This window comes from Bifidobacterium callitrichos, assembly GCF_008698085.1.
GTDB classification, from domain to species: domain Bacteria; phylum Actinomycetota; class Actinomycetes; order Actinomycetales; family Bifidobacteriaceae; genus Bifidobacterium; species Bifidobacterium callitrichos.
The window spans coordinates 1-57,230 of sequence record NZ_RZJP01000002.1 but is presented as its reverse complement, the minus strand read 5'-3'; the positions used below and the strand labels follow the sequence as shown (position 1 = coordinate 57,230).

52 protein-coding genes and 3 tRNA genes (1 of these 55 running past the window's edge) are annotated in these 57,230 nt (G+C 63.9%); 41 read left to right on the top strand and 14 right to left on the bottom strand.

The genetic code is table 11. The annotated features are described in order from the left end of the window. The 23 genes from rpsQ to EMB92_RS04785 all read left to right on the top strand — a co-directional run. Positions 1-192, top strand: partial view of a 30S ribosomal protein S17 gene (gene rpsQ / locus EMB92_RS04895; protein WP_043164504.1) — the 3' portion only. 69 nt of this gene lie to the left of the window's left edge; the window shows 192 of its 261 coding nt (coding positions 70-261); its start codon lies off the left edge, out of view; the stop codon is at positions 190-192. A gap of 113 nt (positions 193-305) precedes the next feature. Then, the gene (gene rplN / locus EMB92_RS04890) at positions 306-674 is read left to right on the top strand and encodes a 50S ribosomal protein L14 (protein WP_043164503.1); all 369 of its coding nucleotides are present in this window, start codon (positions 306-308) and stop codon (positions 672-674) included. A 2-nt stretch (positions 675-676) separates the two neighbouring features. Then, on the top strand, positions 677-1,012 hold the full coding sequence (gene rplX, locus EMB92_RS04885) for a 50S ribosomal protein L24 (protein ID WP_043164502.1): 336 nt from the start codon (positions 677-679) through the stop codon (positions 1,010-1,012). Further along, positions 1,009-1,584: a 50S ribosomal protein L5 gene (rplE, locus tag EMB92_RS04880; protein ID WP_043164500.1), complete on the top strand. Its 576-nt coding sequence runs from the start codon at positions 1,009-1,011 to the stop codon at positions 1,582-1,584. The genes rplX and rplE overlap by 4 nt, the downstream gene beginning before the upstream one ends. A gap of 1 nt (position 1,585) precedes the next feature. After that, positions 1,586-1,771 (top strand): type Z 30S ribosomal protein S14, encoded by a 186-nt coding sequence (locus EMB92_RS04875; protein ID WP_003814530.1) that lies wholly within the window; start codon positions 1,586-1,588, stop codon positions 1,769-1,771. Positions 1,772-1,854: 83 nt separating this feature from the next. Further along, positions 1,855-2,253, top strand: a complete 399-nt coding sequence (gene rpsH, locus EMB92_RS04870) for a 30S ribosomal protein S8 (RefSeq protein WP_043164495.1) — start codon at positions 1,855-1,857, stop codon at positions 2,251-2,253. A 17-nt stretch (positions 2,254-2,270) separates the two neighbouring features. Next, positions 2,271-2,810 carry a 50S ribosomal protein L6 gene (rplF, locus tag EMB92_RS04865; protein ID WP_150393983.1) on the top strand — a complete coding sequence of 180 codons (540 nt, stop codon included), beginning with the start codon at positions 2,271-2,273 and terminating at the stop codon, positions 2,808-2,810. Between the two features lies 1 nt (position 2,811). Then, entirely contained in the window at positions 2,812-3,183 is a 372-nt protein-coding gene (gene rplR, locus EMB92_RS04860; protein ID WP_043164490.1) for a 50S ribosomal protein L18, read from the top strand. After that, on the top strand, positions 3,180-3,938 hold the full coding sequence (rpsE, locus tag EMB92_RS04855; protein WP_043164488.1) for a 30S ribosomal protein S5: 759 nt from the start codon (positions 3,180-3,182) through the stop codon (positions 3,936-3,938). The genes rplR and rpsE overlap by 4 nt, the downstream gene beginning before the upstream one ends. A gap of 2 nt (positions 3,939-3,940) precedes the next feature. Continuing rightward, positions 3,941-4,126, top strand: coding sequence for a 50S ribosomal protein L30 (gene rpmD, locus EMB92_RS04850; RefSeq protein ID WP_043164486.1), 186 nt, complete (start codon positions 3,941-3,943; stop codon positions 4,124-4,126). 2 nt (positions 4,127-4,128) lie between these two features. Further along, positions 4,129-4,581 carry a 50S ribosomal protein L15 gene (rplO, locus tag EMB92_RS04845; RefSeq protein ID WP_043164484.1) on the top strand — a complete coding sequence of 151 codons (453 nt, stop codon included), beginning with the start codon at positions 4,129-4,131 and terminating at the stop codon, positions 4,579-4,581. Positions 4,582-4,826: 245 nt separating this feature from the next. After that, complete coding sequence (gene secY, locus EMB92_RS04840) at positions 4,827-6,161, top strand: preprotein translocase subunit SecY (protein WP_150393982.1); 1,335 nt, start codon at positions 4,827-4,829, stop codon at positions 6,159-6,161. A 69-nt stretch (positions 6,162-6,230) separates the two neighbouring features. Further along, on the top strand, positions 6,231-6,797 hold the full coding sequence (locus EMB92_RS04835; RefSeq protein ID WP_043164482.1) for an adenylate kinase: 567 nt from the start codon (positions 6,231-6,233) through the stop codon (positions 6,795-6,797). Positions 6,798-6,959: 162 nt separating this feature from the next. Then, positions 6,960-7,178: a translation initiation factor IF-1 gene (infA, locus tag EMB92_RS04830; RefSeq protein ID WP_004268611.1), complete on the top strand. Its 219-nt coding sequence runs from the start codon at positions 6,960-6,962 to the stop codon at positions 7,176-7,178. A 21-nt stretch (positions 7,179-7,199) separates the two neighbouring features. Continuing rightward, positions 7,200-7,313, top strand: coding sequence for a 50S ribosomal protein L36 (gene rpmJ, locus EMB92_RS04825; protein WP_043164480.1), 114 nt, complete (start codon positions 7,200-7,202; stop codon positions 7,311-7,313). A gap of 143 nt (positions 7,314-7,456) precedes the next feature. Next, on the top strand, positions 7,457-7,834 hold the full coding sequence (gene rpsM / locus EMB92_RS04820) for a 30S ribosomal protein S13 (RefSeq protein WP_003808138.1): 378 nt from the start codon (positions 7,457-7,459) through the stop codon (positions 7,832-7,834). Between the two features lie 90 nt (positions 7,835-7,924). Continuing rightward, a complete protein-coding gene (rpsK, locus tag EMB92_RS04815; RefSeq protein ID WP_043164473.1) occupies positions 7,925-8,323 on the top strand; it encodes a 30S ribosomal protein S11 in 399 nt (132 codons plus the stop codon). A gap of 79 nt (positions 8,324-8,402) precedes the next feature. Next, positions 8,403-9,401, top strand: coding sequence for a DNA-directed RNA polymerase subunit alpha (locus EMB92_RS04810; RefSeq protein WP_043164471.1), 999 nt, complete (start codon positions 8,403-8,405; stop codon positions 9,399-9,401). Between the two features lie 93 nt (positions 9,402-9,494). Beyond that, positions 9,495-9,989: a 50S ribosomal protein L17 gene (gene rplQ, locus EMB92_RS04805; RefSeq protein ID WP_107043731.1), complete on the top strand. Its 495-nt coding sequence runs from the start codon at positions 9,495-9,497 to the stop codon at positions 9,987-9,989. Between the two features lie 215 nt (positions 9,990-10,204). Next, entirely contained in the window at positions 10,205-11,212 is a 1,008-nt protein-coding gene (locus tag EMB92_RS04800; protein WP_150393981.1) for a tRNA pseudouridine synthase A, read from the top strand. 109 nt (positions 11,213-11,321) lie between these two features. Further along, complete coding sequence (locus EMB92_RS04795; protein ID WP_140444498.1) at positions 11,322-13,502, top strand: circularly permuted type 2 ATP-grasp protein; 2,181 nt, start codon at positions 11,322-11,324, stop codon at positions 13,500-13,502. A gap of 59 nt (positions 13,503-13,561) precedes the next feature. Then, on the top strand, positions 13,562-14,362 hold the full coding sequence (locus EMB92_RS04790) for a transglutaminase family protein (RefSeq protein ID WP_150393980.1): 801 nt from the start codon (positions 13,562-13,564) through the stop codon (positions 14,360-14,362). A 270-nt stretch (positions 14,363-14,632) separates the two neighbouring features. Further along, positions 14,633-14,718: transfer RNA gene (locus EMB92_RS04785), tRNA-Ser, on the top strand. 635 nt (positions 14,719-15,353) lie between these two features. On the opposite strand, the gene EMB92_RS04780 is transcribed toward EMB92_RS04785, so the two are convergent. Beyond that, positions 15,354-16,301: a hypothetical protein gene (locus EMB92_RS04780; protein WP_150393979.1), complete on the bottom strand. Its 948-nt coding sequence runs from the start codon at positions 16,299-16,301 to the stop codon at positions 15,354-15,356. 94 nt (positions 16,302-16,395) lie between these two features. On the opposite strand from EMB92_RS04780, the gene nusA reads away from it, so the two are divergent. The 5 genes from nusA to ribF all read left to right on the top strand — a co-directional run bounded on the left by nusA (position 16,396) and on the right by ribF (position 23,806). Then, positions 16,396-17,427, top strand: a complete 1,032-nt coding sequence (gene nusA, locus EMB92_RS04775) for a transcription termination factor NusA (RefSeq protein ID WP_107043727.1) — start codon at positions 16,396-16,398, stop codon at positions 17,425-17,427. 202 nt (positions 17,428-17,629) lie between these two features. Further along, on the top strand, positions 17,630-20,605 hold the full coding sequence (gene infB / locus EMB92_RS04770) for a translation initiation factor IF-2 (RefSeq protein WP_150393978.1): 2,976 nt from the start codon (positions 17,630-17,632) through the stop codon (positions 20,603-20,605). Between the two features lie 103 nt (positions 20,606-20,708). Beyond that, a complete protein-coding gene (gene rbfA / locus EMB92_RS04765) occupies positions 20,709-21,299 on the top strand; it encodes a 30S ribosome-binding factor RbfA (protein ID WP_150393977.1) in 591 nt (196 codons plus the stop codon). Beyond that, on the top strand, positions 21,296-22,522 hold the full coding sequence (locus EMB92_RS04760; protein ID WP_223847585.1) for a tRNA pseudouridine synthase B: 1,227 nt from the start codon (positions 21,296-21,298) through the stop codon (positions 22,520-22,522). Before rbfA ends, EMB92_RS04760 begins: the two co-directional genes overlap by 4 nt. A gap of 159 nt (positions 22,523-22,681) precedes the next feature. Then, complete coding sequence (ribF, locus tag EMB92_RS04755; RefSeq protein ID WP_150394281.1) at positions 22,682-23,806, top strand: bifunctional riboflavin kinase/FMN adenylyltransferase; 1,125 nt, start codon at positions 22,682-22,684, stop codon at positions 23,804-23,806. 31 nt (positions 23,807-23,837) lie between these two features. Here ribF and radA read toward each other — a convergent pair whose 3' ends face one another. Continuing rightward, positions 23,838-25,331, bottom strand: coding sequence for a DNA repair protein RadA (gene radA, locus EMB92_RS04750; protein WP_150393976.1), 1,494 nt, complete (start codon positions 25,329-25,331; stop codon positions 23,838-23,840). 77 nt (positions 25,332-25,408) lie between these two features. On the opposite strand from radA, the gene EMB92_RS04745 reads away from it, so the two are divergent. Both EMB92_RS04745 and EMB92_RS04740 read left to right on the top strand, forming a co-directional pair. Continuing rightward, positions 25,409-26,062 (top strand): hypothetical protein, encoded by a 654-nt coding sequence (locus EMB92_RS04745; RefSeq protein WP_223847584.1) that lies wholly within the window; start codon positions 25,409-25,411, stop codon positions 26,060-26,062. Between the two features lie 204 nt (positions 26,063-26,266). Then, a complete protein-coding gene (locus EMB92_RS04740) occupies positions 26,267-26,356 on the top strand; it encodes a 30S ribosomal protein bS22 (RefSeq protein ID WP_004268639.1) in 90 nt (29 codons plus the stop codon). A 204-nt stretch (positions 26,357-26,560) separates the two neighbouring features. Here the strand turns inward: EMB92_RS04740 and rpiA are convergent, their stop codons facing one another. From rpiA to pgm, 3 genes are all read right to left on the bottom strand, one after another. Beyond that, positions 26,561-27,259 carry a ribose-5-phosphate isomerase RpiA gene (gene rpiA, locus EMB92_RS04735; RefSeq protein ID WP_043164454.1) on the bottom strand — a complete coding sequence of 233 codons (699 nt, stop codon included), beginning with the start codon at positions 27,257-27,259 and terminating at the stop codon, positions 26,561-26,563. A gap of 124 nt (positions 27,260-27,383) precedes the next feature. Beyond that, positions 27,384-28,538, bottom strand: a complete 1,155-nt coding sequence (locus tag EMB92_RS04730) for a ribonuclease H family protein (RefSeq protein WP_190973560.1) — start codon at positions 28,536-28,538, stop codon at positions 27,384-27,386. 94 nt (positions 28,539-28,632) lie between these two features. Further along, positions 28,633-30,309, bottom strand: a complete 1,677-nt coding sequence (gene pgm, locus EMB92_RS04725; protein WP_150393974.1) for a phosphoglucomutase (alpha-D-glucose-1,6-bisphosphate-dependent) — start codon at positions 30,307-30,309, stop codon at positions 28,633-28,635. A 473-nt stretch (positions 30,310-30,782) separates the two neighbouring features. Here pgm and EMB92_RS04720 point away from each other — a divergent pair, with 473 nt between their 5' ends. Together EMB92_RS04720 and EMB92_RS04715 are read left to right on the top strand one after the other, a co-directional pair. Further along, entirely contained in the window at positions 30,783-32,912 is a 2,130-nt protein-coding gene (locus EMB92_RS04720; protein WP_150393973.1) for a glucose PTS transporter subunit IIA, read from the top strand. Between the two features lie 33 nt (positions 32,913-32,945). After that, positions 32,946-33,779 carry a PRD domain-containing protein gene (locus tag EMB92_RS04715; protein ID WP_150393972.1) on the top strand — a complete coding sequence of 278 codons (834 nt, stop codon included), beginning with the start codon at positions 32,946-32,948 and terminating at the stop codon, positions 33,777-33,779. A gap of 5 nt (positions 33,780-33,784) precedes the next feature. Here EMB92_RS04715 and EMB92_RS04710 read toward each other — a convergent pair whose 3' ends face one another. Beyond that, positions 33,785-34,909 (bottom strand): diacylglycerol/lipid kinase family protein, encoded by a 1,125-nt coding sequence (locus EMB92_RS04710; protein WP_190973559.1) that lies wholly within the window; start codon positions 34,907-34,909, stop codon positions 33,785-33,787. Positions 34,910-35,103: 194 nt separating this feature from the next. Between EMB92_RS04710 and EMB92_RS04705 the strand changes: the two genes are divergently transcribed. After that, entirely contained in the window at positions 35,104-36,567 is a 1,464-nt protein-coding gene (locus EMB92_RS04705) for a type I restriction-modification system subunit M (protein WP_150393970.1), read from the top strand. Positions 36,568-36,931: 364 nt separating this feature from the next. Further along, positions 36,932-38,149 carry a restriction endonuclease subunit S gene (locus tag EMB92_RS04700; protein WP_150393969.1) on the top strand — a complete coding sequence of 406 codons (1,218 nt, stop codon included), beginning with the start codon at positions 36,932-36,934 and terminating at the stop codon, positions 38,147-38,149. Positions 38,150-38,239: 90 nt separating this feature from the next. Here EMB92_RS04700 and EMB92_RS04695 read toward each other — a convergent pair whose 3' ends face one another. Then, positions 38,240-38,659 (bottom strand): type II toxin-antitoxin system VapC family toxin, encoded by a 420-nt coding sequence (locus EMB92_RS04695; RefSeq protein WP_150393968.1) that lies wholly within the window; start codon positions 38,657-38,659, stop codon positions 38,240-38,242. Continuing rightward, a complete protein-coding gene (locus tag EMB92_RS04690) occupies positions 38,649-38,942 on the bottom strand; it encodes a type II toxin-antitoxin system RelB/DinJ family antitoxin (RefSeq protein ID WP_150393967.1) in 294 nt (97 codons plus the stop codon). The genes EMB92_RS04695 and EMB92_RS04690 overlap by 11 nt, the downstream gene beginning before the upstream one ends. 219 nt (positions 38,943-39,161) lie before the next feature. Here EMB92_RS04690 and EMB92_RS04685 point away from each other — a divergent pair, with 219 nt between their 5' ends. The 4 genes from EMB92_RS04685 (at position 39,162) to EMB92_RS04670 (ending at position 45,748) form a co-directional block, all read left to right on the top strand. Continuing rightward, complete coding sequence (locus EMB92_RS04685) at positions 39,162-42,824, top strand: DEAD/DEAH box helicase family protein (protein ID WP_150393966.1); 3,663 nt, start codon at positions 39,162-39,164, stop codon at positions 42,822-42,824. Positions 42,825-42,878: 54 nt separating this feature from the next. Next, complete coding sequence (serS, locus tag EMB92_RS04680) at positions 42,879-44,165, top strand: serine--tRNA ligase (RefSeq protein ID WP_043167619.1); 1,287 nt, start codon at positions 42,879-42,881, stop codon at positions 44,163-44,165. Positions 44,166-44,461: 296 nt separating this feature from the next. After that, positions 44,462-44,549: transfer RNA gene (locus EMB92_RS04675), tRNA-Ser, on the top strand. A 359-nt stretch (positions 44,550-44,908) separates the two neighbouring features. Further along, positions 44,909-45,748, top strand: a complete 840-nt coding sequence (locus tag EMB92_RS04670) for a GDSL-type esterase/lipase family protein (RefSeq protein ID WP_150393965.1) — start codon at positions 44,909-44,911, stop codon at positions 45,746-45,748. 7 nt (positions 45,749-45,755) lie between these two features. On the opposite strand, the gene EMB92_RS04665 is transcribed toward EMB92_RS04670, so the two are convergent. Together EMB92_RS04665 and EMB92_RS04660 are read right to left on the bottom strand one after the other, a co-directional pair. Then, on the bottom strand, positions 45,756-46,475 hold the full coding sequence (locus EMB92_RS04665) for a LuxR C-terminal-related transcriptional regulator (protein ID WP_395951897.1): 720 nt from the start codon (positions 46,473-46,475) through the stop codon (positions 45,756-45,758). Between the two features lie 76 nt (positions 46,476-46,551). Further along, positions 46,552-47,886 carry an ATP-binding protein gene (locus tag EMB92_RS04660; RefSeq protein ID WP_223847615.1) on the bottom strand — a complete coding sequence of 445 codons (1,335 nt, stop codon included), beginning with the start codon at positions 47,884-47,886 and terminating at the stop codon, positions 46,552-46,554. A gap of 245 nt (positions 47,887-48,131) precedes the next feature. On the opposite strand from EMB92_RS04660, the gene EMB92_RS04655 reads away from it, so the two are divergent. From EMB92_RS04655 to EMB92_RS04645, 3 genes are all read left to right on the top strand, one after another. Next, positions 48,132-49,997 carry a PspC domain-containing protein gene (locus EMB92_RS04655; protein WP_190973558.1) on the top strand — a complete coding sequence of 622 codons (1,866 nt, stop codon included), beginning with the start codon at positions 48,132-48,134 and terminating at the stop codon, positions 49,995-49,997. After that, positions 49,990-50,883, top strand: a complete 894-nt coding sequence (locus EMB92_RS04650; RefSeq protein ID WP_150393962.1) for a hypothetical protein — start codon at positions 49,990-49,992, stop codon at positions 50,881-50,883. The genes EMB92_RS04655 and EMB92_RS04650 overlap by 8 nt, the downstream gene beginning before the upstream one ends. 64 nt (positions 50,884-50,947) lie before the next feature. After that, positions 50,948-52,651 carry an alpha/beta hydrolase family protein gene (locus tag EMB92_RS04645; RefSeq protein WP_223847583.1) on the top strand — a complete coding sequence of 568 codons (1,704 nt, stop codon included), beginning with the start codon at positions 50,948-50,950 and terminating at the stop codon, positions 52,649-52,651. Between the two features lie 4 nt (positions 52,652-52,655). On the opposite strand, the gene EMB92_RS04640 is transcribed toward EMB92_RS04645, so the two are convergent. The 4 genes from EMB92_RS04640 to EMB92_RS04625 all read right to left on the bottom strand — a co-directional run bounded on the left by EMB92_RS04640 (position 52,656) and on the right by EMB92_RS04625 (position 57,010). Continuing rightward, positions 52,656-53,309 (bottom strand): DUF4125 family protein, encoded by a 654-nt coding sequence (locus EMB92_RS04640; protein WP_150393961.1) that lies wholly within the window; start codon positions 53,307-53,309, stop codon positions 52,656-52,658. A 75-nt stretch (positions 53,310-53,384) separates the two neighbouring features. Continuing rightward, positions 53,385-55,526: a DUF4037 domain-containing protein gene (locus EMB92_RS04635; RefSeq protein ID WP_150393960.1), complete on the bottom strand. Its 2,142-nt coding sequence runs from the start codon at positions 55,524-55,526 to the stop codon at positions 53,385-53,387. 146 nt (positions 55,527-55,672) lie between these two features. Next, entirely contained in the window at positions 55,673-56,860 is a 1,188-nt protein-coding gene (locus EMB92_RS04630) for an MFS transporter (RefSeq protein WP_150393959.1), read from the bottom strand. A 76-nt stretch (positions 56,861-56,936) separates the two neighbouring features. Continuing rightward, positions 56,937-57,010, bottom strand: a tRNA-Pro gene (locus EMB92_RS04625). Positions 57,011-57,230 lie beyond the last annotated feature (220 nt).

The window sequence follows — 57,230 nt, the reverse complement described above, 5'->3', positions numbered from 1 at the left end:
ATCACCGTCGAGCTCGAGAAGCGTTCGACCCACCCGCTGTACGGCAAGGTCGTCCGCACCACCAAGAAGGTCAAGGTCCATGATGAACACAACGAGGCCCAGATTGGCGACCTCGTGAGTATTATGGAAACTCGGCCTCTGAGCAAGACCAAGCGTTGGCGTCTCGAATCCATCATCGAGCGCGCCAAGTAAAACAAGTTCGGCAAGGCTCGCCGTCCACCGGGCGCGGTATGAATAGGTATTCTGTGCTTATTCCTCTACCGCGCCCGGTGTGCGGGGAGAACCAGCTCGGCTAAGGAGAATCAATGATTCAGCAGGAAACGCGGCTTCATGTCGCCGACAACACGGGTGCCAAGGAACTCCTTGCCATTCGCGTGCTCGGTGGTTCGAAGCGACGCTATGCCGGCCTGGGCGACGTGATCGTCGCCTCGGTCAAGGACGCGATCCCTGGCGGATCGGTCAAGAAGGGCGACGTGGTCAAGGCCGTCGTCGTCCGTACCGTCAAGGAGTACCGTCGTGTTGACGGCTCCTACATCAAGTTCGACGAGAACGCCGCCGTCATTCTCGGCTCCGGCCGTGAACCGAAGGGCACTCGTATTTTCGGACCGATTGCTCGTGAGCTGCGCGACAAGCGCTTCATGCGCATCGTGTCCCTCGCCCCGGAGGTGATCTGACAATGGCAGCCAAGATCAAGGCTGGCGACCAGGTGAAGGTCATCCGCGGTAAGGACCGCGGCAAGGAAGGCACCGTCAAGCGCGTGCTGTCCGATGACCGCCTGATCGTCGAAGGCGTTCAGATCGTCAAGAAGCACGTTCGCGCGACCCAGCAGGGTCAGCAGTCCGGCATCGTCTCCACCGAGGCCCCGATTCATCGCTCCAACGTGATGGTCATCGACCCGGAGACCAAGCAGCCGACCCGCGTGGGCATCGTCGTGAAGGAAGAGGCGCGTGACGGCAAGGTCAAGACCGTGCGCGTGCGCGTCGCCAAGAAGTCCGGAAAGGAGCTGGCATGACCGACACCACTACCGTCGAAGCGCCGGCCACCCCGCGCTTGAAGGTGCAGTACAACGAGCAGATCATCCCTGAGCTCGAGAAGGAGTTCAAGTACTCCAACCCGATGCAGGTCGCTCGTGTGCAGAAGGTCGTCGTCTCCATGGGCGTCGGCGCTGCAGCGCGTGACTCCAAGCTCATCGAGGGCGCCGTCAAGGACCTCACCCTGATCACCGGCCAGAAGCCGAAGATCACGAAGGCCAAGAAGTCCGTCGCGCAGTTCCACCTGCGTGAGGGCCAGGCCATCGGCGCGTACGTCACCCTGCGTGGCGAGCGCATGTGGGAGTTCCTCGATCGTCTTCTGACGCTGGCTCTGCCGCGTATCCGCGACTTCCGCGGTATCAACGGCCACCAGTTCGATGGTCAGGGCAACTACAACTTCGGTCTCACCGAGCAGTCCATGTTCCACGAGATCGATCCCGACTCGATCGATCACCAGCGCGGTATGGACATCACCGTGGTGACCAGCACCAAGGATGACAAGGAAGCTTACGCTCTGCTGAAGCACCTTGGCTTCCCCTTCAAGGAGAACTGATATGGCAAAAACCGCTCTTAAGAACAAGGCGGCCGGCAAGCCGAAGTTCAAGGTGCGTGCCTACACGCGCTGCCAGGTCTGCGGTCGTCCTCATTCCGTGTACCGTAAGTTCGGCCTGTGCCGCATCTGCCTTCGTGAGAAGGCCCACCGCGGCGAGCTCCCCGGCGTTACGAAGTCCAGTTGGTAAACATCGACGCTGAAGGTCCGCGGCCTAGCTCCCGATAGGGGAGCGGGCGGCGGAAACCACGGCGAGAAAGGGCACTAGCCCACATGACAATGACAGATCCGATCGCAGACATGCTGACGCGTCTGCGTAATGCGAGCGCGGCGAAGCACGAGACCGTGGATATGCCGTACTCCAAGTTCAAGGCGAACATCGCCGAGATCCTCAAGCGCGAAGGCTACATCAAGGACTTCACCGCGAAGGAGGCCAGGGTCGGTCAGACCCTCGAGGTCACCCTCAAGTACGGCCCCAACGGCGAACGCTCCATCCAGGGCATCAAGCGCATTTCTAAGCCGGGCCTGCGTCGCTACGCCAAGTCCGACTCTCTGCCGATGCCGCTCGGCGGCCTTGGCATCGCCATCATCTCGACCTCGTCGGGACTGCTGACCCAGAAGGAATGCCTCGATCGAGGCATCGGCGGCGAGATCGTCGCCTACGTGTGGTGAGAAAGGAGAGCTGACACATGGCATCGCATATTGGTAAGCTCCCCATCGCCATCCCCGCTGGCGTTGAGGTCAAGATCGACGGTCAGAACTTCGAGGCCAAGGGCGCCAAGGGTTCCGACTCCTACGTCCTGCCTGAGGGCATCACCGCGACCGTCGAGGGCAACGAGATCATCGTTACCGCTGGCGACGACCTGCGTCCGACCCGTGCCAAGCACGGTCTGGCTCGCTCCATCATGGCCGGCATGGTCAAGGGCGTTCACGATGGCTACTCCAAGACTCTTGAGATCGTCGGCACCGGTTACCGCGCCGTCGCCAAGGGCCAGGGCATCGAGTTCTTCCTCGGCTACTCGCACACCATCACCATCAACCCGCCCGAGGGCATCACGCTCAAGGTGACCGACCCGACCCACGTGGTCGTCGAGGGCATCGACAAGCAGTCCGTTGGTCAGGTCGCCGCGAACATCCGCAAGCTGCGCGCTCCGGAACCCTACAAGGGCAAGGGTGTGAAGTACGCCGACGAGCATATTCTGCGCAAGGCTGGAAAGGCTGGTAAGTGATATGAGCGTCACTATTTTCGGCAAGGGCAAGAAGGTTGCGCGCCTGCGTCGCCACGCCCGCATCCGCAAGCACATCACCGGTACCGCCGAGCGTCCGCGCCTGGTGGTCACCCGTTCCAACCGCCACATGGTTGCTCAGATCGTCGACGACACGCAGGGCAAGACCCTCGTGTCCGCTTCGACCCTGACCGCCGAGTTCGCCGGTTTCGAGGGCACCAAGGTTGAGGCCGCCAAGAAGGTCGGCGAGCTGATCGCCGAGAAGGCCAAGGCCGCTGGCATCGAGGCCGTCGTGTTCGACCGTGGTGGCAACAAGTACACCGGCCGTGTCGCCGCCGTCGCCGAGGGCGCCCGTGAGGGAGGTCTGGCACTGTGAGCGAAGAAATGAAGGAAACCCAAGTGGCTGAAGAGACTCAGAACACTCAGGCTGCTCCGGCTGAAGAGAACAACGCCAACGACGATCGTCGTGGTGGCCGTCGCGGCGAGGGCCGTGGTGGCCGTCGCGGTGAGGGCCGTCGTGGTGAGCGTCGCAACCGTCGCGAAGAGAACAAGGGCGATGAGCTCCTCGATCGCGTCGTGACGATCAACCGCGTGTCCAAGACCCACAAGGGTGGTCGTACGTTCAGCTTCGCCGCCCTCGTGGTGGTCGGCGACGGCAACGGCACCGTGGGTGTTGGCTACGGCAAGTCCCGTGAGGTCCCGGCGGCTATCGCCAAGGGCCAGCTGGATGCCAAGAAGCACATGTTCAGCGTGCCGCGCGTTCGTGGCACCGTTGTCCACCCGGTGATCGGTCACGACGCCGCGGGCACCGTCCTGCTGCGCCCGGCCGCCCCCGGTACCGGCGTTATCGCCGGTGGCCCGGTCCGCGCCGTCATGGAGTGCGCCGGCATCACCGACGTGCTGTCCAAGTCCATGGGCTCGCCGACCGCAATCAACATGGTGCGTGCGACCGTCGACGCCCTCAAGCAGCTTGAGGAGCCGGAGGAGATCGCCGCCCGTCGTGGCCTTTCCCTCGAGGAAGTCGCTCCGGACGCCCTGCTGCGCTCCCGCGCTCTCGGCATCGCCGAGGCCCGCAAGGCTCGCGAAGAGGCTCAGGCCGCCAAGGCCGCCGAAGCGAAGGACGGTGAGTGAGTATGGCCAAGAACCTGAAGATTACGCTGCATCACGGTCTCGTGAACCGTAAGCCGAACCAGCGCGCTACCGCTCAGACTCTGGGCCTGCGCAAGATCGGTCAGACGGTCGTCCGTGAGGACACCCCGGCCGTGCGTGGCATGGTGAACGCTCTGCGTCACCTGGTCACTGTCGAGGAGGTCGACTGATTATGGCAGACAACGAAATCCTGCAGATGCACGATCTGAAGCCTGCCCCGGGCGCCAAGAAGGACCGCACTCGTGTCGGTCGTGGTGAGGGCTCCAAGGGTAAGACCGCGGGTCGTGGCTTCAAGGGCCAGACCAAGCGCACGAACGTGCGTCCGGGCTTTGAAGGTGGCCAGCTCCCGCTGTACATGCGCCTTCCGAAGCTCCGTGGCTTCAAGAACCCGTTCCGTACGGTGTTCCAGGTCATCAACATCGCCAAGCTCGCCGAGATCTTCCCGGAGGGTGGCGAGGTGACCGTTGCCGACCTCGTGGCTAAGGGTGCCGTGCGCGCCAACCAGCCGGTGAAGGTCCTTGGCGAGGGCGAGACCTCCGCCAAGTTCACGCTCAAGGGCGTGAAGGCCTCCGCTTCCGCCAAGGCCAAGATCGAGGCCGCCGGCGGCAGCATCTCCGAGGACTGATCGCAATCGGTTCCGCGGAACACATGATGTGATCAATGACCCCTTCGCCCATCCGGGCGGAGGGGTCATTGTCATGTTCCATGGTTTGTCATGTCCCTTGTCATGTCATACATGTCTCAAGTTTTGGGGCCGATGGGCCGGTCCATTGACATTAAGTAGGCACGGTAGGATATGCTGTTGCGCTAGCGTTCAAAAACGTGCTTGTATGTGTACGCGCCATGGGGCGCGGTATGGGAGGATTTCAGGTGAGGACGTTAATCCAGGCCTTGAAGACGAAGGAACTGAGGAAGAAGATCCTCTTCGTTCTGTTCATCATCATTATCTACCGCATCGGTTCGTTCATCCCCACCCCGGGCGTGGACTTCACCGTCGTGCAAAAGTGTCTGACCACCCTGCAGGGCAGCCAGGAGAACTTCATCGGACTGGTGAATCTCTTCTCCGGCGGCGCCATGCTGCAGCTGTCCATCTTCGCGCTGGGTGTGATGCCGTACATCACCGCATCCATCGTGGTTCAGCTGCTGCGTGTGGTCATCCCGCGTTTCGAGGCCCTGCACAAGGAGGGCCAATCCGGTGAGGCCAAGCTCACGCAGTACACCCGTTACCTGACCATCGGTCTGGCCGTGCTGCAGTCCACCACCATCCTGGTGACCGCCCGCTCCGGCGCCTTGTTCAACTACGCCTGCTCGCAGGTCATCCCCGACGGATCGGTGTGGAACCTCATCGTCATGGTCCTCATCATGACCGGTGGCACCGGCCTGATCATGTGGATGGCCGAGCTCATCACCGACAAGGGCATCGGTCAGGGCATGTCCGTGCTCATCTTCATGTCCATCTGCTCCGGCTTCCTGCCGCAGCTGTGGGAGATCGGCTGGGGCACCAACGGCACCGACGGCGACTGGGCCAAGTTCGCCATTGTCGTCTCCGTGCTTGTCGTCATCCTCATCTTCGTCGACTTCGTCGAGCTGTGCCAGCGTCGTATCCCCGTGCAGTACACTCGCCGCATGATCGGCCGCAAGATGTACGGCGGCTCCTCCACCTACCTGCCGCTGAAGATCAATATGTCCGGCGTCATCCCGCCGATCTTCGCCTCGTCGATCCTCGCCATCCCGACCCTCATCGCGCAGTTCGGCAAGTCGGACCAGAGCTGGGTCAAGTGGATCAACAGCAACCTGGCGAACACCACCAGCATCTGGTACATCGCGCTGTACGCGCTGATGATCGTGTTCTTCTGCTTCTTCTACACCGAGATCACGTTCAACCCGGACGAGACCGCGGACAACATGAAGCAGTACGGTGGCTTCATCCCGGGCATCCGTGCGGGCAACGCCACCAGCCGTTACCTGAGCTACGTCATGAACCGCCTGAACACCGTGGGTGCCGTCTACCTGCTGTTCGTCGCGCTCATCCCGACCGTGCTCATCATGGCGCTCGGCCTCAACACCCAGCTTCCGTTCGGTGGCACCACCATCCTGATCATCGCGGGCGTCGGTCTTGACACGCTGCGTCAGGCCAAGGCCCAGACCGAGCAGTTCCAGTACGCCGGATTCCTGTTCGAGAACACCGACCACAAGGAAGGCTGACACTCGTCTGGCAGATGCCAGTCGGAGTCATTCGCAATCAACCATTAGGCAACATTAGGAAGGATTGACATGCGTCTTCTTATCATGGGCCCGCAGGGCGTCGGCAAGGGCACCCAGGCCGCGCTGCTCGCCGAGCATTACGGCATCCCGGCGATCTCCACCGGCGATATCTTCCGCGCCAATATCAAGGGCAAGACCGAGCTCGGCCTCAAGGTCATCGCCTACACCGACAAGGGCGAGCTGGTTCCGGACGAGCTGACCAACTCCATCGTCAAGGATCGTCTCGCTCAGGACGATGCGAAGAACGGCTGGATCCTCGACGGATATCCGCGCAACGCGGCCCAGGTCGAGGCGCTGGATGTCATGCTTGAGGAGCTCGGCACCCCGCTCGATGCCGTTGTGGCGCTTGACGCCGATCACGATGTGCTCATGCAGCGCATCGCCAAGCGCGCCGAGGAGCAGGGCCGCACCGACGACAACCCGGAGGCCATCGCCAAGCGTCTGGCCACCTATGCCAAGGAGACCGCTCCGCTGCTGGACACCTACAAGTCCCGCGGTCAGCTGGTCGAGATCGATGGCGTCGGCGAGATTGACGCGATTCAGGCCAGCATCGTCGCTGCGCTCGACGCCCGCTGAACATGATGTTCAGCCAGTCGACGGCTGACGACTAGCACATGTCACACACAAGCCGGACATGCGACACACCCATGTGTCGCATGTCCGGCTTGTGTGTATTCTAGTAGTTTGGTGTGTCTTTGGATACACATGTAATGCAACCGAGGAGTGGAAGCGGGAGTAATGGCAAAAGACGGTGTGATTGAAGTCGAAGGTAGGGTAGTCGAAGCGCTGCCGAACGCGATGTTCCGCGTTGAACTCGAGAACAAGCACATCGTGCTGGCCACCATCTCCGGCAAGATGAGGAAGAACTACATCCGAATCCTTCCGCAGGATCGTGTCGTGCTCGAGATGAGCCCGTATGATCTCAACCGCGGACGCATTACGTACCGCTATAAGTAAAGGTACAAGCAAAGGAAAACCATGAAGGTCAGCCCTAGTGTGAAGAGGATCTGCGAGAACTGCCGCGTGATCCGTCGTCACGGCCGCGTCATGGTGATCTGCTCCAACCCGCGCCACAAGCAGCGTCAGGGCTGAGAGAAGATTCTCCAGCGGCACTAATCAGGCACTTATTCACAGTGCTTCCCGCAAGGGAACGACACTGAACCACGGGCACGTAGGCCCGTGCCGGGGAACCGGACGAATGGGTGCAAGACCTACGTTAACAAGAAGGAATCGCAATGGCACGTCTTGCCGGAGTCGACATCCCCAATGAGAAGCGCATCGAGATCGCCCTCACCTACATTTTCGGTGTGGGTCGCACTCGTGCCAAGGAAACGCTTGCCGCGACCGGTATCAACCCGGACATCCGCGTCAAGGATCTTACCGACGAGCAGCTGATCACGCTGCGTGACTACCTCGAGGGCAACTACAAGATCGAGGGTGACCTGCGTCGTGAGATCGACGCGGACATTCGCCGTAAGATTCAGATCAACTGCTACCAAGGCCAGCGTCACCGTAAGGGACTTCCTGTGCGCGGTCAGCGCACCAAGACCAACGCCCGTACCCGCAAGGGCCCGAAGCGTACGGTTGCCGGAAAGAAGAAGGCCACCAAGTAGTAGGTGGCTCCGATTCGGGCCACGGGGTCACACCCATCGCCCGAATCACCATTTCACAACAATAAGTTCGTTACAAGGAAACGAGGGTCAATGGCAGCGCCTAAGCAAGCCGCTCGTAAGCCCCGTCGTCGTGATCGCAAGTCGATCCCGGTCGGCCAGGCTCACATCAAGTCTACATTCAACAACACGATCATTTCGATCACCGACCCGTCGGGCGCCGTGGTGTCCTGGGCTTCCGGTGGCGATGTCGGTTTCAAGGGCTCCCGTAAGTCCACGCCGTACGCCGCTGGCATGGCCGCCGAGTCCGCCGCCCGCAAGGCGATGGAGCATGGTCTGAAGAAGGTCGACGTCTTCGTCAAGGGCCCGGGTTCCGGTCGTGAGACCGCGATCCGCTCCCTGCAGTCCGCTGGCCTTGAAGTTGGTTCCATCACCGACGTCACCCCGCAGGCACACAACGGCGTTCGTCCCCCGAAGCGTCGTCGCGTCTGAGCACTACTAGACAATATTCATCCAACCCGCTTTATGCCCGGTGAGTGCACCACCGGTCAGAAGCTGAAAGGATACCACAGTGCTTATTGCACAGCGTCCGACTCTTACCGAGGAATCGCTGACCCCTCAGCGTTCTCGCTTCACCATCGAGCCGCTCGAACCGGGCTTCGGCTACACGCTTGGCAACTCGCTGCGTCGAACCCTGCTGAGCTCGATCCCGGGTGCCGCTGTGACGTCGGTGCGTATCTCCGGTGCTCTGCATGAGTTCACCACTCTGCCGGGTGTCCAGGAGGACGTCACTGAGATTCTGCTCAACGTCAAGGGCATCGTGCTCACCAGCGAGTACGACGAACCTGTCGTGATGTATCTGCGCAAGAGCGGGAAGGGCGAAGTCACCGCCGGTGACATCACCCCGCCTGCCGGTGTGACCATCGCCAACCCTGATATGCATATCGCCACCCTCGCCGAGGACGGCGAACTCGAGATCGAGTTCACCGTCGAGCGCGGCCGTGGCTACGTGCCGGCGGCGATGAACAAGCAGGATACCGATGAGATCGGCCGCATTCCGGTCGACTCCATCTATTCCCCTGTGCTCAAGGTGAGCTACAAGGTCGAGGCGACGCGTGTCGAACAGCGCACCGATTTCGACAAGCTCATCCTGGACGTGGAGACCAAGCCGGCCATCTCCCCGCGTGATGCGGTGGCTTCCGCCGGTTCCACCTTGGTGGAGCTCTTCGGCCTGTGCCGTGAGCTGAACACCCAGGCTGAAGGCGTCGAGGTCGGCCCCGCTCCGGTGGTGGAGGAGTCCAACCCCGAACTCGCCGTGCCGATCGAGGATCTCAACCTCACGCAGCGCAGCTACAACTGCCTCAAGCGCGAGGGTATCCACACCATCGGCGAGCTGGTCTCCCACACTGAGCAGGATCTGCTCGATATCCGCAATTTCGGTATGAAGTCCATTGACGAAGTCAAGGAGAAGCTCCAGTCCCTGGGTATGTCACTCAAGGCCTCGCCGCTTGGTGGCTTCGATACCAACAATCTCGAAGGCGGCACCTTCTTCTCGCCTGAGGACGAGTGAGAACCCGTTAGCCGCAGTTCGACCAATCACGGGACCGGTTCGGACGTTCGGGCCACTGCCCACCTGAACCGGCCCTGCCAATAAGGAGTTACTATGCCCACACCTAAGCAGGGCCCGCGTCTGGCTTCCAGCCCGGCGCACGAGCGTCTGATGCTCGCGAACATGGCCACCAGCCTGTTCCAGAACGGCCGCATCGTCACCACGCTGCCGAAGGCCAAGCGCCTTCGTCCGCTGGCTGAGCGTCTGGTCACCTTCGCCAAGCGCGGTGATCTGCACTCTCGCCGCCGCGTGATGCGCGTCATCCGCAACAAGTCCGTCGTGCACGTGCTGTTCACCCAGATCGCCGAGCAGATGGAGCAGCGTGAGGGTGGCTACACCCGCATCGTGAAGATCGCCCCGCGCAAGGGCGACGCCGCTCCGGCCGCCATCATCGAGCTCGTCACCGAGCCGGTGAGCGCCAAGCAGGCCGTCGTGAAGGAAGCCGAGGCCGCGACCAAGGTCGCCGCTCCGGCCGAGGAGGCCCCGGCTGCTGAGGCTCCCGCCGAGCAGGCTCCGGTCGAGGAGACCGCCGCCGAGCAGGCCGAGTGAGTCGTTCGACACCGAGCGCTCGATAACGCGATTCGAGGACCGAAATCCCGCAAAGGGGTTTCGGTCCTCGTCGTATATATGCCGCCCGTCTGGCCGTGAGACGGCGTGAGACGGCATGTGAGGCGTGTGAGGCGTGTGATGGTACAAGCCAAGTCACGTGTCATGTGCCCAAGCCGGCAATCACGAACGCTCCGCCGTGCGGTATCTTGGGACCCATGAGCGAGACGACGAACGAAACATGCAGAATACGGTTGCGCATCGATCTGGCGTACGACGGCGGCGCCTTCTTCGGATGGGCGACGCAGCCCGCGATTCGCACCGTGCAGGGCGAGATCGAAACCGCGTTGCACCGTATCCTCCACGTCGAGGCGAACGACCCCGATGAGCCGCTGCGACTGGTCGTGGCCGGACGTACGGATACCGGCGTGCACGCCAGCCATCAGGTCTGCCATCTCGACATCTCACCGGCCGTGCTGGAACGCGCCGTCGGACACATGCAGGTGCCGGCGACCACCGCGCTCGAACATCGCCTGCAGCGATTGCTGCCTCATGACATCGCCGTCCATCGCATCGGCGTGGCGCCTGCGGGGTTCGACGCGCGATTCTCCGCACTGGAACGCACGTACGTCTATCGCATCGCCGACCGCAGCAGCGAGGTCGATCCGCGATTGGCCGGATGCGTGCTGCACATCGACGACGATCTCGATCTCGACGCGATGAACCGGGCGGCGGCCGCCACGATCGGACTGCATGACTTCGGCTCCTTCGCCACGCCGAATCCGGGAGGAACGACGATCCGCGAAGTCAAACGCGCCTTCTGGACGCGCGTGCCATTCCGGCCGCTCATCCCGGATGAGGGGCTGTCGGACACGGTGACATCGGGCGCGATGACATCGGGCGCGTATATCGTGCCCACGCTCGAATCGGGACTCGTGTGCTTCACGATCGTGGCCGACGCGTTCGCCCGCAACATGGTGCGCTCCCTGGTCAACGCATGCGTGCAGGTCGGCATCGGCAAACGCGATCTCGACTGGTTCCTCGGCAAGATGGCCACACCGAAGCGCGAGGGATCCACCGGACCGATCGCCCCGCAGGGATTGACGCTCGAACACGTCGCCTATCCGGCGGACGATCTGCTCGCCAGTCGGGCGCAGGCGATTCGCGCCGTACGTACGCTGCCCGATACCGGTACTTCAGGGACGAGCGACACGCAAGAGCGGTGACGCATTCGTAACATTCCAGCGCGTTTGCCGAAACGGGGTCCGCATACGTTAGTCGTCATATCGGCGAGAAGCCTGGAGCACAACCTCAAGATTGCAAGGAAGTGGCACGATGATCGAATCGGCGGCGCAAAAGCTGGCTGCGGAACTGGTGGAACGACGAGAGGGCATCAATCGTGAACTGGCCCGCAACGGCGTGCGTTTCGGCGTGTACAAGAACGGCGAATACCATGACCGGCTGTTCCCCTACGATCCGATTCCGCGCATCATCGAATCCGACGAGTTCGACGAGCTGGAAGCCGGTCTCAAGCAGCGCGTCAACGCGCTCAACGCCTACCTGAAGGACATCTATTCGGACAAGAACATCATCCACGACGGCGTCGTCCCCGAGGAGTTCGTCTACACGTCCGCGGGTTATTATCCGCAGGTCAACGGCGTGACTCCGCCGGCCGGCGTGTTCGCGCACATCGCCGGCGAGGACCTCGTACAGGGGGAGGACGGCCGCTGGTGGGTGCTTGAGGACAATCTGCGCATTCCTTCCGGTGCCAGCTACCCGCTGTTCGCCCGTGACATCGAACGTCGAGCCAACCCGCGCCTGTTCCGCGAGGTGCGCGTGCGCGACAACCGCGACTATCCGCGACTGCTGCGCAAGGCCATGGACTTCGTCTCCACCGAGGGCATCGCCGTGGTGCTCACGCCGGGACGCTACAACTCCGCGTTCTTCGAACACGCGTACCTCGCCGAGAAGACCGGAGCCACGCTCGCCTTCCCCGAGGATCTCGAGGTCATGGAGAACAAGCTGTTCTTCCTCGACTACGCCGGCAACCGCCATCGCGTCGGCGTCGTCTACCGTCGTCTCGCCGACGACTATCTCGATCCGTTCGCGTTCAACCCCGACTCCGTGATCGGCGTGCCGGGGCTCCTGTCCGCATATCGCGCCGGCAACGTGGCCATCGTCAACGCGCCGGGCAACGGCGCCGCCGACGACAAGGCGATCTACTACTTCGTGCCCCAGATGATCAAGTACTATCTGGACGAGGAGCCGATCCTGCACAATGCGCCCACCTACATGCCTATGTTCGAGAAGGACCGCAAGGAGGTCCTGAGCCGCATGGACGAACTCGTCATCAAGGACGTGGCCGAGGCCGGCGGATACGGTGTGGTGTTCGGACGTGACCTCGACAAGGAGCATCGCGAGGAGCTCGCCGACCGTATCAAGGAGGATCCGCGCCGTTTCATCGCGCAGGAGATCATCCAGTTCCGCGACATCGACGTGGTCGACCCGGCCACCGGTGAGCACAGTCCGCGCAAGGCCGATCTGCGCGCGTTCGTCGTGACCGGCCAGAACACGCATGTATGGTATTCGGGCCTGACGCGGTACTCGTCGGTGCCCGGCCAGATGATCGTCAACTCCTCCCAGGGCGGCGGTTTCAAGGACACGTGGGTGCTCGCTCCCAAGAACCGTACGATCCCGAACCACGGCGAGGAGATCGAATCGGTCAACCTCATGCCGCATGCGCGCAAGCATTCGCTGCAGCTGGTCACCGCGTCCAAGGCCGACAACCTGTACTGGCTGGGCCGCTACACCGAGCGTGCGTTCACCACGCTGGTCCAGTTCTACCCGTTCTACGACCGCGTGATGGACGACAATCCGGATGCTTTCCGTCCCTTCGCCCGCGCGCTCGACCTGCCCGAGGACTTCGAGGACTTCGATACGTTCATCCACTCGTTCCTCTACGACGGCACGAACCCCGATTCGGTGCGCAGCGCCATCGTCTCCGCGTTCAACAACGCGGTCGTGCTGCGCCCCGAGCTGTCGTCGCGTCTGCTGCAGTACGTCGAACTGGCGGTGACGAACATTACCAACGCCGCCGAACGCTCCGCCAGCTCCTCGGACATCTACTCCCAGCGTGACATCGCCGACGACATGCTGGCCTTCTGGGGCGGCATCGAGAACTCGGCAGCCGACATGACGCTGAAGGCGTTCATCTTCATCGGCAAGTACATCGAGCGCCTCGACCTGTACACGAGGTTCGGCATGCCCATCGAGGAGATGGAGGCGCCGTTGAGGAAGCTCAGCTCGTACTCGCATGCGCTGGACGGCATGCCGCTACCGCAGTGCTTCGCCGAGGGCGTCGGCTGGCTCCTCGGCCAGCTGCCGCAGCGCGGCTACCCCGAGCTGACGGCTCGGCTGCAGGAGTTCCTCGACGACTTCGGCAAGCGTTCGATCACCGGTGATCGCAAGGATCCGGGATCGTTCAGCGCGATGAATATGGACGCGCGCCGTCCGTGAACCGAGACGAAGCTGGTAAGGTGGAAAGAGATTCATCACATCTTACGGAGCCCTGATTCATGAAAAAACTGGTGTTTGACTACGAGATGAAGCTCAGCTTCAGCTCGCCCGTCACCGATCACCGTTTCCAGCTGCGGTGCATTCCCGCGACGGGCCCGCGTCAGCAGGTCGTCGACGTGGAGATCGACATCGAGCCCGAGGTGGAGCTGGAGACCACCATCGACTCCTTCGATTCGGTGGTGAAGACCGGCTACATCGCCGAGCCCCATGATGTGTTCAACTACAAGGTGACCGGCATCGCGTTCGTCGACAACGAGCACATCAAGACGGAGATCTACAAGCCGCTGTACCGTTTCGACTCGGCACTGACGATCCCCGGGCCCGCGGTCGAGGCTCTGACCGATATCTGCCGTCGCCGGCTCGAGGCACTGCCCGAGGATGCGTCGCCGGTCGACAAGGCGCGCGAGATCATGGATGAGGTGTACAAGGCGTTCGTCTACACGCCCGGGTCCACCACGATCCGCACCACCGCCGAGGAGGCGCTCGCCCAGCGCAAGGGCGTATGTCAGGACTATGCGCATGTGATGCTGTCCGTGTGCCGCCACTGCGGGCTGATCGCACGCTACATCGCCGGTCTGCTCGGCGGTGAGGGGGCCACCCACGCGTGGGTGGAGGTGTATCAGGGGCATCGTTGGATCGGACTCGACCCGACGCACAACCGCATGGTCGACGACAACTACATCACGATCGCCCACGGACGCGATTACCGCGACTGCATGCTCGACATCGGCATCTTCTCCGGATACAACGTCCAGCAGTCGCAGTGGGTCAACGCCTCGGTCCACGAGCAGACGCTGTAGGCGACGGTGGGATCATATTCTCAGCTCCCCTTGTCAGGACGTTGCCGTGAAGCAAACAGCGGAGCTGTTTGTAGGCAACGTGCGAGCCGACAGGCGAGCTGGCAGAATGCGCGCGTAGCGCGTCCGTAATTGCGGGACGAGCTGGCCCGCGAAGCGGGTCTGAGGGGTAGTCAATGCGGCTAGTGCAGTGTTTGGCGGAACGCGACGCGCCGACTTGCGCGTCGCACGCAGAGGCTTATAATGAACAGGTTGCGTTTTCACGCAGCATGTGGATGAATGTCCGAGCGGTCTAAGGAGCACGCCTCGAAAGCGTGTGAGGGCAACCCCCTCCGCGAGTTCGAATCTCGCTTCATCCGCCCTTGAGGGTTCCGAGTGATTCACTCGGAACCCTTTTTAGATGTTTCTGCTGTTTTCGTGGTTTAAGGGGCATTCCCGCACCGCATCTCCAAATGGCCGGTGAGCGCGTCAGAAGGCGTGTGTGTGCGGTGTTGTGCTGCTACTGAGGCGCGACGCCGTACCATGCGGCGTCCCCGTTGATATGACGGGCCGATCGGCGAAAGCCGATATGAAAAAGGCCCGACGTTTGCAGCATCGGGCCTTAGCGTTGATTACCGGCCTGCGCTCATAATCAACAAAGGGTTCAAGATGAAGCATATCACGGTGCACGGCAGTCTGTGCGTGCCTGCGGGGGGATTCAGCGCAGCCAAGACCGATTCAGGGCGACCGCGAACTGGACATAAGTGAATCCCGACGTTCTGAGCGGCACTAATTACCGAAATTCGTCCATTGCGCGGGAATATGTGACGTTGAGTAAGGACCAGCGTCACGTTTTCCCGAGGTATGGGGGCGATCTCGGGAATATGTGACGCTGAGAAATGGCCAGAGTCACATATTCCCGCACAATGGACGAGTTTCGGGAAAACGTGACGCTGAGGAGAGAGCGCGCGAGGGGTTAGGGGATGTTGAGTGTCAGGGATGCTATGTCAGCCGGTCAGCTGAACAGGGCGGCGTCGAAGGTGGGGTAGCCGAGGTCGAAGGCGCGCCAGGCGCGGGCCGTTGTGACTCGGGACAGCCATTTCAGGGTCTTGGCCGAGGCGCGGATCGCGGCGTCCGATTCGTTGCCCGTAGTGGATTCACCGGATGACGTGGATTCGCCGATGGCTCCGCTGATCGCGTCGAGATATTCGCGGGCGCAATTCATCTCCACGACGGAGACGGTGTTCGCGGTGATTCCCGTGGCGGGATCGCTGATCGAATCGGGGTGACTGATCAGATCGTTGACGGTGTAGACCTTGCGGCGCGGGTCCTTGTCCGTGCCGGAGAGCGAGAACAGGTGCTGTGCGGCGGTCTTGTGGTTATCGGACATCGCGAGCGTGGCGCCGTTCACCTTGCGGGCGGCGAGGACCTCGATGGAGAATCCGGCGCGATCCTCGGCCAGGGCGATCGCGTCGAGTGCTTTGTCGGCGATATCCAGCTTCACGACGTCGCCGTAGTCAACGGTGGCGGGGGAGAGCTCGGGCAATCCCAATCGGGAGGCCAGCTGCTGTGCGGTATACGACGCCTGTGCGGCATGAAGCGTGCCCTCGGCGAATCGCCCCGTGCAGTTGACGGCCACGTCGGTCCACGCATCGGCGGCGGTGCGGGCGGCGAGGTAGCGCATCATCACCGGGCGGGCATCGGCTTCTTCCTTTCCGGAGGTGGCGGCCAGATAGGCGCTTTCGCAGGCGCTCAATGTGGTGGCGTCGTCGACCTGAGCCTGAAGATGGGGCAGACCGGAGGCGCAGCCGGAAAGTGAGGCGATCATGGCGAGCGAGACTGCCGCCGCGGTCCATGCGCGTGCGTGGCGTGCGCGAAGTATGCGGTGCGTACGACGAACGTGCATCGCGCATACGCCGAGGGCCGAACCGGCATGGGTGTCCGAATCCCGAAGTGTCTGCATAAAACAGTAGAGTAAACACCGACTATGACCATATCGGCCGAAGACGGGCCAATCGTCGCGACAAGCCGTAATAACTTAAGGGAGGTCTTGCGAAATGGAACTGGACCTGACGTCAATCCACAAGCTCGCAGCGGAGCAGAACATCGATGCGGAAACGCTTGATGCCGCTCTTTCGGAGGCGCTCCGACTCGCGTATCTCAAGACCCCGCATGCGGCCAAGCACGCCCGCGTCGAACTTGACGAGCGTGCCGGCACCCTCACCATCTGGGCGGCGGACGAGATTCCGGGCACGCCCACCGAGGACGATCCGCATCCGGCCCCGACGATCGGCGAGGAGTACGATGACACGCCGAAGGACTTTGGACGTCTCGCTGCCTCCACCGCCCGTCAGGTGCTGTCCCAGCTGTTCCGCCATGCGGAGGACGAGCGCGTGCTCGGTGCCTTCGCCGATCAGAAGGGCAAGCTCATCACGGGCATCGTCCAGCAGGATGTGAAGGACCCGTCCAACGTGCATATCGCCGTGGGCGACGTCGAGGCCCTGTTGCCGCGTCGTGAGCAGGTGCCCGGCGAACGGTACCGTCACGGCGAGCGTCTGCGCGTGTTCGTCGTGAACGTCGGTCGCGGCGTGAGGGGGCCGGAGGTCGTTGTCTCCCGTTCCCACCCGGATCTGGTGCGTTGCCTGTTCGAGCGTGAGGTCCCGGAGCTGGCGTCCGGTGCGGTGTCGATCATGGCGATCGCCCGTGAGGCCGGCGCCCGCACGAAGATCGCGGTGAAGGCCAACACCGATGGAGTGAACCCCAAGGGCGCGCTCATCGGACCGGGAGGCGCGCGAGTGCGTGCGGTGATGGAGAACCTCGGCCCGGAGAAGATCGATATCGTCGACTACTCCGAGGATCCGGCCAAGTTCGTCGCATCCGCTCTCTCGCCCGCAGTGGCGACCGGCGTGCAGGTCATCAGCGAGAAAAACAAGACGGCCATCGCCTTCATCCACGACGACCAGCTCTCCCTCGCCATCGGCAGGGAAGGGCAGAACGCCCGTCTTGCCGCCAAGCTCACCGGCTGGAAGATCGGCATCGAGTCCGCAGAGGCCCATGCCAGGAAGGTCGCCGCCGAAAAGGCCGACTGATCCGAATACATGACCAGGCCCGACGACGCAATCGCCGGGCGTGGCACATCCAGCGTACTGAGTATGCTTGTTGCGGTATGCCGGGCGCAAGCATGCCCGGCCGAAGAATGAGGAATTCACAATCATGGTCGTACGATGAACAGGCTCGCCGTCATCGAGATTTGACCGCGCCGGCGCGTGGTCACGATAAGGAGAACAAGTAGTGGCGAAACCACGCGTTTATGAAATTGCCAAGGCCCTTGGCGTCGACAGCAAGACCGTGCTGGAGAAGCTCAAGGATATGGGGGAGTTCGTCAAGTCCGCCTCCTCCACCGTCGAACCTCCGGTGGTTCGCAAATTGAAGTCCGCCTTCGCCGACCAGAATGGTCACGGCGACAAGGGCGGCAAGCAGGGTCAGGGCGCGCGTCCCGCGACCCCGGGTCCGAGGCCCTCCAGGCCGGCAGCTCCTGCGCCGCACGCCCCGCACGATAATTCGCATACGCACGATGCTGCGCCGAAGCCGGCAGCACCGTCCCCGGCTCCGATGCCGGGTCCGTCCCCCGCCGCACACGCCGGCGGGGAGAACCGTCAGTATGCGACGCCGACCCCCGGCGCCCGTCCCGGTCCGCGTCCGGCCCGTCCCGGCCAGCAGCATGAGCAGCAGTCCGGACAGCGTCGTGACCGCCAGGAGCGCGGTGAGCGCGGTGAGCGCGGAGAGCGTCAGGATCGTCGCGATCGTCAGGATCGCGGTCGTCGTTCCCCGATGCAGGGCCGTCCGTCCCGTCCGGGTGCACGTCCTCAGGGCGATCATCGCGGCGGCCAGAACGGTCAGGGTCAGAACCCGGCCGGTGGCCAGCACACCTCCGCCACCCCGTCCGCGCCGACTCCGCATACGCCGGGGCCGCGTCCGGGTAACAACCCGTTCAGCCGCAAGCAGGGCATGCACACCCCGACTCCGGGCGACATCCCGCGTCCGCACCCGATGGCTCGTCCGACCGTGAACGACAACCGCGGCGGCGGCCGTGGACGTGGCGGTCAGGGCCAGCGCGGCGGTTTCCGCAACGGCCGTCCCGGTCAGGGCGGCGCTGGTGCACAGGGCGCACGTCCGGGCCAGTGGGGGCACAACCGTCCGGGTCAGGGCGGCGGCCAGCAGGGTGCGGGCGCGCAGCACGGCGGCTTCCGTCCGGGTCAGGGCGGCGGCTTCCAGAACAACGGTCCGAGCAGTGGCAACAGCGGTCCCGCGCGCGGCGGTCGTGGCGGTCGCGGCGGCGCTGCAGGCGCGTTCGGCCGTCAGGGCGGCAAGAGCTCCAAGGCCCGTAAGAACAGGCTGGCGAAGCGCCGCGAGTACGAGGAGATCAAAGCGCCGACCATCGGCGGCGTGCGTATCCCGCGCGGCAACGGCCAGACCATCCGTCTGCGTCAGGGCGCGTCCCTGGCCGATCTGGCGGAGAAGATCGACGTCAATCCGGCGGCCCTCGTGACCGTGATGTTCCATCTCGGCGAGATGGCCACGGCCACGCAGTCCCTGGACGAGTCCACGTTCCAGATCCTGGGCGAGGAGATCGGCTGGAACATCCAGATCGTCTCCGCCGAGGAGGAGGACAAGGAGCTGCTCCAGCAGTTCGACATCGATCTGGACGGCGAGGAGCTGCAGGAGGACGAGGATCTCAAGCCCCGTCCGCCGGTCGTCACCGTCATGGGCCATGTCGATCATGGTAAGACCCGACTGCTGGACACCATCCGCAAGACCAACGTCATCGAGGGCGAGGCCGGCGGCATCACCCAGCGCATCGGCGCCTACCAGGTGACGGTCACGCTGGAGGGCGAGCGTCGCAAGATCACGTTCCTCGATACCCCTGGCCATGAGGCGTTCACCGCCATGCGTGCCCGTGGTGCCGAGCTCACCGACGTCGCGATCCTCGTGGTCGCGGCCGATGACGGCGTGATGCCGCAGACCGTCGAGGCCATCAACCACGCGCAGGCGGCCAAGGTGCCGATCGTCGTGGCGGTCAACAAGATCGATAAGCCGGGTGCGAACCCCGAGAAGGTGCGCGGCCAGCTCACCGAGTTCGGTCTGGTGCCGGAGGAGTACGGCGGCAACACGATGTTCGTCGACATCTCGGCCAAGCAGAACATCAACGTGGACAAGCTCCTCGAGGCGGTGCTGCTCACCGCCGACGCGGATCTCGATCTGCGCGCGAACCCGAACATGGACGCGCGCGGCGCGACCATCGAGGCCAGGCTCGACAAGGGCCGCGGCGCCGTGGCCACCGTACTCGTCCAGCAGGGCACCCTGCACGTGGGCGACGCGATCGTGGCCGGCACGTCCTACGGCCGTGTGCGCGCCATGCTCGACGAGAACGGCAAGCACATGGAGGAGGCCGCTCCGTCCACGCCGGTCCAGGTGCTGGGTCTGACCTCCGTGCCGACCGCAGGCGACCTGTTCCTGGTGGCTCCGGACGACCGTACCGCGCGTCAGATCGCCGAGAAGCGTCAGGCCACCGAGCGTGCCGCTCAGCTGGCCAAGCGCCGCAAGATCGTCTCCCTCGAGTCCCTCAAGGAGCAGTTCGCCAAGTCCGAGGTGGATATGCTCAACATCGTCATCAAGGGCGATTCCTCCGGCTCCGTCGAGGCGCTTGAGGACTCCCTGATGAAGATCGAGGTGTCCGATGAGGTCGGCATCCAGGTCATCCACCGCGGCGTCGGCGCGATCACCCAGAACGACGTCAACCTCGCCACGGTCGACAAGGCCGTCATCATCGGCTTCAACGTGCGTCCGAACCGTCAGGTGCAGGACCTCGCCGACCGCGAGGGCGTGGAGATCAAGTACTACTCGATCATCTACAAGGCCATCGAGGACATCGAGGCCGCCCTCAAGGGCATGCTCAAGCCGGAATACGAGGAGGTCGTCACCTCCCACTCCGAGATCCGCGAGATCTTCCGCTCCTCCAAGTTCGGCAACATCGCCGGCGTCATGGTGCAGGACGGCGAGGTCAAGCGCGGTACGAAGTGCCGTATTCTGCGCAACGGCGTCGCCACGGTCAACGATCTGGAGATCTCCTCGCTGCGTCGTTTCAAGGACGACGTTCAGTCGGTCAAGGAAGGCTACGAGGCCGGTATCAACCTCGGCTCCTTCAACGACATCGAGATCGGCGACATCATCGAGACCTTCGAGATGCGCGAGATCGAGCGCAAGTAAGCGCGCACACAGGTACGCGCACAGGTAATCGGAAACCGGTTTTCCGTCCCAGCCGATGGCCCCCTCCACTCGAGGGGGCTTCGGCCGTTTGAAAGGAACTTCCATGGCAGGATCCAACCCCCGCGCCGCGAGGATCGCGGCCCTGATCCAGCGTGTCATCGCCTCGTCGATCGAACGTGAGCTGCATGACAAGCGACTGTCGAACATCACCATCACCGAGGTCCGCGTGACCAACGATCTGCAGATCGCCAAGGTCTACTGGACCCAGTACGGACACGAGGGCCGCGAGCAGGGCGAGCGCAAGCGCGCTCAGCAGGCCCTCGATCAGGCCAAGGGCCATCTGCGCACGCTCGTCGGCCACAAGGCTGGCCTGCGCCTGACCCCGCAGCTGCAGTTCGTCTTCGACGAGGTGCCCGGCGAGGCCCACGAGATCGAGGACATCCTCGCTCTGGCCCGCAAGCGCGACGAGGATCTCGCCCGCGCCCGCGCGAACGCCCAGTACGCCGGCGACGCGGATCCGTACAAGCACGACGACGAGCCTGCGGACGATGCGTCCGACGGCTTCGGTGACGACGACGGCTTCGGTGACGACGACGATTTCGACGATTTCGACGATTTTGACGAGACCGACGAGACCGACGAATCCGCGGACGATGCGGACAGCACGGACGACGCGGACGGTGGCCGCGCGTGAGTGACGGTCTGCTCATCGTCGACAAGCCGCTGGGCGTGACCAGCTTCGACGCGGTCGCCGCCGTGCGTGGCGCCCTGCACACGAAGAAGGTCGGACACGCCGGCACGCTTGATCCAATGGCCACCGGCATGCTGGTCATCGGATTCGGTCGTGCCACGCGTCTGCTCCAGTACATCGTCGAACATGACAAGACCTACGAGGCGACGATCCGTCTCGGCATGCGCACCACCACCGACGACGCCGAAGGAGAGACGATCATCGATCCCGAGGCGTCCGCGCAATGGGCGGCGCTGTCCGAGCGAGTCGCCGGGCCGGAGACGGAAACGGATGAAACGGGTGATTCGGGTGATTCGGCGCAGGCCGCCGTGTTCCCGACCGCAAGGGCCTGGCGGGGCCTGATCGAACGCACCATCGCCGAGCGGTTCCTCGGCGACATCGAGCAGGTACCGAACACCTTCTCCGCCATCAAGATCAACGGCAAACGCGCATACGATCTCGCCCGCGAAGGCAGGGACGTCGAACTCAGGTCGCGCCCCGTGCACATCGCCGAGTTCTCGGTGCTGGACGTGAGGATCGGGCGCACGTCGTCCGTGCTCGCCGGCGCCCCGCTGGTTGCCGTGGACGAGGCCGACGCGACGATCCCGGTCATCGACGTGGACGTGCGCGTCAGCTGCTCGTCGGGCACGTACATCCGCGCGCTGGCACGTGATCTGGGCGAGACGCTCGGCGTCGGCGGTCATCTGACACGCCTGCGTCGCACGCGCGTCGGACGGTTCTGCCTACCCGACGACCGTTCCGGACTCGGCACCACGGTGCAGGCGATCACCGCGCACGCCGAGCAGAGAACCTTCACCAATCGCGAGGGAGAGACAATCACCCGCGCCCGATGCGTGCTGGACGCGCCCGAAGAGCTGTCCGGCGAGGAACGGGCCGACTGGCTTCTCGCCCGGGCCGTTCCCATGGGCGATGCCGCACGCGGTGCGATGCCCGTCATCGAGATCGACGACGCCGAGGCGCGCGAACTGCGGTTCGGACGTCGTCTCGAACGCCGGCTCGCCAAGGACGTCATGCAGGCGGCCGCCATCGTCCCGGCCACGGCAGGCACGTCCGATCAGCAGTCCGAGACACTGCCCGGGTCGCAGGCGCAGGACGACGTCGTGGCGATCGTCGAGCGGGCCAACGCGCACCAGATCAAGCCGAGCGTCGTCTTCCCCACCGAATAGCCGCTGAACCCCCATATAGCCCCCGCATAATCGCCCGCATAACCCGCCCGACCGCGAGCCACCAGTACTGCTAAAGTGGACGCGGACGGCGCCGGGGAATCGCGCGGAATATCCCCGACCCCTTGAAAACACTGGAATCCCCGAGGAACGACCATGGCAATGAACATCACGTATCTGACCCCAGACGAGAATGGCGACGTCGCATGGCCCGCCTTCGACAACGACAAGCGCGCCGTGGTCACGCTGGGCGCGTTCGACGGCATGCATCTGGGACATCAGGCAGTCATCCGCCGCGTGGTCGAGCTCGCCCACCGGCATGACGCGTTCTCCATCGTCATTCTCTTTGATCCGCGTCCCGCGTTCGTGCATCGCTGGACCGCCGCGCATGACGGCAAGGAGCCCGGCGAGGGCATCATCGACGCGAACGCCCTCAACGGTGTGGACGATCGACTGAAGACGCTGGAGGAACTCGGCGTCGAACACACGCTCGTCGTGCGATACACGATGGCGTTCGCCGCGAAATCGTACATCTTCTTCCTCGGCCAGCTCACCGGCAAGCTCGGCATGCGCACGCTCGTGCTCGGTTCCGACGCCGCCATGGGCGCCGGACGCAAGGGCGACGTCAAGTCGATCGAGAACCTCGCGGCCGCGACCGGCGTGTTCGAACTCGACGTGGTCGACGACCGCGGCCCCGGCGAGGTGCGCATCCCGCTGGGCTGGAAGCCTGAAATGCCGGGGGAGTGGGGCGAGCCCGCCGACCCGCTCGCCTTGATGAGCAAGGCCGAACGACGCGCGTGGAGCAAGCGGAACCAGGCCAGGGCCACGCGCGCGTGGAGCTCCAGCAACGTGCGCTACCTGCTCGGTCATGGCCGTATCAAGGATGCGAACGCGATCCTCGGACGTCTCCACGCCGTCACCGGCGTCGTCGTCCACGGCGAGGAGCGCGGACGAACGATCGGCTTCCCGACGGCGAACCTCTCCGAGGACGTCATCGGATACCTGCCGGTCGACGGCGTGTACGCCGGATGGCTCGTCGACGGCGGCAACCGCTGGCCCGCCGCGATCTCCATCGGCACCAAGCCCACGTTCAGCGAGAAGACGGGCCTCAACGAGCGGGTCGTCGAAGCATATGCGATCACCGACGACTGGCTGGAGCTCTACGGACACACCGTGCGCGTCGAATTCGCCGGATTCCTGCGTCCCCAGGTCAGGTTCGACGGCGTCGACGAGCTCACGGCCGAACTGAAGCGCAACGTCGAGGAGACGAAGCGGATCCTCGCCTGACGGCGAACCGCACAGCGACAGCGGCGAAGCGCTACAGCAGCGCGTCCAATGCCGCCTTGAGCGACGACACCTGCACGATCGTGAGCCCCGGAATCGCCACGTGCTTGCGTAGCCGGGGCGTCACGGCCGTCGTGAAGCCCAATCGCGCCGCCTCGCGCAGACGGTACTCGAGCCGCGGCGCGGGCCGCACCTGACCGGTCAGCGAGATCTCGCCGATCGCGCAGGTCGTGCGGGCGATCGGCGCATGCTTCGCGGCGCTCGCCAACGCGGCCACGATCGCGAGGTCACAGGCAGGTTCCTTCGCCAACCCGCCGGCGATCGTCGAAACATACAGATCGTTCGACAGCAGATTCACCCGTCCGTGACGGTACAGCACCGCCACCAGCATCGCGATGCGATTGGCGTCCACGCCGTTGACGGCGCGGCGCGGCGTCGGCAGCACCGAGTTCGTCACCAGCGACTGGATCTCGATCGGCAGGGAGCGGTGGCCGTCCAGTGTGAACGTCACGCAGGTGCCCTCCACAGGGGCGTCGGCCTGCGCATCGTCCGCCGACTCGGTATCCGCCGACTCGACCCCCGCCGCAGTGGACAGGAACAGCCCCGCCGGGTCGGTCACCTCCTCGATGCCCTCGCCGCTCATATCGAAGCAGCCGACCTCGTCGGTCGGACCGAAACGGTTCTTCACCGCGCGCAGCATCCTGAGCGCCGTCTCCGCATCGCCCTCGAACTGGCAGACCACGTCCACCAGATGCTCCAACGTACGAGGACCGGCGATTGAACCGTCCTTCGTGACGTGTCCGACGAGCAGCACCGGCACGTCCAGGGTCTTGGCCACGTCGATCAGGGCGCTCGCCACCTCGCGCACCTGCGTGGACCCGCCGGAGATGCCGTCGACGTCCTGCGAGACGATCGTCTGCGCCGAATCGACGATCGCCAGCGTCGGGCGCTCCTGTTCGATCAGTCCCAGCACGGTGGCGAGGTCCGTCGTGGCGGCGAGCAGCAGATTCGGCTCGACCGCGTTGATGCGGGAGGCGCGCAGCCGCACCTGTCCCTGCGATTCCTCTCCGGACACGTACAGCACCCGTCCGCCATCCGCCGCATGCGCTCTGGCGATGTTGCCGGCGGTCTCCAGCAGCAGCGTCGACTTGCCGATTCCAGGCTCGCCGGCCACCAGCACCACCGAACCGGGGACGATGCCCCCGCCGAGAACGCGGTCGAATTCCAAGAATCCCGTGGGGATGCGCGTCACGTCGTCGGTGCCGATCTCGGTGATCGGACGGGCGGCTCCGGCCGCCACCGTGACGGACCGCGTACGGGACACGCGCCCGTCCGCGCCGCTGCCCGTTGCGGCTCCCGCGGCGCCCGATGCGCGGCGGGCGGCCGAGGTGCGCGTCGACGCCGCGGGGCGTGCCTCATGGAATTCGTCGATGGTGCCCCATTGCCCGCACTCGGGGCATTTGCCGAACCATTTCGCGCCGGTCCACCCGCATTCGGAACACAGGTAATGCACATTCGTTTTTGCCATATTCCGACGCTAACGCCGCGAAGCGACAGCGTGTGATAGCAGGCGACGCGTCAGGCGGATGTGCCACAATCGGAGTCATGTCGAAGTCGAGTATCCGTCCGAAAAACCGTCCGCAATCCGGCAGGAATGCACGTGTCCCATCGAGTGGATCGCACGCCAGACTGTTCGCCGTCGTCGTGGCGGCGGTCGTGGCGATCATCCTGGCGTTCCTGTCCGCATTCGTATGGCCCGGATGGGCGCTCAACAAGGACGTCGCGCCGAAGGCAGATCAATCCCAGAGCGCGGAGCCGACCACGCCGAGCATCAAGGCCGAGGCATTGCCGTCGGACGCGACCGAACTGCTCAAGGCCATGCCGGACAGCGTGCTGAACTTCGCGCGCACCAAGGCCGAGGATTCGACCACATGGAGCTCCTCCTCGCCGCTCGAGGAGTACACGCTCACCTATTCGACCGGCAAGAAGACCGAGAACGTCACGCTGGTCGTGGCGCAGTGGAGCACGTCCACGCCCGCGAAGACGCAGTATGATGCGCTCGCCAAGGCGCTGGGCGGCAAGACGATCGCCTCCGGATCGGTCAAGGTGCAGGGAAGCTCCACCGGCGACTACGTCGTCAAGGGCGGCGCGGAGGACGGCGCTCAGGCCACGGCCGTGTGGCGCAACGACACGGTGGTGTTCCAAGCCACCGGCGCGAAGTCCTCGGTGCAGCGGTTCTACCAGAAGTTCCCGCTGTAGGCTCCTCGAGCCCTGTAGACCGCGCAACGCGTGGCCGTCCCTGGATGGTGCCGGTCGAAGACAGGCGTCGAGACCCCTCATGTGCGGACGCGTGTATGGACGTTCGATGAACCTTTGGTGACCGTTGCGGGTGGCATCGTCCGAGATCATGTGTATACTCGTGCGAGTTGCAACTTTTACGATTAATCGGAATGGAGGCTTCAGATGGGTTCCGTCATCAAGAAGCGCCGCAAGCGGATGAGCAAGAAGAAGCACCGCAAACTGCTGCGTAAGACCCGCCACCAGCGTAAGTAGTCTTACCTGCTTTCAAGGCGTGAAAACCCCGTGAACCGCAAGGTTCCGGGGTTTTTCTTATATGCGTCTTATATGCGTCATACGCACCGAATCGGTGTGATCGTCTTGACTTGGTACGTACTACGAAGGACGGGTCCTCTCCCATGGGTTGCGCCCAAGGGGAGAGGACCCGTCCTTCGTGAATATCCGCGATCTACGATGCGATCACTTGTTGGAGTTGGTCAGCACGCGCGGGCCGTTCGGATCGCCGACGATGACGGTGTCGACCATGTTGAGGAACAGGCCGTGCTCGACGACGCCCACCGTGTTGATGAGGTCCTCGGCCAGATCGAACGGGTGGTCGATGCGCTCCAGATGCAGATCCACGACGAAGTTGTTCTCGTCGGTGCGCACCTCCTTGCCGTCGGCGTCGAGACGCAGCACCGGCTTGTAGCCCTTGGCCTCGAACTTCTTGACGACGTGGCCGGCGCCGAAGGGGATGACCTCGACCGGCAGCGGGAACTTGCCGATGGTGTCGACGACCTTGGACTCGTCGACGATCCACACGATCTTGTTGGAGTTGGTGGCCACGATCTTCTCCCACAGGAGGGCCGCGCCGCCGCCCTTGATGCCGTTGAAGTTCTTGTCGACCTCGTCGGCGCCGTCGATGGTCACGTCGATGTGGTCCACGTCATCGATGTCGACGATCTTGATGCCGTAGCTTTCGGCCTGGGCCTGGGTGCGGCGGGAGGTCGTCACGCCGGTGAACTGAAGGCCCTCCTCCTGAACGCGGCGGCCGAGCTCGTCCACGAGGAACTTGACGGTCGAACCGGTGCCGAGGCCGGCGATCATGCCGTTCTCGACGAGCTTGGCGGCCTCGATGCCGGCGGCCTTCTTCAGGGCGTCCTGCTGTGCCTTATCCATGGTGGTGATTCCTTTCCTGACCTGTTGAAAGTCCGCTTCCATCCTAACGCGGGTGGGAGATTGTGTGCGGTCGTGTCCACTCGTGTTCGCCGGCTGTTCAGCTTCGTCGGATGGGATCCGTCGTTTAGCGCAGGAAGTCCGCGTCGGTGATGGTGAGGTTGCCGTCGCCGTCGACGAATCCGTCCACCGCGATGTAGCCGCGTACGTGCATGCTCTCGCCGGTGAAGTACGGGCTGGTCTTCGGCGCGGGGGAGAAGCGCACCGCCCCCGAGACCTTCAGCCCGCTCGGGACCGGCGTGTTCACCGGCTGCGCGGGCTGTACGGGCTGTGCGGGCTGCGCGGGCTGTGCGGGCTGCGCGGGCTGTGCGGGCTGTGCGGACGGCTGCGGGGTGGCGGCCGTTGCGCGCGTCGAGGTGTCCGCCGCACGAGGGTTGCGGGGCAGTCCCGTCGCGCCGTCGCGGTCGGGGATCGGCTCCTCGGTGGATGCCTTCCTCTTGCTCGTATCGTGTTTCGAGGTGCGTTTCGTGGTCGCGGTGTGTTTCGTAGCGCTTTTGCCGGTCCGCGTCCTGGTCTTCGAACCGATTCCGGCATCGGGGATCGCGTCGGGTTCCGGCTCGAGTTCGCCCGTCGTCGTGCTGTGCGCTAGCATCGATCCCTGTTCCGGCTGCGGTCCTGCGGCCTGGGCGGCGCGATCCAGCAGCAGCTGTGCGTCCGGCGGTACGTCGGTGCCCTTCGCATATGGCGAGTTGAGCAGCGACTGCCAGCCCTCCAACGGCAGATAACCGTCCTGGGAGCCGTTACGGCACTGTTGTGCGTATGACCTCGCCAGTTGGTCCACGAGCTCGTTGCCGGCATTGCCGGCGTGTCCCTTGACCCATTTGAAATCAACGGGTCCCGGACGCTTGGCGATCTCGGCGTCGATGGCCTTGATGACCTCGACGTTCTTCACCGGCTGCTTCTGGGAGTTCCTCCAGCCGTTCTTCTTCCAGCCCTTGAGCCATTTGGTTGAGCAGTTGATCGCATACTGCGAGTCCGATTCGATGAGCAGCGGTTCGGGCCCGGGATGCGCGCGCAGCACCATCAGCACCGCGCACAGCTCGCCGATCTGGTTCGTGCCGTTCGTGGCACCGCCGGCGTCGTACCCTTTTGAATCGTGCTCATGGCCGGGAATGCGGCCGTCTCCGGCGTGCGTGTCATGGTCCGCCCACGCCCATCCCATCGGCCCGTTCGGGTTGCCCAAGGCCGATCCATCGGTGGACACCACAATCTTCTTAACCATGCCCACCACCATACAAAAGGGGATTCCCGCGGAAGCCACGTTCCGCGGGAATCCCCTTGTCTAATCGATGTGTCGACTAGCGGCTAGCACCGAATCACTCGGCCAGCGCCTTGTCGACGACGACCTCGGCCTCGGCGAGGACCTTGTCGAGGGCCTCCGGGCTCTCGAAGGACTCGGCGTAGACCTTGTAGATGTTCTCGGTGCCGGAAGGACGGGCGGCGAACCAGTTGTCCTTCGTGGTGACCTTCAGGCCGCCGATCTTGGCGTGGTTGCCCGGCGCCTCGGTGAGCTTGGCGGTGATGTCCTCGCCCGCGAGCTGCGTGGCGGTGACATCGTCGCCGGTGAGCTTGCCGAACTTCTGCTTCTGCTCGAGCGTGGTCGGGGTGTCGACGCGCTTGTACCAGGACTCGCCGAAGCGGGCCACCTGATCCTTGTGCAGCTCGGCAGGGTTCTTGCCGGTCTTCGCGGTGATCTCCGCGGCGAGCAGGTCGGGGATGAGACCGTCCTTGTCGGTGGTCCAGATGCGGCCGTCCTTGCGCAGGAAGGACATGCCGGAGCTCTCCTCGCCGCCGAACGCGACCTCGCCCTTGAACAGCGGGTCGACGAACCACTTGAAGCCGACCGGGACCTCCATGACCTTCGCGTTGATCGACGCGGCCACGCGGTCGATCAGGGAGGAGGAGACCAGCGTCTTGCCGACTGCGGCGCCCTCGGGCCAGCCCGGACGGTTGCCGCCGAACAGGTACTCGACGCACACGGCGATGTAGTGGTTCGGGTTCATGACACCCCAGTCGGGGCACACGATGCCGTGACGGTCGGCATCCGGGTCGGTGCCGCCGACGAGATCGTACTTGTCCCACGCGCCGGCGTTGAGCTCGTCGACAAGGCCCTTCATCGCGTACGGCGAGGACGGGTCCATGCGGATCTTGCCGTCGTGGTCGATGGTCATGAAGCGCCAGGTCGGGTCGACCTCGGGGCGCACGACGCCGATCGTGAGGCCGTACTTCTCGTTGATGAGCGGCCAGTAGTTGACGGACGCGCCGCCGAGCGGGTCGATGCCGAGACGCACGCCGGAGGAGCGGATCACGTCGAAGTCGATGACGTTGCCGAGGTCGGCGACGTAGTGCTCACGGAAGTCGAAGGGCTCGACGTACTCGGACTTGATGGCCTCCTCGTACGGCACGCGCTTGACGTTCTTGTAGTCGGCGAGCAGCTCGTTGGCGCGGGCGGCGATCGCGTTGGTGGTCTCGGCCGGGGCCGGGCCGCCGGTGACCGGGTCGTACTTGAAGCCGCCGTCGGTGGGCGGGTTGTGCGACGGGGTGACGACGATGCCGTCGGCCAGACCCTCGCCTTCGAAGCGCTGGGTGCCGTCGGCCGCACGGTTGTGCGTCAGGATGGCCTGGGAGACGACCGGCGTCGGCACGAAGTCGCCGCGGGAGTCGACGCGCACGTGCACGCCGTTGGCGACGAGCACCTCGATGGCGGTCTTGCGGGCCGGCTCGCTCAGGGCGTGGGTGTCGGAGCCGAGGTACAGCGGGCCGGTGACGCCGGCCTTCTTGCGGTATTCGGCGATGGCCTGGGAGATGGCGACGATGTGGGCCTCGTTGAACGAGGTCTTCAGGGACGAACCGCGGTGGCCGGAGGTGCCGAAGATGACACGCTGCTCCGGAACGGACGGGTCGGGGACGAGGTCATAGTACTTGCCGATGACCTCATCGACGTTGATCAGATCTGCTGGGGTGGCGGGCTTGCCCGCATTGTTAGCTACCATGCCTCCATTCTACGGCGTCCGACATGTACGGTGAGTAACATTTTGTGCTCAATTGTTCTGAAATGTGAGTGAATGGATGTTGAATTGCGTGGACGGGATAATGGCGGTATGTCGCCGGAGTGACGCAAAGGGCGGTATGATGAGGCATCCGGGCATCGTCGAATCGTCCGTGCGTATATCGAAGGATCGCCGTGAGGGCGGACAGTCGCCGCGTGTCGTGCTGCGACACGCGGCGATCAGTAAACGTTTGCTCGATATTTGGAGGCATGGTACACTGACCTCCGTCAGTTTCCTTAGCAGGGTTGCTACTCAAGATTTCGAGGCAAGACCTGAGACATGGACCTGCCGTAGGTGTATTCGCTCCACGGCTCCATATGGTTCTTGTCTCGGGTCTTTTCTGTTATCTGGGGTCGATGACGATCACGCAAGGTGACTAGAAACAGATGGAAGAACAGTAGGAAATGGAGAATCCGATGTCGCATCAGGACGATGTCAAGGCGATCATCACCGCCGTCGGCGGCGCCTCCAACGTCAAGTCGCTGACGCACTGCGCCACTCGACTGCGTTTCGAGTTGAAGGACAACGGCAAGGTCGATCAGGCCTCGCTCGATGCCAACAAGGTCGTGCTCGGCGGTGTGCCGCAGTCCGGTAATCGTTATCAGGTCGTCATCGGCGGTCAGGTGGCCACCGTGTACGACGAGATCATGCACCTGCCCGAGATGGCGGGCGTCGGCGCCGGCAGCGTCGACGCCGACGCCGCCGACGGCGAGATGAGCGATGCCGAGCTCAAGGCCGCCAAGCGCAACGAGGGCGTGCGCGGCAAGGTCGCGTGGCTCGACAACTTCTTCGAGTACCTGGCCGACTCCTTCCGCCCGATCCTGGGCGTCCTGCTCGGCGCGTCCATCATCATCGCGCTGGTCAACCTGTTCATCTCGATCGGCGTGATCCCGAACGACGAGGCGAACACCGGCCTCATGTTCATCAAGGCGCTGTGGAAGGGCGTGTTCTACTTCCTGCCCATCATGGTCGCCTACAACGCCGCCAAGAAGCTCAAGGTCGACCCGTGGCTGGGCGGCGCCATCATGGCCGCGCTGATGACCCCGCAGTTCACCGCGCTGTCCGACACCAAGACGTGGGGCGACGCCGTGCAGTGCATCACCAACGAGACCCTCGGCACCTCCTCCTGCACCGCGACCGTCTTCGGCCTGCCGATGCAGCTGTCCGACTACTCCGGCAACGTGTTCGTGCCGCTCATGATGGCCGCCGTGCTGGCCCTCGTCTACCACGGCATGAAGAGGGTCATCCCCGAGAGCATCCAGCTGGTCTTCCTGCCGTTCTTCTCCATGATCATCGTCGGCGCCCTGACCGCCTTCCTCATCGGCCCGCTGGGCGTGTGGGTCGGCAACGGCCTCGGTGTCGGCCTCGCCTGGATGAACGGCCACGCCCCCTTCATCTTCGCCATCGCGATCCCGCTGCTCTACCCGTTCCTCGTGCCGCTCGGCCTGCACTGGCCGCTCAACGCCCTCATGCTCATGAACATCCAGTCGATGGGCTACGACTTCATCCAGGGCCCGATGGGTACGTGGAACTTCGCCTGCTTCGGCGCCACCGCCGGCGTGCTGTTCCTCTCCATCCGTGACAAGGACGACCAGATGCGCCAGACCTCGATCGGTGCGCTTGCGGCCGGCCTGCTCGGTGGCGTCTCCGAGCCGAGCCTCTACGGCATCCACCTGCGCTACAAGCTCATCTACTCCCGTATGCTCGTCGGCTGTGGCGTCGGCGGTGTCGTGATCGCCGTCCTCGGATGGCTGTTCCCGTCCACCATCGCCTCCGGCGAGACCGTCCACGGCGTGACCACCACCGCGTTCGCCTTCACCTCCCTGCTGACCATCCCGGTCTTCGACCAGATGTGGGTCTACGCCATCGCCATCGCCGCCGCGTTCATCACCTCCATGGTCCTGATCATCACCTTCGACTACCGCACCCCGGAGCAGAAGGCCGAGGTCAAGGCCCGCGTCGCCGCCGCCGCGGTCGCCGCCAAGTCCGATGAGGGCTCCGTCGAGTCCGCCGCCGCCCCGGCCCCGGTCGCCGCTCCGGCCGCTCCTGCTGCCGAAGCCGCCCCGTCCGCTCCGGCCTCCCAGAGCGAGCCGACCACCGCTGTTCTGTCTCCGGTCAACGGCCACGTCGTCTCCCTGGACGACGCCGGCGATCCGGTGTTCGCCTCCCGCGCCCTCGGTGAGGGCGTCGGCGTCCAGCCGACCGACTCCATCGTCAAGGCTCCGGTCTCCGGCGTCCTGCAGACCGTCGCCGAAACCGGCCACGCATTCGGTCTCAAGACCGATGACGGCGTCGAGGTGCTCGTCCACGTCGGCATCGACACGGTCAAGATGAACGGCGAGGGCTTCGCCGTGGCCGTCGCCAAGGGCGATCGCGTCAACGCCGGTGACACGCTGGTGACCGTCGACTTTGATAAGGTCAAGGCAGCCGGTTACAGCACCACCACCCTGATGACGGTGCTCAACACCGCAATGCTCACGGCGGTCACTCCGAAGACGGATGTGGACGTCAAGGCCGGCGACGAGGTCATCGCCATCGAGAAGTAATCCGGGATTCGTCCCGGGATCGGGAGGAACGCCATGGAAGTACTTCGCGTCTTCAACAACAACGTCGTTCTGGCGAAGGACGGGAGGCGCGAAGTCATCCTCACCGGGCGCGGCCTTGGCTTCAAGGCCAAACCCGGCATGAAGGTCGACGCGACCAAGGTGGCACGCGTGTTCGTGCCCGCCGACGGTCGCGATCCCGACCACATGGCCCAGCTGCTGGGCGACATTCCCCCCGAGATCATCAGACTGGTCTCCGACGCCATGGACGAGATCGGACTCGGCGCCCAAGCGGCGCAGAATCCGACGCTCGTCATGGCGCTCGCCGACCACGTATGCGGCGTGCTGCGCCGCGTCAGGAACGGCATCCCGGCCGTTGCCTACCCATTGAGCGAAGAAGTGAGTTCCCTCTACGAGCGTGAATACACGCAGGGACGGGAGCTGCTCGTCTCCCTTAATCGCAGACTTAACGGGGCGCTACCCGACAGCGAGGCCGTGGCGTTCGCGCTCCATCTGGTCAACGCCGGATTCGCGACCGGCGACCTCTCCCACACGTATGCGATGACCGGCGTCATCCAACAGCTGCTCGCCGTCATCGAAGGCGCCTACGACATCAAGCTCGACGAGCATTCGGTCAACGTCGGCCGATTCATCACCCATCTGCGCTACCTGTTCGTGCGCATCCACCAGCACAGCCAGCTCGAGCGCGAGCCCGAGGCGATCGTCACGTCGATCACCCAGTCCTATCCGAAGGCGTTCGACTGCGCCCGACGGATCGCCGCACTCATCGAGCTGCGTCTCGACACCACGCTCACCGAGGACGAGATCGCCTACCTGACCCTCCACGTGGCCCGAGTCACTGCCTCCTAGCGTTTTCACTTCACCGGCGGAATCGTGCCCGTCGCCGACAGATCCGGCGTCACCTCCGGCACGCGCACGATCAGCGCCCTGCGCTCCACATCGAAGCGGATGTGACGCGTCTCGGGCAGCATATCGCCGTCCACCTGCGCCAGCGCCGGCTTCTCCAACGTCAGCTCGGCGCTCACGCCCTGGATCTGGTCGATCGTCGAATTCGTCGACAGCGGATTCTGCTCCGCACGGCCCGTGATCGTCTGATGCACCACGTCGCCGAACAGGTTCGCCCAGCCGAGGATACCGCCGGTCGTGTCGATGATCTCGAAATCAAGCAGGCCGTCGTCGTACGAGGCGTTCGGCATCAGCGAGAACACGGGGATCTGCCCGCAGTTGCCGGCCATGAACGTGCGGAAGATGAGACCGCGCGTCGAATGGGTACTGCCGTCGCGGCTGGTGATCGTCACGTTCGCGTGATATCGCGGTGTGAACAGGTTCTTGACGCCGCCCACGAAGTAGGCGAGCCAGCTGATGTTCTTCTTGAGCTGGGGATCCGTGTCGTCGATCATCGCCGCGTCGAAGCCGACGCCGGCGATAATAAGGAACGCGTGCCCGTGATCCTCCTCCGGATGGTCCAGCAGCGTGAGCCTGCCCATATCCACCGTGCGCGAGCCATGCGAGGTGGCCACCGTCAGCGCCGCGTCGATGTCGTCCACAGGAATGCCCATGTTGCGGGCGAACAGGTTGCCTGTGCCGATCGGCACGATGCCCAGCGCGTGACCGGTACCCGAGACGGCGGAGGCCACCGTCCGCACCGTGCCGTCGCCGCCGACCGCGATCACCACGTCCGCGCCGTGCCTCAGCGCCTCCAACGCGCACGCGCGGCCGTCCTTGTCCAGCTGCGTGTCGATGAACTCGACCTCCGTCAGCCCCTTCGATGCGCAGAACTCCTCGATATGCTGACGTCTCGCCTCGGCCTGCGGCTTGGATGGGTTCACGATGAACGCGTAATGCACCTGATCGTCGTCGCGCTCGACAAGCTTCTCGGCGAGCAGCTGACGACGGTACGAACGGTACGCCAAGGCCGCCGCCACGAGGATGGCGACACCGATGATGACTGCAATGACGATGATGACGGCTGTGGGCATGACTCCCATTGTTCACGCAAACCCCACCGCGACATGCAACGCCACGACGAAATTCGACGATTCCTCTACGTCGGCTTTTTCTGACTCCCCTTGTCAGGGGAGCTGGCCCGCGAAGCGGGACTGAGGGGTAGTCAAAGTGATGTAAACCGTAAACCACCAGACACAGCCACCCCGTCCCGGTATGATCGGATGTCATGCTTGGTTCCGAAGTACGCAACAAAATCGACCGTGTCTGGGACGCCTTCTGGTCCGGCGGCATCTCCAACCCGCTCGAGGTGATCGAGCAGATCACCTACCTGCTGTTCATGCGTCGACTCGATATGAACCAGCAGCGAGAGGAGAACAAGGCGCGCCGGCTCCGCCGCCCGATCGAACACGCGGTGTTCACCGAGGATCAGCGGAACCTGCGCTGGAGCGTCTTCTCGCAGAAGGACCCGGAGACCATGTACGAGATCATCTCCGAACAGGTGTTCCCGTTCCTGCGGACGATGGGCGGCGCGGAATCCTCCTACGCGGAGCAGATGAAGGATGCGCGATTCACGATCCCCACGTCGCTGCTGCTCGCCAAAACCGTCGACATGCTCTCTGACATCGATATGTCCAACACGGACGTGAACGGCGACCTCTACGAATACCTGCTTTCGAAACTCTCCAGCTCCGGCGTGAACGGACAGTTCCGCACGCCGCGACACATCATCCAACTCATGGTCGCGATGATGGCGCCGACTCCTCGCGACACCATCTGCGATCCCGCGTGCGGCACCTGCGGCTTCCTCGTCGCATCCGCCGAATACGTGCGCGAACATCACCCGGAGGTATACAGCGACCCGCTGCTGCGCGAACGGTACGCCACCGACATGTTCCACGGCTACGACTTCGACCGCACCATGCTGCGCATCGGCAGCATGAACCTCATGCTGCACGGCATCGACGATCCCAACGTCCACTACAAGGACTCGCTGAGCGCATCCGGCGACGAGGACGAAGGCCGCTACTCGCTGATCCTCGCCAACCCTCCGTTCTCCGGCAGCCTCGACTACGAGACGACCAGCGCGAAACTGCTGCGCCAGGTGAAAACCAAGAAAACCGAGCTGCTGTTCCTCGCGCACTTCCTGCGCATGCTTGAACCGGGCGGGCGCGCGGCCGTCATCGTGCCCGAAGGCGTCCTGTTCGGCTCGACCGGCGCACACAAGAAACTGCGCAAGGAGCTCGTCGAGGAGCAGAAGCTCGAAGCGGTCGTCAAACTGCCGTCCGGCGTCTTCAAACCGTACGCCGGCGTCAGCACCGCGATCCTCGTGTTCACCAAAACCGACGGCGGCGGCACCGACGACGTATGGTTCTACGACGTGCACGCCGACGGATACTCCCTCGACGACAAGCGCTCTCCGATCGAGGCCAACGACCTGCCGGACGTGCTCGAACGCTGGACGCACCGGCGCGACGAGTCCGAGCGATCCCGGGCGCGGACGGAGCAGTCGTTCTGCGTGCCGAAGGAGGAGATCGCCGGACAGGAGTACGACCTGAGCCTCAATCGGTACAAGGAGATCGAGTACGAGGAGGAGGAACATCGGTCGGTCTCGGAGATCCTGGACGACATCGACTCGCTTGATGTCGGGATTGCGGCCGATGTCGCGGCATTGCGGGAGCTGCTCTCGTGACGGGTGTGATTCCGGCTCCCTCTGATGAGGGAGCTGTCGCGCGAAGCGTGACTGAGAGAGAGGCCTCCTTCGGCGTCAGCCGTGTCGGTGTTGGCCGTGTCGGTGTTGGTCGTGTCGGGACGGCGTATGCGTTGCTCGACACACTCAAGGCCGTTCGGCCAAGCCTACGGTCGAGCATCGCATACGCCGCCCCGACACTCGTTGCGTGGGTTCGTTGCGTTGGTATCCCGTCAGAGTTCGTTGCTTTCTCTCGGCTCCCCTCGTCAGGGGAGCTGGCCCGCGAAGCGGGACTGAGGGGTAGTCCGGTTGGTTGAGAAATGTACGGTGCGGAATAATGGTTCGTGGGTATTGAAAGGGTTATTCGATGACTGATTCCATGAGTAAGCCCTCGAAGATGAAGGTAAATATGTCGCGAAACGGTGACGGAGAAGCGCCGCGTATGGTGAAGCTGGGGGAGTTACTGACTCTCGATGCCGAACCGGAGCGTATTGATAATCCCGCCGATGAGACGTTTGTGACTGTCCGTACTAAGTGTGGTGGAGCTGTGGAACGCGTCATCAAAGACGGGAAAATTCCAGTTGCTTTTACAGGTTACCGGATTCATGAAGGGCAGCTGATTTACTCTCGCATCGATGCTAGAAATAATGCATTCGCCATTGTCCCTAGTGAGCTTGATGGCGCTGTTGTGAGTAAGGATTTTCCGGTATTCCGGGTTGATGAGCGGAAGGTACTCAAGAGTTATCTGATGCACTTTTTCCGTTCTGGTCGATTGCAGTACGCTATCCAGCAGTATAGCAAGGGGATTACGAACAGGCAGAGAATCAAGGAGGAGGTACTGCTTTCGTTTTCTATTCCTCTGCCATCGTTGGAGGAGCAGAGACGGATTGTGGCTGTGCTTGATCGGGCCGATGCCATTCGCACCAAGCGCCGTCGGGTCCTTGCGGATCTTGACGAGCTGCCGCGCTCGCTTTTTGCTGAGATGTTTGGTGACCCAGTTTCCAATTCCAAGGGGTGGAAATACGCTTTGTTGTCGGAATTGGGAAGTGTTGAGCGTGGAGTATCGAAGTTTCGTCCACGTAATGCCCCTGAGTTGCTTGGCGGTCCTTATCCGCTTATTCAGACTGGTGACGTTACTCGTGCCCAGCTATATATACGTGATTACATGTCGACCTACTCCGAATTGGGGTTGTCCCAGAGTCGAATGTGGCATCGTGGAACTTTGTGCATCACCATTGCTGCCAATATTGCTCAAACAGCCATCCTTGATTTCGATGCTTGTTTTCCGGACAGTGTGGTGGGGTTTGTTGCAAATGAAAGCACCAATAATCTGTTCATTCATTTTTGGTTTACGTTCTTCCAGAAAATACTTGAACGTCAAGCTCCTGAATCCGCGCAGAAGAACATCAATTTGAAGATTCTTGGTCAATTGAAGGTGATCCTGCCGCCGATTGAGTTGCAAAAAGAGTTCGCTCGGCGTGTGGAGGCGATTGCGGCGGCTCGGGTCAAGGTCGAGCGGGCGCTGGCCTTGGATGATGAGTTGTTCGCCGCTTTGCAGTCCCGGGCTTTCCGCGGCGCCCTGTGACGGTAACGTGGGATCGGACTTGTCCGTGTAAGCCGAGACGACTGAACTGATGGGCTGTGTCGTCTCGGCTTTGGGTTAAGCGTCAGCGATTCACCGGGGGAACAGTTCGAGGTACTGACGGGCGGTCATGCTCTTCACCGATGAATGGGCGAACGCCCCGGAATCGCGGGTGATGATGAAATCGATGTCATTGCGTTCGGCGACGGCGCGGATCAGACCGTCCTCGAAATCGGGTTCGTCGGAGTAAGCGGAATCGTCACATTCCCGCTGACCGACGGGAAGAACATCCAACAGCACCAGAAAATGACGGATGAGCTGTCTGCACGCGGGCTCGCCCAGCGGCTTCCTGCACAGGTAGTAGAAGTCCTTCAGGGAACCGGAGGTCACGTATCCGGCGACCTCGGACTTTGCCACCCGTTCCATGAGGGCGGTGGCGGGGTCGTGTTCCGGCCGGTTCGCGACCGCGTAGTCCACAAGGATGTTCGTGTCGAACAGGAGCCTAGATGTCACGGTTCTCGAACTCCTTGCGCATGTCGTCGTAGGTCATGGTGTCCAGTTCGGTGCCGCGTGGCAGGTTCGCGATGATGTCCTGGGCGTCCTTGAAGGCGGCCAGTCGCGCCTGCCTGCGCATGTCGCCCGAATCGTCGAACTCGGGGACGACCCCCGTGTTGGCGATGCTCTCCCACAGATCGCGGATCAGCTCGTTGGGGGTGAGGCCGGCCTTCCTGATGTAGTCGTTGGCCACGGCCTTGACCTTGGCGTCGACACTTGCGGAGACTGTAGCGGTCGCCATCGCATCCTCCTGTCTACTATCTACATATAGATAGTAGATATTTTATTCGCGCACCTCGCGCCGGTCAATTCGTGGCACATATGGAATCGCCCTTCGCCTCATGCCGATATTCATGTTTTTCTGATGGGAATCCATCGGTGATTCTCGCGCGTGGAACGTACACTGGACGGCAATGGTGGCGCAATGACGGCGTCGGCGTGAGGGGAAGGATGGCAGGTGATGGGCAACTTCGATTTCGTGCGTGCGGTGTTCCCGAACTGTGCGGACGACTGCATGAAGGCCGAATCGTACATCTTCTCCGACCCGATAGCGGCCTGCGCCTTTGCGAGGCGCGCCATCGACGTGCTGGTTGAGTACCTGCATTACGACGTGCTTGGTCTGGACAAGCCGGATCACGACAACCTGGACGGGCGCACCAACAATCCCGAATTCAGGCGGCATGTCGATTCGGCCATCATTAGAAAGCTCAACATCGTCAGGAAGATCGGCAATATCGCCCTGCACGACGAGGATCCGAACATCTCCGTGGAACAGGCCAATGTCGTCGCGCGTGAGCTGTTCCAGATCATGCTGTGGACCGGATACCGGTTCACACCGTCGCCGGACAAGGTGCCACTGGATCGGCAGTTCGATCCGAACCTCGCCAAACGGGCGATGGCGCTCAATCCTCAGCAGCGCGACAAGCTGATCGCGAGCATAAAGAACGAACGTGAGAAGCACGCTCAGGAGATCGCCGAGCGGGACAATCGAATCAAATCGCAGGATGCGACCATCCTCGCGCAGCAGGCGGAGCTCGAGCGAATGCGCGAGCAGATCAAAGCCATGCAGCAGACGGTCAAGCCAGACAGGCACGATTACACCTATAAAGAGGACGAGACGCGAACGGCCCTCATCGACCTGATGCTCGCCGAACAGGGATGGGACCTGCGGGATGCGCGCAGTCGCGAATTCAAGGTCGAGAACATGCCGAAGACCGCGAAGAACCCCAGTGGCGTCGGATATGTCGACTACGTGCTGTGGGGCGACGACGGTCTGCCACTCGCCGTTGTGGAGGCGAAACGCACCTCCATCAGCCCGTCGGAGGGGGAGCAGCAGGCGCAAGCGTATGCCGACGCCTTGGAGGGGCTGTACCACAGGCGTCCCGTCATCTTCATGACCAACGGATACAAGACGCGCATCTGGGATGACCGGGGCAGCGGTGACAAGAAGTCGGTTGGGTATCCGCCGCGTGACGTGGAAGGATTCTATAAGAAGGACGAACTGGAACGGCTCATCGCCCGTCGGAAGGATGCGCGCGTGCTGTCCGCCGAGCCGATCTCCCTGCGCATCGCCGGACGGCCCTACCAGCAGGCGGCTATCAAGGCGGTCGATGAGGCGTTCGACGCCCGACAACGTGCGGCGCTGCTCGTCATGGCCACGGGCACGGGCAAGACCCGAGTCGTCGTGTCACTCGTCGAACAGCTGATGAAAGCCGGATGGGTCCATCGCGTGCTGTTCCTCGCGGACCGCACCGCGCTCGTCAAGCAGGCGGCGAACGCGTTCAAGAACAAGGACCACGGTCTGGGCAAGACCGTGCCGGTCGTCAATCTGCTCGAGGATGACAAAGCGGCTTCGGGACGCGTGTACCTGAGCACGTACCAGACGATGATGAACCTCGTCAACGCCCGTGAACTGGGGGAGGACGGCGGTGCACGCGGCAAGTCGCTGCGCTTCGGCCCCGGCTTCTTCGATCTGGTCATCATCGACGAGGCGCATCGTTCCGTATACGCGAAATACGGGTTCCTGTTCCGGTACTTCGATTCGCTGCTGGTAGGGCTCACCGCAACGCCGAAGAACGAGGTGGACCGCAACACGTACCGGCTGTTCGGACTGGAGTACGACGAACACACCGGAGGCGTGCCCACGTTCGCCTACGATTTCGAGCAGGCGGTGAAGGAAGGCTATCTGGTGCCGGCACGGGTGCTGCCCGTCAACACGAAGTTCATGGATCGCGGCATCACCTATGACGAGCTGTCGCCCGAGGAACAGGAGGAGTGGGACTCCAAGGACTGGGACGAAACCGGCGAAGTGCCGGACAAGGTCGATGCGAACGACGTCAACCGCGTACTGTTCAACGAGGACACCATCGACAAGATCCTCGGCACGCTCATGACGCACGGCATACACGTTGAAGGCGGCGACACGCTCGGCAAGACCATCATCTTCGCGCGCAACCAGGCGCACGCCGAAGCCATCAAGGCACGATTCGACGCAGGCTGGCCGCAATACGGCGGCACGTTCGCGCGCATTATCACGCACGCCACGCGCGACGCCCAGTCGCTGATCGAGTCGTTCGAGGACCCGGACGGGGAGCCGCATATCGCCATCAGCGTCGACATGCTCGACACGGGCGTCGACGTGCCGGAGGTCGTCAACCTCGTCTTCTTCAAACCGGTGATGAGCCGCACGAAATACTGGCAGATGCTCGGACGTGGCACACGCCTGTGCGCGGACCTCTTCGGGCCGGGCAAAGACAAGACGGAGTTCCTCATCATCGACTGCTGCCGCAACGTCGTCTTCTTCAACGAGCATTTCGAGGAGAGCAACGGCTACACGGGGCGATCCGCGAAGGAACGCCTGTTCCTGCTGCGGCTGGGGTTGCTGGAGACGCTTGATCGGGCTTCGGCGGAGAACGCGGGGAACTCGGAGCGTCTGGCATCGGCCGCGTTCGGCGGCTCCGACGACGATCTGACCCACTACCGCAGTGGGCTGGTGCGCATCCTCAATGGCACCGTCGGTGGCATGGACCCGGACGGCAACGTGCTGGTCAGGCCGCATCGGCTCGACATCGAAACCCTCTCGAACAAGGACTGGTGGACGTCGGTCACGAACGACAAGACGGTGCGTGCGGCGGGGCTCGCCGGACTGCCGACCACGTTCGACGACGGCGAGAACACCGGTACGATGTCGAACCGCACGAGCGCGCGCTGGTTCGATCTGCGCGTGTACACCTACGAGCTGGCGCTGCTGCGCGCCAAGGCCGAAGCGGCGGGAGCCGCGGGCGGTGTCGACGGCGCCGACGGCGGCGCATCGGGATATGGTGTCGAGGAATCGGGCATCTCCCCGGACAAGGCGTGTCAGGACATTCGCGGTGTCGCCGAGCAGCTGCTCGACCCGCAAAAGCGCAACATTCCGGCCATAGCGGAATGTGCCGAGCTGCTCGAAGCGGTGGCGGGCGAGGACTGGTGGACGGACGTCACCGTGCCGATGCTGGAGACCGCGCGCAAACGCATCCGCACGCTCGTACGCTATGTGAACAACACGCGACACAACATCGTCTTCACCGACTTCGAGGATGAACTCACCATCGAAGCGGAATCAGGCGTGACCGGCGGAGGCGACGTCGCCGCGGTCGATATGGAACGCTTCCGGGAAAAGGCGGGAGCGTTCCTCAAGGGACTCGAGAACGACATCACCCTCGCGCGCGTGCGCATGGGAAGCCAACTCACCGAACTGGACCTCCGGCGGCTCGAGCGCATGCTGCTCGACAACGGCGTGGGCAGCGAACAGGACATCGAGGCGGCCGCCGAACTCAGCGGCGGCTTCGGCCTGTTCATCCGATCGCTCGTCGGGCTGGACCGGAACGCCGTCGAAACGGCGTTCGCGCGGTTCCTTGACGGCAAACGCTACAACGCCAGGCAGATCCGTTTCGTGAACCTCATCGTGCGCGAGCTCACCGCAAACGGCGCGATGGACGACAGCCGGCTGTACGAGTCGCCGTTCATCGACATGGACGCGAACGGCCCCGAAGGGGTGTTCCCCGACGGGCGGGACATCGACGTAATCTGCGACATCCTCGACGGTGTGAGGCGTACGGCCATCCCGTTGCAGAAAACGGCTTGACGGAACGGCGATACGCTCGTCCTGCGTGTCGGCTTACGGCGGTAGGCTTGGCGCATGCTTGATATTCAATTCATTCGCGAACACGCCGATATCGTCAAGGAATCCCAGCGCAAGCGCGGCGAATCCGTCGAACTCGTCGACGAGGTGCTGCGCTCCGACGAGACGCGCCGCTCCTCCCTCAAGGAGTTCGAGGCCGCCCGCGCCCAGCAGAAGGAGATCGGCAAGAAGGTCGCCGCCGCCCCGGCGGACGAGAAGGCCGCACTGATCGCCCAGACCAAGGAGCTCGCCGCCAAGGTCGCCGAATACAAGGCCGCCGCCGACGCAGCGTCCGAGGAATACACCACCGCGATGTGGAAGCTGTCCAACATCGTCGAGCCGGAGGCTCCGGAAGGCGGCGAGGACGACTACGTCGTCGTCAAGAAGGTCGGTCAGATCCGCGACTTCGAGGCCGAAGGCTTCGAACCGAAGGACCACCTGACCCTCGGCACCAACGTGGCCGGCATCGACATGCGCCGCGGCGTCAAGGTCGGCGGATCCCGCTTCTACTTCCTGCGCGGCGCGGTCGCCCGCATGCAGATCGCCATGCTCACCATGGCCGTCGATCAGGCCGAGAACCACGGCTTCGTGCTCGCCATCACCCCGACGCTCGTGCGCCCCGAGGTCATGGCCGGCACCGGCTTCCTCAACTCCCACGCCGACGAGATCTACCGTCTGCGCGAGCCCGACGACCAGTACCTCGTCGGCACGTCCGAAGTGGCGCTCGCCGGCATGCACGAGAACGAGATCCTCGATCTGTCCAACGGTCCGCTGCGCTACTGCGGCTGGAGCTCCTGCTACCGCCGCGAGGCCGGTGCCGCCGGCAAGGACACTTCCGGCATCATCCGCGTCCACCAGTTCGACAAGGTGGAGATGTTCGTCTACGCCAAGCAGGAGGACTCCTACGCCGAGCACCAGCACCTGCTCGAGATGGAGCAGGAGATGCTCGCCAAGGTCGAGGTGCCGTACCGCATCATCGACACCGCCGCCGGCGATCTCGGCTCCTCCGCCGCCCGCAAGTTCGACTGCGAGGCGTGGGTGCCGACCCAGGGCCGCTACCGCGAGCTCACCTCCACCTCGAACTGCACCGAGTACCAGGCTCGTCGTCTCAACATCCGCGAGCGCACCGAGGACGGCTCCACCCGTTCGGTCTCCACGCTCAACGGCACCCTCGCCACCACCCGCTGGCTCGTCGCGATCCTCGAGAACCACCAGCAGAAGGACGGCTCCATCGAGATTCCGAAGGCCATGCGTCCGTACATGGGTGGCAAGGAAGTCATCGAGCCCACTAAGTGGGAGGCGTGACGCGCCCTGCGCCGTCCGTCACGCCTGCTGTGTTTCGCGACGCGCGCGACGCCGTTCGATCCTACGGGATCGGACGAAAGAGCAGGTTCTGCGGGGCTGTTTTCGCCTGATCCTATAGGTTCGGACGAAAGGGTGCGACATACGGGGCCTGTTTCGTTTGATCCTGTAGGATCGGACACAAATGGAGATTCCGGATGGACTTTTTCGTCCGATTCTTCAGTATCGGACGACAAGAGGCCATCCCGTCTGTATAATTGAACGTCGTGCACGATGCCGAAATGGTCCGCGCGCGTCACGGGTAGATGTCTGAGCGGTCTAAAGAGACGGTCTTGAAAACCGTTGAGGGGTAACCCTCCGCGAGTTCGAATCTCGCTCTGCCCGCCATCGGGGTTCCGGGTTCATGCCCGGAACCCCTTTTGTTGTGTTACGCCTGTTCGTGACCTCCATTACGTGGTCTGACGTCCCATCGCGCGGTGAAATCCCCATGGAGTAGTGACGCGATTTTGCGGATTGGCGGAATAGAGCCGTTCTGCGACACCGCGCCATGGGGCAAACGCCGCTCCATGGGGATTTCACCGCGCCATGGGTGCCGAAACCGCTCCAAAAACCACCAAAACCACGCAGACGAGATGGAATTGGCCGTTTCCATTGAGTGATTCCCGTACATATAATGCGTCGCAGGCACCTGAAGCTGCGGATGTAGCGGTGTGCCGAATCAGTAGGGGACATTAAGGGAAGAGAATATGTCGTTGCCGTTGTGGGAGAGGCCGATCGCGTTGGCCGAGGCGTTGGTGGCGAAGCACACCGTGAAATTGGCTCCGGAGCCGGCGGGGGAACGCGAGGGGCTCGTCATCGTCTCGCACTCGGTGCAGTCGGATGCGGTGCAGTCGCAACCCGGCTCCGCAAGCGACTCCGTCACCGATGTGTTCGCATCGTCACGGGATTCGGTGGATCGGTCCAATTCGCCGGCGATCCGTCCGATCACGCTGGTCACGGTCGGTGACTCGCTCACCGTCGGATGCGGCGTCGCCAGCCAAAGCGAGGGACTGACTCCCAGCATGGCCCACGCGCTCGCCGCCAAGGTGGGGCGTCCGGTGCGCTGGGCGACCCATGGCAAACTCGGCGCGACGATGCGCCGCGTACGCTTCCGCCTGCTGCCTGAAGTCACGGAGAGCCCGGATCTGCTCGTGCTGTGCGCCGGATCGAACGATCTGATGGCGCGACGCAGCATGAAGGAGTGGCGTGCCGATCTGACCGCCGCCATCGACGAGGCCAAGGCGTTGTGCCCGCACGTCGCGGTGATCAGCTCCGGCCAGGTGTACCGTTCCCCGGCGCTCGGCCGTACGCTTCGCAAGGCGATTCTCGACATGACGGATGCGCAGACCGCGGTCAGCCGTGAGATCTGCGCGGCCAGGCAGGTCCGATTCGTCGACATGACGCATTACGACACCGGCCTGACCGACACCGAATTCTGGGCGGATGATAATTTCCACCCCTCGAAGCGTTGCTATCAGCTGCTCGCGAACGGGGTCATCGAGCAGGCCGTGCCCGGTCTGGCCGACTACTTCGACAAGCAGGCGTAGCCTACGATCACACGATGCGGCGGTCGGCGGCCCAGCGGGTCAGTTCGGTGCGATTGGACAACTGCAGCTTGCGCAGCACGGAACTCATGTGTGTCTCGACGGTCTTGATGGAGATGAACAGTTCGGCGGCGACCTCCTTGTAGGTGTAGCCGCGTGCGATCAGCCGCATGACCTCCTGTTCGCGAGCCGAAAGCCGGTCGAGCTCATCGTCGTGGATAGGCGAATCGGCTCCGAAACCGGCACCGGCCGTGCCGCCTGCCATACCGCCGTTGCCGAATCCCGCGGCGCTTCCAACACCATCCACGGCTCCGGCGGCCCCGGCCGAACTGGATCCCGCTCCGCCCTGGAACACGGACAGTACGAATCCGGCCAGTTTCGGCGAGAACACTGCATAACCCTCATGCACCTGCTTGATCGAGGAGATCAGGTCCGCCCCCGTGATCGTCTTGGTCACGTAGCCGCGGGCTCCGGCGCGGATCACCGAGCCCACGTCCTGCGGCGAGTCCGACACGGACAGTGCGAGGAACGCGGAGGCGGGGGAGAGCGGATGCGACTTGAGCAGGATCTCCGTGCCGCCTGCGCCCATGCCTCCGGGCACGTGCACGTCGAGGAGCACCACGTCCGGCTTCGTCGCGGCGATCATCGCGATCGAACCGTCCACATCGGCTCCCTGCCCGACGATGTCGAACGTCGACGAGAGCGTCGCGATCACGCCCGCGCGGAACATCTCATGGTCGTCGACCACCGCCACGCGGATCGGTTTGTCGATTCCGGGTTTGTCGGTTCCGGCTTCACTTGTCGTGTCAGTCGTCGGATTCTGTGCGTTCATCACTTCGCTCCTTGCCTTGCATTGCGTCTGCCTGCGACCTGCCGTCCGCCCTGATCGGCATGTGCATGCGCACCTCGGTGCCCCATCCTGGCCTCGATACGATCTCCACTTTACCGCCGCGTCGTCTGACTCGACCGATGATCGATTCGCGGATGCCCAGACGATCGGGAGGGATCGCGTCCACGTCGAAACCGGCACCGTGATCGCGCACGAACACCTCCACCAGCGCGGGTCCCGCCTCGCAGTACACCGATATCGGTTCGCCGCCGTGCGTGACCGCGTTGACCAGCGCCTGCTGGGTCGCGTCGAGCAGTGCGTCGGTCGCGGCGCTCGGACGCGCGTCGCCGACCGTCACCACTTCGATCGGCCTGCCGTGCTCGTCCTCGACATGCGCCGCGATCTCCTTCAATCCAGCGCCGACCGACCGGTCGGACGTGACACGCGTCTGGTACAGCCATTGCCGCAGCTCGCGCTCCTGTCCGCGCGCCAGCGTGAACACGGTATCCGACTCGCTGCTGTGCAGCTGGATCAGCGCCAGCGTCTGCAGTACGCCGTCGTGCAGATGCGCGGTCATGTCGGCACGCTCCTCCTCGCGTTCCTTCGACGCACGTTCGGCCGTCAGCGATCGCAGCATCGAATTCGCCCACGGCAGGATCGCGAGCAGCACGCCGACAAGCAGCAGGAATCCGGCGAGGATGATCCGCTTCGGATAGGAGAGAAGCCCCGAGTACATGACGTTCGTCACGTAGCTCACGTAGGCGAGGAAGATGAGGATGATGCCGCCGACCATGGTCGGCAGCTGTCCGGTCCTCGCGTCGAATCGCGACCACGCCACCAGCAGTCCCGCCGCGGCGAGCAGCGCCGCGGGAATGAGTTCGCCGTGGTTCGTCACGCCGAGTACGAGACTCAACGCGATGAGCGTCAGACCGGACAGCGCGAGCAGCGCCGGTTTCGGCGCGCGTTTAAGCGCCTCCGTCACCGTTTCGGCCGTGCCCAGCGCCGTTTCCTCACGCGATTCGGCTCTCGTCTTGCCGGTGGCCATATCGCGATTGCCGCGTGCGAGGGGTGCGTCGGACGCTTTGGCCGACTGCGATCGCGCGGCCGCGGCGGCGGCCGGATCGCCCACCGGCACGAACATCCACAGGAACAGATAGGCCACGATGCCGGCCCCGAACAGGAACGTCATGAGGACGAACGCCAGCCGGACCCACGCCACGGAGACACCCAGATGCAGACTGATGCCCCGGCAGACGCCGGTCAGTATGCGGCCGTGCTTCGGCCGCATCAACGGCAGTCGTGCGGGCAGCATCGGGGGCAGCTGCGGCTGCGAACGTGCGTACGCGGCATGCACGCCGTACCTGCCGTATTCGGCGTATGCGTCGTTCGCGCGGCCGTGCGGCGTCGGCTGGGCCTGTGACGAGGGGTTCGGGGTGGAGGTCATGCTCCCATTGTGCCCGATTCGGGGCGGTTTCCAAGGGTTTTGAGCCCGCGTTCAGGGAAGAATCAGGGTGTTCCCGGACGCCTGTGCAAGAGCCTGACTGCTGTAATGGAAGCATGAACGACAACAAGAATCTCAAGGAACGCTTCTTCTCCTGGATACGCTCCACCGGCGTGATGCGCGGTGATGACCGCTGGATCGGCGGCGTATGCAGTGGTCTGGCCGTCCGCCTTGGTTGGAGCCCCGCGCTGACCCGCGCGCTGCTCCTCGCCTCGACCCTGCTGTTCGGGTTCGGCGCGGCCCTCTACGCCATCGCCTGGGCGCTGCTTCCCGACGCCCGCAACGGACGCATCCTCGCCGAGGACGTCATCGCCGGACAGTGGGATTGGACCTGCATGGGCGTGATCGTCATGTTCGCGATCGCGCTGGTCATCCCAGGCGCCGGATGGGTGGCGATCGCTCTGGCCGTCATCACGCTGTGGGCGATCTGCCAGAGCAGCGTACGCCAGCAGCACGGCTACGGCTTCGGCGCGCGCAATGGTCGCGGCGGCCCGAATGGCGATAATGGTCCGCAGCGCGGTCCGCAGCCCGGCATGCAGGGACCGGGATTCCCCGGCGCGAACCCATATGTCCAGCCCCAGCCGGGCATGAATCCCAATCCCGTCAACCCGCCGCTGTGGCAGGGGGCGCCCAATCCGACGGCGCCGACCGGTGCGCCCGTGAACCCCGATGGGCGCCCGATCCCGAACCCGATGCAGCAACCGGCGCGGCCGGCGGCCGGCGCGATGCCGGCATCCGGGTTCCCCGTCGGCTCTCCGACACCGCCGAACACTGCGTATCCGTATGCGCCGGCGGCTCCCGGCTTCCCGTACATCGCACAGCCAGCCGCCGCCTCCACCGCACCCTCGCGTCCGCAGACGGCGGCCGCGGTCAAGCGTCGTCCTCGTCGCCAGCCGGCCGGTCCGCTCGCCGTGCTGATGGTATTGGGACTGACGCTCGTCTCCGCCGCCTGGCTGATCCTGCACGTGTACGCCGGCGGCATGCACACCGCCGGCGCCATCGAAACGGTGCTGGCCCAGTCGACCATGTGGATCTCCGGCGTGTGCATTCTCATGGGGCTCGTGATCCTCATCCTCGGCATCGCCGGAAGACGTTCCGGCGGCATGATCCCGCTGTCGATCATCGCGGCGGGCGCAGCGGTGGCGATGGTCATCGCCACCATCGCCTACGGGGGCACGGTCAACGGGGTGTCTGCCGATGCGCGCCGCAGCGGCTACACACAGGTGCAGATGGGCGGCAACCACGACTCGTCCAACGCGAACGGCATGATCGCGCTGCAGGAGAAATACAAAGACGGCAAGGTCAACTACTGGGTGTCCGACGCCAGCCCCAAGACCTACTCGCAGCTCAAGAACGGCGTCTGGTTCGACGGCACCAACTACTTCGACGCCACCGCCAACATCGACCTGAGCCGGTTCAACCGCTGGTACCACGCCGACGGGGACAAGAACCGCTTCATCAACTGGTGTCCCGCCGGACAGATCAACCTCATCGTGACCAACGCCAACGTGCAGGTCACGCTCCCTGACGGCTGCCCCTACAGCTTCGGACGGGACGGCATGCTCCTTGAGGAGGCCTCGGCGATCGGCGGATGGGGGACGCTGGTCCGGGACAACAACGTAATGTTCGTAATGCCTGGGTATTCCGGATACGAGTGGAGCTATCGTCCGGACGACTGGTTCAACAACGGCAAATCCGATGACGACGTCTCGTTCCAGATCAACTTCCTGCAGGGCAATTCCGGCAAGGTCTCGGTGGTATACGCCTCGGACAGCGGCATGCCGTCCTACACGGACTTCGTCAAATCCCACGTGAAGAACGACGACTGGGCCTCGGTTGACGCCACCACGAAACATCACTACGACGTGGAGACCGGCAGGTCCGGACCCACCGCCGACGACAAGGAGGACACCAATGAGTGACGACACCACCAAGGTCCTGCCCATGCACGATGCAGGCGACGAGAAGACCACCGTCCTGCCCGCGGCGGCCGATACGGCCGAGCCGGAGGTCGCGCAGACCTCGGTTCTGCCGACCTCGTCCGTCGAATCCGACGAGTCGGACGACACGACCACCGTCCTGCCTGCGGCGGCCCCGACCGAACCGGCCGATACGACCGTACTACCGGTGCCGGAAGCGGCGACGGCCGCCGATTCGGTCTCGTCGGCCGACACCGAGGTGATGGAGCCGACGATCGCGGTCACATCGCAGACCCGCGAGGACGAACAGGCCACGCAGGCGCTCAGCCAGATCCCCTCCACGATCGACGATTTTGCCGAACCGGCTCCCTCCACCGCGAGTGTCGGCCCGATCCCGCTCGACGTGCCGCTGTCCGAGGCGATTCCCGCGGCCGCGCAGGCCTCCGCCTCGCCGTTCGTATCGACGGCTCCCGATCCCACGCCTGTGCCGGAATCCTCCGGTGCGACTCCGGCGCCGCAGGCGGAAGCCTCGACTCCCGTCGAGTCTTCCGCACCCATCGAGTCCTCCGCGCCCGTCGAACCCGAACCTCCGGTCTCCGGGCCGCGGACTGCAGCCCCGACCCAGAACAACCCCGAACCGCCCAAGGGCGCCAGCAGGTCGACCATCATATTCGGCCTGATCATCCTGCTCATCGGCACGTTCGGCATGTTCACCGGACTCAATCCGGCGGTGCTTGGCAAGTGGTTCTACGACATGACCCCGCAGACGGCCATCGCGATCATGTGCGCGGCGGTCGGCGTGATCCTGCTCGTCGTCGCCCTGATCTGGTCCATCGTCAAGGCGGTGGCGAACGGCAAGGCGAAGTCGAAGCAGCAACAGCCACGATGAATTCATCCGACATATGTCCACAGGACGCTCACCGGCGGACTGAAGAGGCCTACAGTAGGGAACCATGATGGAAACGGTGAGGAAGACACTCTCGGTGGTCGCGGCCACCGTGGTGCTCCTCGCCGTTTTCGCCGTTCTCGGCCAGCTGATGATGCCGCGATGGAACGTCGAACCCTATCGCGACCACATTCCGGTCGCCTCGCCCGACACGGCCATCACCCCGCGATCCGCGGCGATTGCGCACGAGGGCACGTTCCGGACGCGTGAACGCGACATCACCATCCATCTCGATGACGGCGCCAGCGTGCCCGCCGTCCTGCGCGAACCGGTCGACGCGCCCGGCAATCGCCCCGCCTGCCTGTTCGTGCACGGTTCCGGCACAGGCGACGCCGAGGACTTCGGCGATATCGCCAACGCGATGAGCTCCGCCGGCATCGTCACCCTGGTGCCGGCCAAACGCATCGACGACTACACGCCGCTGCACCGCGACTACTCGCGCTTCGCCCATGACTATTCGACGGCCTTCGACTTCATGAGGCTGATCCCCGGCGTCGACCCGGCGCACTCCGGCGTCTACGCCGAATCGGAGGGCACATGGATCTCGATGCTTATGGCGCAGCAACGCCACGACATCGCCTTCTCGATCCTCTCCTCCGCGCCCGTATTCAAGGGCCGCGAGCAGATGGCGATGGCGTTGAGCGCCTACATGAGCCAGTCCGGCGTACCCAATCCCGTGGTGAGGGACGCCGCCAAGCTCATCTCCCTCGACTTCGCGCCGTTCGACTTGAGATACGCCGATTTCGACGCGGAATCCACCTTCGACGGGCTCACCATGCCGATCCTCGTCAACTACGGCGTATACGACACCGCGATGCCGATCGAACAGGGTGCGTCAACCATCGTCGACCATGCGGCACGGCATGGCAATCGCAACGTGACCGTCCGCTACTTCGCGGCCAACCATCAGATGCGCGCCGGAACCGGACTGTTCTCGCCCGGACTGCCGCTGGCCGACGGGTATACGAAGGCCCTGTCCGACTGGGTGAATGGGATCGCCGTCGGCACGAACGCGCAGGGATGGGCCACCCCGCAGGTGGCCGGCGTGCGGCCGCATCAGAGGTACGCCGCGCCGGATGTGATCAGATCAGGCATCATCGGCTCGCTGGGCGTGCTCGTCGCTCTCACGGCCACGCCGATCCTGTGCTTCGTCATTGCGGCGATCGGAGGAGTATGCTTCCTCGTCGCCGAAATGCTGCGCAGGCGCAGAATCGCGGCCTCGAACGCCGACGGCACCGGTCACGGACGATTCCCCGTGGTCGATAAGCATGGTCGGGCATTGCGCGCATGGCCCGGCACCAGCCGCAGTTTCACGCGCATGGTCGGCTATTCATGCGGACTGCGGGCGCTGCTGATCGTCGGAAGCGTGATCGCGACGCTGACCCTCGCCGCGCTCGCCGGATACCTGTCCTACGTCGGCGTGGCCGCGGTGCGCGAATGGCGCAACCCCGGAATCATGACGATCGGGTTCAACGGGCTGCGCATCGCATCCCTGCTGCTTGCGGTGCTTACCGCATGGCTGATCACCTGGCTGTGGCACTCGTGGAGGATCCGCCGCGCGTACATTGCGCACGGACTGTATCCTGCGGCACGCCGCACCCGCTCCTCATGGATCCTCGGCCGGTGGCATTGGATGCTCGCGTCGTTCGTCCTTGCCGGAATGCTGGTGACCTTGACCGTCCTCGCCTTCTGGGGCCTGTTCTCCCTCTGACGTCCTACTGCGCCGCCTCCGCCTCGTCGAGATCCGCGAACCCGCCCAATCGCACCGTATGGAGAATCGTCTCCTCGGTGAGATTGCGACCGGTCTCCGCGCGATCGGCGATCATCGCCTCGTACAGTGCGAACGTCGCATCCGAATACGTGCCGAGTTCGCCGCGCAGATACGTCTCGAACGACGTGGCCTGAGGCGTGTCCTCGGCGGTCGTCAGCACGCGCATCGCGACTCCCAGCTTCGGCCAGCGTTCGCGGAAGTCGCGCGCCCAGCCGACCTGCGTCGCGATCACCCGCTCCTGCCGTGCGACGCGATCGTCGGACAGACGTGGAATGTACGGTTCGATGTCGCGTGCGAACTCGACCGGCGCGGTCGAGGCCATCATGCGCCCGTACTTCTCGGTGACGAGATTGCGTCCGACCCGGTCCGCCTCGTCCAGATCTCGCGCGTAGCCGGTCAGCAGCGGCGCATCCCAGGTGAGGAACTGCGCAAGACGCATCTGGTGGAACACCGGCCAGTTGCCCTGACAGGAGGCACGGCCTCCCTCGTTGTTCGTGCGCTGGAACTGATCCCACTCGTGGCGGACGATGCGCTCGCGCAGGTCGGTGAGATCGTTCGCCGATGATTCCGGTGTCTTTGCCGATGTGATGTCCGTCATCGGTCCCTCCTTCCCCGAAGGTGTTTCACGGGGCGTTTCACGATTGTTTCACGGGGTGTTTCACGCAATTGCGTATCACAGACTGTGCAGGCAGGGCGCGTCGGAGCCGATATGCTCCTCGACGTACGGGCGCTGCCATTCAAGGAACGTCTCATCCGAGGTCGTGAGCCCCTCGCGGCGCAGCTCCTTGACGACGTCGCGCGCGATCGACTCGACGATCGACTCGATCCGCTCGGCAGCCGGCGCCGAACCCTTGCCGCCCTCGCCGAATCCGGCGCCGCCATAGCAGGCCGCCGACGACAGCCGCATCACCGTCTCCAGTCGCTCGCACACATCCGGCAGCAGCGTGAACATCCTGCCTGAAAGCCTCCTGAGCGCCGCGAACCGCCACTTGTAGTACGGCGCATAGCCGACGATCAGCGGCTTGTTGATAAGGAACACCAGCGACGAACAGGCGTCGACGAACTCGTGGATCGACATCCACGCCGCATCGCCGTCACCGCGCTTCAACGAACGCGCCAGATTGTACTGGCCGGCCTGCGCGATCATGCCCAGTCGCTTCGAGACCAACGCGTACCGCACGTCGTCGGGCATGTCCTTGAACGCCTGACGCGCCTTCGAGAACGCGCCCAGCGGGTCGGCGAACACCTCGCCGTTCGTCGCGGCGGCCAGCGTCGCCTCGTCGAGCAGCATCCACTCGTGAGGCGCGTCGACGGCCGGAGCGGCGGCATACCCGGTGATCGACTCGAAGAAATCGCCGATGCGGAACACGCCGTCACGGCGGAACGCGCCCTGCGCACGCGGTGTCGCGGCGTCGGCGGCGTCGGCGCGTGTGAACCCGCGGAAATCGGCCGGCAGCGCCTCATAGTCGGCCTGCAGGCGCTCGCCGATCGCCGCGTAGTCCTCGTCGGTGAGCCACAGGCAGAAGCGCGGGCCGAAATCGTGGTCGCGCGAATACTCGTCGTCGAACCCGTAGCATTCCGATCCATGTCCGACGAGCCCGGCGGCGATGCGCCCAGCGTATTCGGGGTACTTCGCCCGGATCATCGGTTTGCCGATCTCCTCCCAATACGCGCGGGCGAGCTTGAGTCCGCAGATGGAGGGGGAGGCGGTGGCGGCGGTTTGGGTGACGGCTGAGGCCGAGTCTGCCGCATTCTCGGAATCGTCGTCGGACCGCCCGTTCTCCGTGGCGTCCGACGGCTCCGGTGCATCCGCCGACTTCGTTGCGACTCCCGTATCCGTGGTGTCCGCTCCGGACGGTTTCCCGGCCTTCGCCTCGGCCTGATCGAGATTCGACTTGGTGATCCGGTAGTAGTCGGTGTCCCTGCCGTAGCATTCCTCGATCACCGCGAGGGAACGGCGGTAGTATTCGACCGCGTCCGCATACCGTTGCTCCGCGTACCTGACCTGCGCGAGTCCGGCCAGCGCCGACGCGTAATGCGCCGAATGCTCCAGATGGCCGGTCGCGTAGATCTCCAGTGCCTTCGACGCATGCCGGTCGGCGCCTTCGAGCTTGCCCTCCTGAAGCAGCACAAGCGCCAGATTCGTGTGCGAGGAGGCGACATCGACATCCGCGTCCGGGTTTACGCTCGACGATTCGATCACGCGCACCGCCTCGCGCAGTTCCAGTTCGGCCTGATGGATGCGGTCGGTCTCGCTGTAGAGCATCGACAGATTGTTGTGCAGCGCGGCGAGTCTGCGATCCTTCGGATCGAAGTTCTTCTCCGCGCACGCGAGGGCCTGCTTGTATAGGTCCTCGGCCTGATCGTAGTGTTTCGCGGCGCGCATCGCCGTCGCACAGTTGATGAGCGTCGTCGCCCATGCCTCGGAACCCTCGAGTCCCATGCGCAACGCCAGTTCGATGGCGCGCTGGACGATCCACTGGTTCTCCTCATGCCGTCCCTGCGACCGGTAGAAGCCCATCGTCTCGTTGAGCACGGTCAGCAGACCCGCGTCGTCGCCCGCGTTCTCCGCGTCGACCATCGCCTGCTGAAGATAGGGGCCGGCCTTACTTGCGGCGTCATGCGCCTCGAAGATCGCATCCAGCCCCTTGAGGAACTCCTGCGTGTCGAACGTGGCAGGCGACCGCTCCGCGTCCGTCGCGTCCTCGCCGGCGCCGTCATCGTCGTCGGCGTCATCCGGATCCCCGCCCGCGAACGCGGCCAGCAGCTGCTCGGCCAGCGCGTCCTTCGCATCGTCCCGCGCGTCATCACCCATGTCGTCTCCTTCGTCGAAAAGTGTCTATCACCCAAGTCTAGAAGACGTCGCAGGAGAGGATGGAACGGCATCTGTGAACTACGTCACCTGCAATATATTCGGGCTCCTCTTGTCGCAGGATTGCCAGAGGAGCCCGCCCGGCACAATCACACGTGGACCTCGCGCATGCGCTGGAGCGCATCGGTGTCGGTCTCGCACTTCCATGAGTAGAAGGCGAGCAGCCCGACCGCCAATGCCGCGAGCGGCACGCCGCTCAGACCGGTGAACCGGTAGTCCATCGCGAACGAGGTGAGCATCGCGCCGCCGACGACCGAACCGACCGCGTTGCCGAAGTTGAACGCGACCTGCACGGCTGCGCCCGCGATCAGCTCGCCGCCGCCTTGACCGGCCTCGGTCATGAGCAGCTGCTGCGGTGCGGAGATGAAGAACAGGCCGAACGCGATCCAGAACGTGAGAATCGCCGTGGTCACGCGGTTGCCGGGCACAAGCAGCACCATGAGCAGACCCGCGCAGGAGATCGCCTGGCCAAGTGCCGCGGTGCCGGCGTGACGCCAGTTGTCGGTGATGCGCCCGCCGATGATGCCGCCCACGACCATGCCGAAGCCCGCCAGCATCATCATCAGTGGCACGAGACCCGCGGACCAGCCGCCGGTCTTCTGCAGCCACGGGGAGACGTAGCTCCACCAGCAGAACACGCCGGCATTGCCGGTGAACACGGCGGCGAGGATCACCCACGGGCCACGGCGCCTGAGGAATCGGAACTGGCCGAGAATGCCGGTGTCCTTGACCGGCGGCACGAACGGAATCCATGCAAGCGTCAGCACGATCGTCATCGCCGCCCATGCGGCGAGCAGGCCGAACGCGAGACGCCAAGACATGAACTCGGCCATCAGCGTGCCGGCGGGTACACCCAGCATGTTCGCGACGGTCTGGCCCGTGACCATCACCGATACGGCCTGTGCCTCCTTGCCCTTGTCTGCCAGGGTCTTGGCGATCAGTGTGGCGGTGCCGAAGAACGCGCCGTGCGGCAGACCAGAGATGAATCGGGCGGCGAGCAGCATCACGGCGTTCACGCTCATCGCGCTCATCGCGTTGCCGACCAGTGCGATCACCATGAACAGGATGATGAGGTTCTTCGGTGGCACCTTGCGGCCGAACACGAGGATCAGCGTGCCGACGCACACGCCGATCGCATAGGAGGAGATGTAATGACCGGCGGTCGGGATGTCCACGCCGGTCGCCTCGGCGGCCTGCGGCAGGATGCCCATCATCACGAATTCCGCCGCGCCGAGGATGAACGCGCCCGCGGCCAGCGCCAGAAGACTCTTCTTCATGGATTGTTCCCTTTGGTCATGTTTGGACATGAAAAAAAGGGAACCACCGATTCATCATCAGTGGTTCCCTCAGTTGTCGGGCTGGCGGGATTTGAACCCGCGGCCTCTTCGTCCCGAACGAAGCGCGCTACCAAGCTGCGCTACAGCCCGTTTGGCAACGTCCGCTATATTACATGCAAGTCGCGCTCGCGCAAATTCGAAGTGGTTTACGGCGTGTCGCAAGTGATTCCAACGGTTTAGCAAAAACCGGAAGGTCTGTCTTACTGAAAGTCGCATCGAAAATCGGCAGATGATTTCGTCGCGATGAACGGTCGCTCACGATACTCGCTCACGATATGCGTGTGCGATACGGGGCCGCATACGGGAGGGC

What these genes read in the sequence shown, in the direction of transcription:
- rplN (WP_043164503.1), top strand. Translation starts at nt 306, where the DNA reads ATGATTCAGCAGGAAACGCGGCTTCATGTCGCCGACAACACGGGTGCC.
- rplX (WP_043164502.1), top strand. Translation starts at nt 677, where the DNA reads ATGGCAGCCAAGATCAAGGCTGGCGACCAGGTGAAGGTCATCCGCGGT.
- rplE (WP_043164500.1), top strand. Translation starts at nt 1,009, where the DNA reads ATGACCGACACCACTACCGTCGAAGCGCCGGCCACCCCGCGCTTGAAG.
- EMB92_RS04875 (WP_003814530.1), top strand. Translation starts at nt 1,586, where the DNA reads ATGGCAAAAACCGCTCTTAAGAACAAGGCGGCCGGCAAGCCGAAGTTC.
- rpsH (WP_043164495.1), top strand. Translation starts at nt 1,855, where the DNA reads ATGACAATGACAGATCCGATCGCAGACATGCTGACGCGTCTGCGTAAT.
- rplF (WP_150393983.1), top strand. Translation starts at nt 2,271, where the DNA reads ATGGCATCGCATATTGGTAAGCTCCCCATCGCCATCCCCGCTGGCGTT.
- rplR (WP_043164490.1), top strand. Translation starts at nt 2,812, where the DNA reads ATGAGCGTCACTATTTTCGGCAAGGGCAAGAAGGTTGCGCGCCTGCGT.
- rpmD (WP_043164486.1), top strand. Translation starts at nt 3,941, where the DNA reads ATGGCCAAGAACCTGAAGATTACGCTGCATCACGGTCTCGTGAACCGT.
- rplO (WP_043164484.1), top strand. Translation starts at nt 4,129, where the DNA reads ATGGCAGACAACGAAATCCTGCAGATGCACGATCTGAAGCCTGCCCCG.
- EMB92_RS04835 (WP_043164482.1), top strand. Translation starts at nt 6,231, where the DNA reads ATGCGTCTTCTTATCATGGGCCCGCAGGGCGTCGGCAAGGGCACCCAG.
- infA (WP_004268611.1), top strand. Translation starts at nt 6,960, where the DNA reads ATGGCAAAAGACGGTGTGATTGAAGTCGAAGGTAGGGTAGTCGAAGCG.
- rpmJ (WP_043164480.1), top strand. Translation starts at nt 7,200, where the DNA reads ATGAAGGTCAGCCCTAGTGTGAAGAGGATCTGCGAGAACTGCCGCGTG.
- rpsM (WP_003808138.1), top strand. Translation starts at nt 7,457, where the DNA reads ATGGCACGTCTTGCCGGAGTCGACATCCCCAATGAGAAGCGCATCGAG.
- rpsK (WP_043164473.1), top strand. Translation starts at nt 7,925, where the DNA reads ATGGCAGCGCCTAAGCAAGCCGCTCGTAAGCCCCGTCGTCGTGATCGC.
- rplQ (WP_107043731.1), top strand. Translation starts at nt 9,495, where the DNA reads ATGCCCACACCTAAGCAGGGCCCGCGTCTGGCTTCCAGCCCGGCGCAC.
- EMB92_RS04800 (WP_150393981.1), top strand. Translation starts at nt 10,205, where the DNA reads ATGAGCGAGACGACGAACGAAACATGCAGAATACGGTTGCGCATCGAT.
- EMB92_RS04795 (WP_140444498.1), top strand. Translation starts at nt 11,322, where the DNA reads ATGATCGAATCGGCGGCGCAAAAGCTGGCTGCGGAACTGGTGGAACGA.
- EMB92_RS04790 (WP_150393980.1), top strand. Translation starts at nt 13,562, where the DNA reads ATGAAAAAACTGGTGTTTGACTACGAGATGAAGCTCAGCTTCAGCTCG.
- EMB92_RS04780 (WP_150393979.1), bottom strand. Translation starts at nt 16,301, where the DNA reads ATGCAGACACTTCGGGATTCGGACACCCATGCCGGTTCGGCCCTCGGC.
- nusA (WP_107043727.1), top strand. Translation starts at nt 16,396, where the DNA reads ATGGAACTGGACCTGACGTCAATCCACAAGCTCGCAGCGGAGCAGAAC.
- rbfA (WP_150393977.1), top strand. Translation starts at nt 20,709, where the DNA reads ATGGCAGGATCCAACCCCCGCGCCGCGAGGATCGCGGCCCTGATCCAG.
- ribF (WP_150394281.1), top strand. Translation starts at nt 22,682, where the DNA reads ATGAACATCACGTATCTGACCCCAGACGAGAATGGCGACGTCGCATGG.
- radA (WP_150393976.1), bottom strand. Translation starts at nt 25,331, where the DNA reads ATGGCAAAAACGAATGTGCATTACCTGTGTTCCGAATGCGGGTGGACC.
- EMB92_RS04745 (WP_223847584.1), top strand. Translation starts at nt 25,409, where the DNA reads ATGTCGAAGTCGAGTATCCGTCCGAAAAACCGTCCGCAATCCGGCAGG.
- EMB92_RS04740 (WP_004268639.1), top strand. Translation starts at nt 26,267, where the DNA reads ATGGGTTCCGTCATCAAGAAGCGCCGCAAGCGGATGAGCAAGAAGAAG.
- rpiA (WP_043164454.1), bottom strand. Translation starts at nt 27,259, where the DNA reads ATGGATAAGGCACAGCAGGACGCCCTGAAGAAGGCCGCCGGCATCGAG.
- EMB92_RS04730 (WP_190973560.1), bottom strand. Translation starts at nt 28,538, where the DNA reads ATGGTTAAGAAGATTGTGGTGTCCACCGATGGATCGGCCTTGGGCAAC.
- pgm (WP_150393974.1), bottom strand. Translation starts at nt 30,309, where the DNA reads ATGGTAGCTAACAATGCGGGCAAGCCCGCCACCCCAGCAGATCTGATC.
- EMB92_RS04720 (WP_150393973.1), top strand. Translation starts at nt 30,783, where the DNA reads ATGTCGCATCAGGACGATGTCAAGGCGATCATCACCGCCGTCGGCGGC.
- EMB92_RS04715 (WP_150393972.1), top strand. Translation starts at nt 32,946, where the DNA reads ATGGAAGTACTTCGCGTCTTCAACAACAACGTCGTTCTGGCGAAGGAC.
- EMB92_RS04710 (WP_190973559.1), bottom strand. Translation starts at nt 34,909, where the DNA reads ATGCCCACAGCCGTCATCATCGTCATTGCAGTCATCATCGGTGTCGCC.
- EMB92_RS04705 (WP_150393970.1), top strand. Translation starts at nt 35,104, where the DNA reads ATGCTTGGTTCCGAAGTACGCAACAAAATCGACCGTGTCTGGGACGCC.
- EMB92_RS04700 (WP_150393969.1), top strand. Translation starts at nt 36,932, where the DNA reads ATGACTGATTCCATGAGTAAGCCCTCGAAGATGAAGGTAAATATGTCG.
- EMB92_RS04690 (WP_150393967.1), bottom strand. Translation starts at nt 38,942, where the DNA reads ATGGCGACCGCTACAGTCTCCGCAAGTGTCGACGCCAAGGTCAAGGCC.
- EMB92_RS04685 (WP_150393966.1), top strand. Translation starts at nt 39,162, where the DNA reads ATGGGCAACTTCGATTTCGTGCGTGCGGTGTTCCCGAACTGTGCGGAC.
- serS (WP_043167619.1), top strand. Translation starts at nt 42,879, where the DNA reads ATGCTTGATATTCAATTCATTCGCGAACACGCCGATATCGTCAAGGAA.
- EMB92_RS04670 (WP_150393965.1), top strand. Translation starts at nt 44,909, where the DNA reads ATGTCGTTGCCGTTGTGGGAGAGGCCGATCGCGTTGGCCGAGGCGTTG.
- EMB92_RS04665 (WP_395951897.1), bottom strand. Translation starts at nt 46,475, where the DNA reads ATGTTCCGCGCGGGCGTGATCGCGACGCTCTCGTCGACGTTCGACATC.
- EMB92_RS04660 (WP_223847615.1), bottom strand. Translation starts at nt 47,886, where the DNA reads ATGCTGCCCGCACGACTGCCGTTGATGCGGCCGAAGCACGGCCGCATA.
- EMB92_RS04655 (WP_190973558.1), top strand. Translation starts at nt 48,132, where the DNA reads ATGAACGACAACAAGAATCTCAAGGAACGCTTCTTCTCCTGGATACGC.
- EMB92_RS04650 (WP_150393962.1), top strand. Translation starts at nt 49,990, where the DNA reads ATGAGTGACGACACCACCAAGGTCCTGCCCATGCACGATGCAGGCGAC.
- EMB92_RS04645 (WP_223847583.1), top strand. Translation starts at nt 50,948, where the DNA reads ATGATGGAAACGGTGAGGAAGACACTCTCGGTGGTCGCGGCCACCGTG.
- EMB92_RS04640 (WP_150393961.1), bottom strand. Translation starts at nt 53,309, where the DNA reads ATGACGGACATCACATCGGCAAAGACACCGGAATCATCGGCGAACGAT.
- EMB92_RS04635 (WP_150393960.1), bottom strand. Translation starts at nt 55,526, where the DNA reads ATGGGTGATGACGCGCGGGACGATGCGAAGGACGCGCTGGCCGAGCAG.
- EMB92_RS04630 (WP_150393959.1), bottom strand. Translation starts at nt 56,860, where the DNA reads ATGAAGAAGAGTCTTCTGGCGCTGGCCGCGGGCGCGTTCATCCTCGGC.